This is a genomic window from Streptomyces sp. NPDC037271 (assembly GCF_055603605.1).
In genome coordinates this window covers 1-57,671 of sequence record NZ_JBVJVN010000008.1, presented here as the reverse complement: position 1 = coordinate 57,671, position 57,671 = coordinate 1, and the positions used below count along the sequence as shown (strand labels likewise).

Genomic DNA, 57,671 nt, shown 5'->3' with positions numbered 1-57,671 from the left:
GCCGAATGCAGGGGTGTCCGGGCGTCCCGGTCGGGCAGGAGACCCCCTGGAGCGACTGTGTACGACTTTGAAACGTGAACTGGTGAATCGGTGAGGTGAAGCGCTGATGAGCACCACCCGGCCCTACTCGCCGGGCGACCGTGGTCCGGAGCCCAGCGGCGCTTCCGGGGCGTCCGAGGGGGGCGTGCCCGGGACCGGGGAGTCCGAGGGTGGCGTGCCCGCGGGGCAGGCTGCCGTGATCGGGCAGTCCGTGCCCCCGGAGCCGTCCGCGGCCGCGGACGCGACGTCGTCCGGGTCCGCGCCCGCCGGTGGCGGAGGGCGACAGGTCCGCAAGCTGAGCTTCGACGGCCAGAGCGGGGTGGTACCGCTCGCTCGTGACTTCACCCGCCAGGCGCTGTACGCGTGGCGCTGGCTGCCCTCGGCCACCGCGGACCAGCGGGCCGCCGCCGAGGACGTACTGCTCGTGGTGTCCGAGCTGGTCACCAACGCCTGTCTGCATGCCGAGGGGCCGGACGAGCTGTGGATCACCTGTGAGAAGAAGGTGATCCGGCTGGAGGTCTCCGACCGGGGTACGGGGCAGCCGTCGCCGCGCACCCCACACCGCGCCGGACGCCCCGGCGGGCACGGCATGTTCATCGTGCAGCGGCTGTGCCTGGACTGGGGTGTGGTGCGTACGCCGGGGGTCGCGGGCAAGCGGGTGTGGGCCGAGCTGGGGGCGCCGGCGTAGGCGGTGGCCTGCGGCGCGGTGGCCTGCGGCGCTCTTCCGGGTTTTTTCCCACCCACCCACCCGTCTCGGTCGGCCGAGGGGTGGGCGCCCCTGGGGCTCCGCCCCGGACCCCGGACTCCTGGGCTCCGCCCGGATCCCCTTAGTGGGGCACCGCGTCTCCTGTACCTCTTGCTCCTGGGCTGCGCCCAGAGACCCTGGGCGCGGGGGACTGCGTCCCTGTACCTCTTGCTCCTGGGATCCGCCCCCAGACGCCCTGGGCGGGCACTGGTCCCCCGTACCCCTTGCTCCCGGGCTCCGCCCGCTCACTCAGCGGGGAACGGGGCTCCGCCTCGTCACCCAGCGGGCACTGCGTCCCCGCTCCCTCGCGAGCCCGCCTTCTTGGTCCACGGCACTCGGACGCCCCCGAAAACGCCCGGAGGGCCACCGCATCCACCGGGATGCGATGACCCTCCGTAGGCAGGAACCGCCAGGCCGGGCCGGTCTCAGCGGACGTCGCCCATGAGTTCCTTGACGCGCTTGCGGTACATCCACACCGCGACACCGGCGACCACGGCGAGCGTGGCTTCCGCGGCCACGATGCCGGTCTTGTTCAGGTCGACGCCGGCGATGGAGAGCAGGCCGGTCGTGGCGTCACCGGCGGTGACGGCCAGGAACCAGACGCCCATCATCTGCGAGGCGTACTTCACGGGCGCCATTTTCGTGGTGACCGACAGGCCGACCGGGGAGAGCATCAGCTCACCGCAGGTCTGGACGAAGTAGATCGCCACCAGCCACAGCGCGGCCGCCTTGTGGCCGCCGTCCGCGATGGCCAGCGGGGCCAGGAAGAGGAAGAAGGACGCGCCGACCAGGACCAGGCCGAACGAGAACTTCACGATCGTGCTCGGCTCCTTGCCGCGGCGGGCGAGCGCCAGCCACACCGTGGCGAAGACCGGGGCCAGGGCCATGATGATGACCGGGTTGACCGACTGGAACCAGGAGACCGGGAACTCCCAGCCGAGGACGCTGGTGTCGGTCGAGGAGTCGGCGAAGATCGCCAGGGTCGAACCGCCCTGGTCGTAGATCATCCAGAAGACGGCCGCGGCGACGAAGAACCAGATGTACGCGGACATCTTCGACTGCTCGGCGCGGTCCAGGTCCTTGTCCCGCTTGATGCGGGTCAGCACGAGCACCGGGATGATCACGCCGAGCAGGGTCAGCGGGACCAGGATCCAGTTCAGGGTGTAGACGCCGGAGAAGCCGACGATCGCGTAGAAGACGACGGCGAGGGCGGCCCAGAACGCGGCCTTGCGCAGGGTGGAGGTCTTCTCCGCGGCCGACAGGGGCTTCGGGGTCACGCTGGAGTGCGGCGCCAGGTGGCGGCTGCCGAGCAGGAACTGGATCACGCCCAGGCCCATGCCGACCGCGGCCAGCGCGAAGCCCAGGTGCCAGTTGACGTTCTCACCGATGGTGCCGATGATCAGCGGCGCGGCGAAGGCACCGAGGTTGATGCCCATGTAGAAGACGGTGAAGCCACCGTCGCGGCGCGGATCGTCGGGGCCGCTGTAGAGCTGGCCGACCATCGTGGAGATGTTGGCCTTCAGCAGACCCGAGCCGATGGCGACCAGGCCGAGACCCGCGAAGAAGGTGCCGGAGGTCGGCAGCGCCAGCGTGAGGTGGCCGAGCATGATCACGCCACCGGCGACGGCGACGGTCTTGCGGGGACCCCAGACACGGTCGCCGAACCAGCCGCCCGGCATCGTGAGCAGGTACACCAGCGAGAGGTACACCGAGTAGATCGCGGTCGCGGTGCCGGCGTTCATGCCGAGACCGCCGGGGGCCACCAGGTACAGCGGGAGCAGAGCCCTCATGCCGTAGTAGGAGAAACGCTCCCACATCTCGGTCATGAAAAGAGTGGCCAGTCCGCGGGGGTGGCCGAAGAAGGTCTTCTCGGATCCGGGGGTGCCCGGAGAGACCGAGTCCTTCGTCAGGCTGGACGCCATGGTCGATCCTTGCTTTTCGGGACGCGCTCATGAGGCGATGCGCGCCCGGTGGGGGGCGGCCGGCACCGGCGGCCTTCACCCGTCCACCCCACGCCTGAGGGATTCCGCTCCGGGTCACGGAGCAGTGGACGGCGGCCACCGGGATCCACGCCTGCGCGCACGTCGTTGCGCGCGTTGAGGCCCGGCCACAGGTCATTCCTTTCAAGGCCGGCCGTGGGGGCCGGCCCGCACACAAAAGAGACCTTCAGCGTCGAACTGTCGCCAAAGGTCCTCTGAGTGCTACAGGCGCTGATTCACCATACGGCAGGACACCGCCCGGTATGGAAGGACTTGAGACGCGGATCACAGGTGATAACGGAACCGCGAACGATCTTTCGAAGGTCTGTTACAGGATGGCACCCCACGGCCGCAGGTTCGTACCGGGGGTCGGCCGGGCCGGTCCCGCGCCGGGTGTCCGGCTTGTCCGTGGGCGGGAGGCCCTCGGGCCGATCACCCCCCGGGCGCTGCTCCGAGCGGACTACCATCAGCTCATGACCCGTGTACTGCTCGCCGAGGACGACGCGTCCATCTCGGAGCCGCTGGCCCGCGCACTGCGCCGGGAAGGGTACGAGGTCGAGGTGCGTGAGGACGGCCCCACCGCGCTCGACGCCGGCCTGCAGGGCGGCATCGACCTGGTCGTGCTGGACCTGGGCCTGCCGGGCATGGACGGGCTGGAGGTCGCCCGCCGGCTGCGGTCCGAGGGCCACGCCGTGCCGATCCTGATCCTGACCGCGCGCGCCGACGAGGTGGACACCGTGGTCGGTCTGGACGCGGGCGCCGACGACTACGTCACCAAGCCCTTCCGTCTCGCCGAGCTGCTCGCCCGGGTCCGCGCCCTGCTGCGGCGGGGCTCCGTCGAGCCCCCGCAGCCGCCCGCGACGCACGGCGTGCGCATCGACGTCGAGTCCCACCGGGCCTGGATGGGCGAGGAGGAGCTCCAGCTCACCGCCAAGGAGTTCGACCTGCTGCGGGTGCTGGTGCGCGACGCCGGCCGGGTCGTCACCCGCGACCAGCTGATGCGCGAGGTCTGGGACACCACCTGGTGGTCGTCGACCAAGACCCTCGACATGCACATCTCCTGGCTCCGCAAGAAGCTGGGGGACGACGCGGCGAACCCCCGCTACATCGCCACCGTGCGCGGCGTGGGCTTCCGTTTCGAGAAGAACTGAGCCGGCGCCCGCACACGGGAACCGGACCGCCGCCAAGGACCGGACCGCCGCCAAGAACAGAACCGCCGCCAAGAACAGAACCGCGCCAAGGACTGGACCGCCGCCAAGAACAGAACCGCCGCGTACGACTGAGCCGCCGCGAAGAACCGAACCGCCGAGAAGATCTCAGGGTCCGCCCGGGTAAGAGGACATGCGCCGCCGACTGATCCAGTCCACGCTCGCCGTGGTGCTCGTCGTGATCGCCGTTTTCGGCGTCTCCCTCGTGATCGTCGAGACCCGGACGATCAGCAGCTCCGCCCAGGAGCGGGTCGACCTGGAGGCGGTGCGGCTGGCCAGCATCGTGGACAGCCGGCTGCTCGGCACCGGATCGGTCGACGCCAAGTTCCTGCGGGAGCAGGTCCGGGACGCCCGGTACGCGGAGATCCGGATCCCCGGCAAGCCGGTCATCGAGGTCGGCAGCCGGCCGACCGGTGAGGTCATCCGCGGCAAGGCCACCGGCGAGGAGGGCGAGACGGTCCTCGTCGAGGAGCCGAGTTCCTCGGTGACCCGTGAGGTCGGCCGGACCCTGCTGATCATCGGACTGGTGGCGCTGCTCGCGGTGGTCGCCGCGGTGCTGCTGGCGATCCGGCAGGCCAACCGCCTCGCCTCCCCGCTCACCGACCTCGCGGAGACCGCCGAACGCCTCGGCTCCGGCGACCCGCGCCCCCGCCACAAGCGCTACGGCGTCCCCGAGCTGGACCGCGTCGCGGACGTGCTGGACTCCTCCGCCGAGCGCATCGCCCGGATGCTCACCGCCGAGCGCCGGCTGGCCGCCGACGCCTCCCACCAGCTGCGCACGCCGCTGACCGCGCTGTCGATGCGGCTGGAGGAGATCACCCTCACCGACGACCCGGAGACGGTGAAGGAGGAGGCGACGATCGCGTTGTCGCAGGTGGAGCGGTTGACGGACGTCGTGGACCGGCTGCTGACGAACTCCCGGGACCCGCGCAGCGGCTCCGCCGTCACCTTCGAGCTGGACGACGTCATCCAGCAGCAGATCGACGAGTGGCGCCCCGCCTACCGCAGCGAGGGGCGGGCGATCGTCAGCTCCGGCAAGCGGCATCTGACGGCCGTGGGCACCCCGGGCGCCGTGGCGCAGGTGCTGGCCGCGCTGATCGAGAACTCCCTGATGCACGGCGGCGGCACGGTGGCCCTGCGGACCCGGGTGACCGGCAACCAGGCGGTGGTCGAGGTCACCGACGAGGGGGTCGGCGTCCCGGGCGACCTGGGGGCGCGGATCTTCGAGCGCGCGATCAGCGGGCGGAACTCCACGGGCATCGGCCTGGCCGTCGCCCGAGACCTCGCCGAGGCCGACGGCGGCCGGCTGGAGCTCCTCCAGGGCCGCCCCCCGGTGTTCGGCCTGTTCCTGTCGCGCACGCAGCCGTCGAAGAAGTCGTCCGGTGACTCAGGGGAGACGGTGCGCTAGAAGGGCAGCCAGGCAGCCAGGCAGGCAGCCAGGCCAGGCCCCGGTCCCGGCCGCTGCCGCGGTCAGCGGTGTGCCGCGGGGGTGCCGTCCGAGGTGCGTACCGCCGTGGGCTGCTCGTGCTCCAGGGAGGTCTCCGTCCGCGTCACCGGCTCATGGTCCGGCAGTGCGCGGAAGACCCAGCTGCGGTACGACCAGAAGCGGAACAGCGTGCCGATGCCGATGCCGAGGAACTTGAAGATGTTGCTCTGCAGCGGGCTGTCCCAGCCGAAGCCGTACGTCGCCGTGTAGAGCACGCCGTTCTCGATCACCAGCCCGACCGCGCTGAACAGCAGGAACAGCGACATCTCGCGGGTCCGGCGGCTCTTGTCGCGGTCCCGGTACGTGAAGTAGCGGAAACCCAGGTAGTTGAAGACGATCGCGACGACGGTCGCGAGGATGCTGGCCCGCACCACGTGGAGGTCGGTGACGTGCCGTATCAGGTTGAAGGCGAGGAGGTTGACGAGAACCCCCGCGCCGCCCACCGCGCCGAACTTCACGACCTCACGGACCAGCCGTTCGATCCGCTCCCGCACCGCGCCGCGGGTCGCCGGGGGCGTCGGGGGAGCCGTATGAGCACCCGAGGAACCATGTCCCATGGTTGTGCAGGCCCCCGTCCATCGGTTGGCGTCAATCCGTTCATGCTAACCACCCGGACGCGCGATCTTCCTGCGGACGGATGCCGGGGCGACGGGAAAGGGGGCCCCGGCCCCGGGGAAACGGCCGGTAAACAGGTGGGCCCCGCGCGGCCGATACGCTAGGGGTGTGACGTTCCCGGTAGTCGGCATGGTCGGCGGTGGCCAGCTCGCTCGTATGACACACGAGTCGGGCATCCCGCTGGGCATCAGGTTCAAGCTTCTCAGTGACACTCCTCAGGACTCTGCGGCGCAGGTCGTGAACGAAGTCGTCGTCGGCGACTATCGCGACCTGGACACGTTGCGCGAGTTCGCGCGCGGCTGTGACGTGATCACTTTCGATCACGAGCACGTGCCGACCGAGCACCTCAGGGCCCTGGAGGCGGACGGCATCCCCGTGCGCCCCGGACCCGACGCGCTCGTGCACGCCCAGGACAAGGGCGTGATGCGCGCGAAGCTCGACGCGATCGGCGTGCCCTGCCCGCGGCACCGGATCGTGCGCGATCCGGCCGACGTGGCCGCCTTCGCCGCCGAGGGCGACGGCTTCCCGGTCGTCCTCAAGACGGTCCGCGGCGGGTACGACGGCAAGGGCGTGTGGGTCGTGGACTCCGCGGAGGAGGCCGCCGAGCCCTTCCGGGCCGGTGTCCCCGTGCTGGCGGAGGAGAAGGTGGACTTCGTCCGCGAACTCGCCGCCAACGTGGTCCGCTCCCCGCACGGCCAGGCGGTGGCCTACCCCGTCGTCGAGTCGCAGCAGGTCAAGGGCGTCTGCGACACGGTGATCGCGCCCGCCCCCGACCTCGACGAGGACCTCGCCCTGCGGGCCGAGGAGATGGCGCTCAGCATCGCCAAGGAACTGGACGTCGTCGGGCACCTCGCCGTCGAGCTGTTCCAGACCCGCGACGGCCGCATCCTCGTCAACGAACTGGCGATGCGACCGCACAACTCCGGCCACTGGACGATGGACGGCGCGATCACCTCGCAGTTCGCCAACCACGTCCGCGCCGTCCTCGACCTCCCCCTCGGCGACCCGCGCCCGCGCGCCCCGTGGACGGTCATGGTCAACGTCCTCGGCGGCGACTACCCGGACATGTACTCCGCGTACCTGCACTGCATGGCCCGCGACCCCCAGCTCAAGATCCACATGTACGGCAAGGACGTGAAGCCCGGCCGCAAGGTCGGGCACGTCAACACCTACGGCGACGACCTGGACGACGTGCTGGAGCGCGCCCGTCACGCTGCCGGCTACCTGAGAGGGACGATCACCGAATGAGCCAGGCCAGCCCGGTCAGTCCGGTCGTGGGCATCGTCATGGGGTCGGACTCCGACTGGCCCGTCATGGAGGCCGCCGCCAAGGCGCTCGACGAGTTCGAGATCGCCTACGAGGTCGACGTCGTCTCCGCGCACCGCATGCCGCACGAGATGATCGCTTACGGCGAGCAGGCCGCCGGCCGCGGACTGAAGGCGATCATCGCCGGTGCCGGGGGCGCCGCCCACCTGCCCGGCATGCTCGCCTCCGTCACCCCGCTGCCCGTCATCGGCGTACCGGTGCCGCTGAAGTACCTCGACGGCATGGACAGCCTCCTGTCCATCGTGCAGATGCCGGCCGGTGTGCCCGTCGCCACCGTCTCCGTCGGCGGCGCCCGCAACGCCGGACTGCTGGCCGCGCGGATGCTCGCCGCCCACGACGAGGAGCTGCTGGCCCGCATGCGCGAGTTCCAGCAGGACCTCAACGACCAGGCCACCGAGAAGGGCAAGCGGCTGCGCACCAAGGTCGAGGGGTCGGCGGCCTTCGGATTCGGGAAGTAGAGGCCCATGACCTCTACCGACTCACCGGCTTCACCGGATTCGTCAGCCGCACTGGACCGCGCCCGTGAGCTGCTGCGCGAGTTCCCCGTCGCCGACGGCCACAACGACCTGCCCTGGGCGCTGCGCGAGCAGGTCCGCTACGACCTCGACGCCCGTGACATCGCCGCCGACCAGTCCGCCCACCTGCACACCGACCTCGCCCGGCTGCGGGCCGGCGGCGTCGGCGCGCAGTACTGGTCGGTGTACGTCCGCTCGGACCTGCCCGGCGCGGTCACGGCGACGCTGGAGCAGATCGACTGCGTACGGCAGCTCATCGACCGCCACCCGGGCGAGCTGCGGGCCGCGCTGACCGCAGCCGACATGGAGGCCGCGCGTGCCGAGGGCCGCATCGCCTCGCTGATGGGCGCCGAGGGCGGCCACTCCATCGACAACTCGCTCGCCACGCTCCGCGCGCTGTACGCGCTCGGCGTGCGCTACCTGACCCTCACCCACAACGACAACGTGGCGTGGGCGGACTCGGCGACCGACGAGCCCGGCGTGGGCGGCCTGTCGGCCTTTGGCCGCGAGGTCGTGCGGGAGATGAACCGCGAGGGCATGCTGGTCGACCTCTCGCACGTCGCCGCGACGACGATGCGGGACGCGCTGGACACCTCCACCGCGCCGGTGATCTTCTCGCACTCCTCCGCGCGGGCCGTGTGCGACCACCCGCGCAACATCCCCGACGACGTGCTGGAACGCCTGCCCGCCAACGGCGGCGTGGCGATGGTGACGTTCGTGCCGAAGTTCGTGCTCCAGGCGGCCGTGGACTGGACGGCCGAGGCCGACGAGAACATGCGCGCGCACGGCTTCCACCACCTCGACTCCAGCCCCGAGGCGATGAAGGTCCACGCCGCCTTCGAGGAGCGTGTCCCGCGCCCGGTCGCCACCGTCTCCACGGTCGCCGACCACCTCGACCACATGCGCGAGGTCGCGGGCGTCGACCACCTCGGCATCGGCGGCGACTACGACGGCACGCCCTTCACCCCGGACGGTCTCGGCGACGTCGCCGGCTACCCGAACCTGATCGCCGAACTGCTCGACCGCGGCTGGTCCCGGGCCGACCTGGCCAAGCTCACCTGGAAGAACGCGGTCCGGGTGCTGGGCGCCGCCGAGGACGTGGCCCGGGGACTCCGGGCGACGCGGGCCCCGTCCAACGCCACACTGGAGGACCTGGACGGCTGAGCCGTCTCAAGCCGTCTCCGTTCCGGAGGCTTCGAGGGCGGGGTAGTCGGTGTATCCGGTCGCCCCGCCCACGTACATCAGGTACCGGTCCCGCACCGGGTTCAGCGGCGCGCCCAGCCGCAGCCGGGCCACCAGGTCGGGGTTGGCGAGGAACGGCCGGCCCAGGGCGACCAGGTCGGCCCCGGCGGCCAGCACCCGCTCGGAGGCGCGGCGCACGGCGTCCGTGGACAGCTCGTCCCCCAGCACCGGGTTGGCGATCAGCACCCCCGGCCAGCCGGCGCGGATCCTCCCGAACACCGGGGCGTCCGGGTCGGCGTGGACCAGGTGCAGATACGCGAGCCCGAGACCGCCGAGCCGCTCGGTGAGCGCCGGGTAGATCTCCTCGGTCTCGCCCTCCGCGATGCCGTTGACGGTGTTGCCGGGGGAGACCCGCAGCCCCACCCGCTCGGCGCCGATCTCGGCGGCCACCGCCTCGACCACCTCGACCGTGAAGCGGATCCGCGCGGCGACGGATCCGCCGTAGCCGTCGGTGCGGCGGTTGGTGTTGGCGGCCAGGAACTGGTGCAGGAGGTGGCCGTTGGCGGAGTGCACCTCCACGCCCTCGAACCCGGCGTCGAGGGCGTTGCGGGCGGCCTTCGCGAAGTCGGCGACGGTGGCGCGGATGTCCTCCTCGGTCAGCTCCCTCGGGACGACGGCGGGGCGGTGCCCCTGAGGCGTGAAGACCGTCTCGGGGAGCGGCACCGGCGACGGCGCGACGGGCGTCAGCCCGCTGGTCGCGGGATGGCCGACCCGGCCGCCGTGCTGGAGCTGCAGGAACATCCGCCCGCCCGCCTCCCGCACGGCCTCGGTGACCTGCCGCCAGCCCGCCACGTGCCGCGGGCTGTGGACGGCGGTGATGTTCGGGTACGTCTGCCCGACCGCGTTCGGCGTCGCCGCCTCGGCGATGATCAGCCCCGCGGAGGCGCGCTGGGCGTAGTACGTGGCCATGAGCGGCGTCGGGGTGCCGTCGGCCTCGGCGCGGTTGCGGGTGAGCGGGGCCATCACGAGGCGGTTGGGGAGGGTGAGCGGGCCGAGGGGAGCGGAGGCGAGGAGATCCGTTGTGTTCGACGTGCCCGTACGGTAGAACCTGACACCCGTGTCAGAAACAAGTCCCGGCGGGCCGTCAGGTCGAGGCAGGCCGTCAAGTCCCGTCAGGCCGTCAAGTCCCGTCATGTCCCGTCAGGTCCCGGAGGCGACCCGTATGCGGATCGGTGAACTCGCCCGGCGCACGGGCGTCAGCGAACGCTCGCTGCGCTACTACGAGAAGCAGGGGCTGCTCGCGCCCGCCGAGCGTACGCCCGGCGGCCACCGCGAGTACGCCGAGGCAGCCGTCGACCGGGTCGTCCGGATCCAGGAGCTGTACGCGGCCGGGCTGTGCAGCAGCAAGATCGCACAGCTCCTGCCCTGCATGCGGGACGGGGACGGCGGCCCGTCGGCCGTCGCCACGCCGAAGCTGGTCGCCGACCTCACCGCCGAACGCGCCCGCATCGACCGGACCATCGCCGACCTGCTCCGTTCCCGGGACACCCTGGACGAGGTGATCGACGCGGCCCGGGGCTGACCGTCTACTCCGAACGCCCCACCCACCAGGAAGCCGTTTCCGCTCCGTGCGACGGTGACCGTAACGCACGACGACCGTACGGAGCCCGCCATGGCAGACCTCCAGGACGACCTGCACACCCGCACCGACGCCGGCGGACTCGACGACCTGTCCGTGCCGCCTGCCGCGGTGGCGTTCCCGCCGGAGCCCTACGCGCCCGTCTCCGACCCCGAGGACGAGCCGCTGGCCCGGGCCCACGCCGTACTGGCCGCCCATCCCGTCGCCGACGGCTACAGCGGTCTGTCCCGCAGGCTCAAGCACCTGCCCTGGTACGACCTGGAGCTCGGCGAGAGCGTCGTCGACACCGATCTGCCGCGGCTGCGCGAGGGCAGGGTGGGCGCGCTGTTCTGGTCGCTGCACCTGCCCGAGGCCATCGACGGCGACCGGGCGGTGGGCGCGACCCTGGAGCAGCTGGACCTGGTCGAGACGGTCGTGCGCTCCCACCCGGACGGGCTTCGGCTGGCGTACGACGCGGGGCAGGCCATAGACGCCCGCAACTGCGGCCGGGTCGCCGTGCTGCCCGGCCCGGCCGGCGCCGCCGCGATCGGCGACTGCCTCGGCATCCTGCGTTCGCTGTACGCCCTCGGTCTGCGCGTGCTGACGCTGACCGGGGCGACCTGGGCGAGCGAGGCGGGCCTGACCCGGTTCGGCGAGGAGGTCGTCCGCGAGATGAACCGGCTCGGTGTCGTCGCCGACCTCTCCGGTGCCTGTGCCGAGACCATCCGCCGTACCTTCGCCGTCTCCAAGGCGCCGGTGCTGTGCACCCGCTCCGCCGCCCGCGCCCTGCGCCCGCACCCCGCCAACCTCCCCGACGACCTGCTCGTCGAGCTGGGCGAGGCCGGAGGCCTGTGCATGGTGCCGCTGACCGCCGAGCAGACCGGCCCGACCGTCCGGGACGTCGCCGACCACCTCGACCACGTCCGCACGGTGGCCGGCCCGCAGAGCGTCGGCCTGTCCGGCACCTACGACACCGGCATCGCCCACCCGCTGGAACTCGGCGACGCCTCCTGCTATCCGAGACTCATCGCCGAGCTGCTGCGACGCGGCTGGGACGAGTCGGACGTGGCCCTGCTGACCTGGGGAAACGTCCAGCGCGTCCTGCGGGGGGCGGCCTTCACCGCGCGGGCGGCGGCGCTGCGCCGGGAGCCGTCGACGGCGACGATCGCCGAGCTCGACGGCTAGCCGTAACGAGCGGGCCGTTACGAGCGGGCCGTTACGAGCGGGCCGTCACGAGCGGGCCGTCACGCGTGTTCGATCCGGCACAGGCAGAACGGATGCCCCGCCGGGTCGGCGTACACCATGAAGTCCTTCTTCTCCCGGTCCTCCAGGTCCAGCGGCCGGGCACCCAGCGCGAGCACCTTCTCGTGCGCCGCGTCCATCTCCTCCCACGTCGCCCCGCCGTCGAAGTCCAGGTGGAACTGCTGTGCGTTGCGATCGGCGCGCGGCCACTCCGGCGGGGTCAGGCCGGGTGCGCGCTGGAAGGCCAGCCGCGGCCCGCCGGGCACCTGGAGCACCACCCAGTCGGGGTCCTGCTCCTCGGGGGTGCCGCCGCCGACCCGCGCGTAGAAGCGGGCCAGCTCGCGGGGCTCCGGACAGTCGACGACGACGGAACGGAAACGTGCCACGGGTGCCATGGGGGAACCTCCGGTGTTGGCGGTCCGGTCCTTGCTCAACAGGCGCAGAGGCAGAACGGGTGCCCGGCCGGGTCCGCGTAAACCCGGAAGGACCGGGCCCGGTCCTCCGCGTCCAGCGGCCGCGCGCCCAGCTCCAGCACGGCCTTCTCCGCCGCGTCCAGGTCCTTCACGTCGAGGTCGAGGTGGAACTGCTGCGCTCCGTCCGGCCCGGGCCACTTCGGCGGTACGTACCCGGGGGAGCCCTGGAAGGCCAGCGTCCGCCCGCCGGGCAGGTTCAGGTCGACCCACTCGTACTGGTCGTCGCTCTTGTCCTCGACGGTGCCGCCGAGCACGTCGGCGTAGAAGCGGGCCAGTGCGCGGGGATCGGGACAGTCCAGGACGACGACGCCCAGTTCGGCGACAGCCATGACTTCCTCCTTGGGTCCACGGTCGCGGTTACCCGCAAGGCACGGGTAACCGGTAACGGTTACTGCATGCTGCCCCATTGGCGGTAACGTCGCAAGCATGAGTGAGAGATCGCCCGCGCCGGGAGGGCTGGAGCTGGTCCGGTCCCTGGTGAACACGCTGGACATCGAAACGGGCGCCGACACGCTGGACACGCCGGAGGGGCGGGCGCCCTTCGGCCTGACGGAGGACGACGTACCCGGGGCACGCGACCTGCGCGAGTCCCTGCGCGCCACCCTGCTCGCCCACGCCGGCCACCCACCGCACCGCGCGGTGACCCCGCTGGGCGAGCTGCTGGCCGGGGCCCCGCTGGTGGTGACGGTCGACACGGCCGACGGCTCCGCCGCCCTCGTCCCCGCCCGGGACGGCTCCCTGCCCGCCCGCGTCGCCGCCGCCGTCGCCGAGGCACTGGTCGCGGGCACCTGGACCCGGATGAAGGCGTGCGAGGCCGCCGACTGCCACTGGGCCTACTACGACCGCAGCCCGGCCGGACGCGGCCGCTGGTGCTCCATGCAGGTGTGCGGCGCCCGCGCCAAGATGCGGCGGTACCGCGCCAAGGGAGCGTGAACCACGCGGAGTCCACCGGCCGGCGCGCCGCACCGCGGTGCAGAATACGACGGACGCCGGTCCGGCCGACTGAGCCTCGGCCGAACCGGCGTCACCGTCCGTCGGACACGGGCTACGCGGTCGGCCGGCCCATCGCCCGGTACGTCCAGCCGGCCTTCCGCCAGACCTGGGGGTCCAGGGCGTTGCGCCCGTCGAGGATCACCCGGGCGGTCACGGCCTCGCCCAGCGCCTCCGGGTCCAGCTCGCGGAACTCCCGCCACTCCGTCAGGTGCAGGACGACGTCGGCACCCCGCACCGCCTCCAGTGCGGAGTCGGCGTACCCGAGCGTCGGGAACAGCCGCCGGGCGTTCTCCATGCCCTTGGGGTCGTACACCGTCACCTGGGCGCCCTGGAGGTGGACCTGCCCGGCGACGTTCAGCGCGGGCGAGTCCCGTACGTCGTCCGAGTCGGGCTTGAAGCTGGCGCCGAGCACCGCGACCCGCTTGCCCAGGAACGGGCCGCCGCCCAGCGCCTGCCGGGTCAGCTCCACCATCTGGCCGCGCTGGCGCATGTTGATCGAGTCGATCTCGCGCAGGAAGGTCAGCGCCTGGTCGGCGCCGAGCTCACCGGCGCGCGCCATGAACGCCCGGATGTCCTTCGGCAGACAGCCGCCGCCGAACCCGATCCCGGCCCGCAGGAACTTCTTCCCGATCCGGTCGTCGTACCCGATCGCCTCGGCCAGCTTGGCGACGTCGCCGTCCGCGGCCTCGCACACCTCCGCCATCGCGTTGATGAAGGAGATCTTGGTGGCGAGGAAGGAGTTCGCGGAGGTCTTCACCAGCTCCGCCGTCGGGAAGTCGGTGACGACGAACGGCGTCCCCTCCTCCACCGGCGTCGCGTACACCTCGCGCAGCAGCTTCTCGGCCCGCTCGCTGCGCACGCCGACCACGATCCGGTCGGGGTGCAGCGTGTCCTTGACGGCGAAGCCCTCGCGCAGGAACTCCGGGTTCCAGGCCAGCTCGGCGTCGGCACCGGCCGGGGCGTGCTCGGCGAGGTAGCGGGCCAGCCGGTCGGCGGAGCCCACGGGCACGGTCGACTTGCCGACCACGAGCGCGGGGCCGGTCAGGTGCGGCGCCAGTGAGGCCAGCGCGGAGTCGACGTACGACATGTCACAGGCGTACTCGCCGTGCTTCTGCGGCGTGTTCACGCACAGGAAGTGCACGTCGCCGAAGGCCGCTGCCTCCGCGAAGTCGGTGGTGAAGCGCAGCCGCCCGCTGGACCCCTCGATCCCCGCGACGTGCCCCCGCAACAGCTCCTCGAGCCCCGGCTCGTACATCGGGACCTGCCCCCGCTGGAGCATCTCGATCTTCTCGGGCACCACGTCCAGGCCCAGTACCTCGAAACCGAGCTCGGCCATGGCCGCCGCATGGGTCGCGCCGAGATAGCCGGTACCGATCACGGTGATCTTGAGGGCCATGGGTGCTCCAGAGGTGTACGGCAGGCGTGCGCGCCCGAGCATATCCGGGGCATGGGAAAGCGCCTCGACGGGCAGGTTTCCCGCTGTCGTCAAGCTCACCTATCCACCACCGTGGATGGAGCATAAAATTCGGAGTTACTTAACGGTAGTTAGCGTCAGCACCACAGTGTTTGGGAGCGTGAGAGACCTTGGCCGGATCGGCTGACTTCGACCTGTACCGCCCGCTGGAGGAGCACGACATGCTCCGGGACGCCGTCCGTTCCCTGGCCGAGGCGAAGATCGCGCCGCACGCCGCCGCGGTGGACGAGGAGGCCCGCTTCCCGCGGGAGGCCCTCGACGCGCTGACCGCGAACGACCTGCACGCGGTGCACGTCCCCGAGGAGTACGGCGGCGCGGGCGCCGACGCCCTCGCCACGGTGATCGTCATCGAGGAGGTCGCCCGCGTCTGCGCCAGCTCCTCCCTCATCCCGGCCGTGAACAAGCTCGGCTCCCTGCCGGTGATCCTCTCCGGCTCCGAGGCGCTGAAGAAGAAGTACATGACCCCGCTCGCCAAGGGCGACGGCATGTTCTCCTACTGCCTCTCCGAGCCCGACGCGGGCTCCGACGCGGCCGGCATGAAGACCAGGGCGGTCCGCGACGGCGACCACTGGATCCTGAACGGCGTCAAGCGCTGGATCACCAACGCGGGCGAGTCGGAGTTCTACACGGTGATGGCCGTCACCGACCCCGCCAAGCGCTCCAAGGGCATCTCCGCCTTCGTCGTCGAGAAGTCCGACGAGGGCGTCTCCTTCGGCGCCCCGGAGAAGAAGCTCGGCATCAAGGGCTCCCCGACCCGCGAGGTCTACCTCGACAACGTCCGCATCCCCGCCGACCGCATGATCGGCGAGGAGGGCACCGGCTTCGCCACGGCGATGAAGACGCTGGACCACACCCGCATCACCATCGCCGCCCAGGCCCTCGGCATCGCCCAGGGCGCCCTCGACTACGCCAAGGGCTACGTCCAGGAGCGCAAGCAGTTCGGCAAGCCCATCGCCGACTTCCAGGGCATCCAGTTCATGCTCGCCGACATGGCCATGAAGATCGAGGCCGCCCGCCAGCTGACGTACGCCGCCGCGGCCAAGTCCGAGCGCGGCGACAGCGACCTCACCTTCCAGGGCGCGGCGGCGAAGTGTTTCGCCTCCGACGTCGCGATGGAGGTCACCACGGACGCGGTCCAGCTCCTCGGCGGCTACGGCTACACCCGCGACTACCCGGTGGAGCGCATGATGCGCGACGCGAAGATCACGCAGATCTACGAGGGTACGAACCAGGTCCAGCGCATCGTGATGGCGCGCAACCTGCCGTAGGGCCCATGTGACACGGGCGCCGGCCCTGTCCCTCCGGGGACACCGCCGGCGCCGACCGCATCTCTGCGGGAGCGCGTCGCTGACCTACGGTCCCGTGCCCGGCGGTCAGCGGTGGCTCAGCCGGACGCTCCCGTGCCGCGGCCCGGGCGTCGGCGCAGGGGAGTCTGCGGCGCGAAGCGGCGGGGTGTTCCGCCGGGGCCTCGCGCATGACCGGGGTCCCGTCGTGTGGACAATTGGCCGTCGGTGTCCTTGGGGCGCTCGTATGAGCGCTTGGAGGACGATGTCCGGCGATCGTTCACGCTTTTCGGGAGGGTGCGGGCCTCCAGGGGTGCGCCGCGTACGAGGCGAAGCCCGCCCACGTGGCAGGCAGCAGAGTGAGCCGGGGGCCGCCCGGGTTCTTGGAGTCGCGGACCAGGACCGTGGTCGGCGTGGTGGCTATCTCGACACAGTTCGAGCCGTCGGGGCTGTAGGTGGACTTCCGCCAGTTGTGGTTTTGCATGGTGGGTTCCTTCACAGGTCCTGGATGCGGTGGTGGATGAAGTCGCGCGTCCTGGCAGGGTCCAGCGCGCAGGACCCCATGCGGTCCAGTACGGCGCGGTACTTGCTCAACTGCGCCTCGGCATCGAGAAATTCACGTATGACCGTACGGGCCGCCCTCGACGGGCACGGCAGGCATGAACTGGTGGACGACGTCGAGTTGTTGACGTCCGAGCTGGTCACCAACGCCTACCGGCACACCCGCGGACCCTGCTCGCTGCGGCTGACCGCGCTGGCCGACGGGCGGTTGCGGGTCGGCGTGTGGGACAGCCACCCGCACATCCCCGCGGCCTTCGCCGAACCGCCGGGCGGGACGGCAGAGCACACCGCTCCCGCCCCGCCCGGTGCGGGCGGTGGACGGGGGCTGCACCTCATGCGGGAGTACGCGCACTCGTGGGGCGGGTGGTCGCTCGGTGACGGCGGCCCGCTCGGACGCGGGGCCGGGAAGCTGCTCTGGTTCGAGGTGGGGGCCCTGACCCCCGCCTGCCCGCCCCCGGACGGTCAGTCCTCGTACCCCTCCGCCACCCGGCGTTCCCGCAGCTCCATGATCGCGCGGCGGCGGGCCAGGCGGTGGGTGCGGCGGATCTGGGCCTCCTGGTAGCGGCGCTTGTCCTTACCGGTCTCCGGGAGGACCGGCGGGACCGCGCGCGGCTTGCCGTCCGCGTCGACCGCCGCGAAGACCAGGTACGCCGAACCGACCTGGGTGGCCGGGGCGGACTCGTTCCAGCGTTCGGCCAGGACCCGGACGCCGACCTCCATGGAACTGCGGCCGGTCCAGTTGACCTGGGCCTTCACATGGACGAGGTCGCCCACGCGGACCGGCTCGAGGAACGCCATCTCGTCCATGGACGCGGTGACGGCGGGGCCGCCGGAATGCCGCCCGGCCACGGCGCCCGCCGCGTCGTCGACGAGCTTCATGATCACTCCGCCGTGCACCGTGCCCAGGAGGTTGGTGTCGCTGTGGGTCATGATGTGGCTGAGGGTGGTGCGGGAGGCCGAGGTCGGCTTGCCCGGGATCTCCGGAGTCGCCGACTGCGAGGTCGAGGCCTGTTCTGCCTGGTCTGTCATGGCCTCTACCTTATGCCGGGGCGACATCCCAGTGATTTGTGTCAGCTTCGCAACAGCGCTGACCTTATTTTCCGACGGCCCTTATGGGCCGTGGTGCGGACCTGCACACTGGTGCGCATGACTGATTGGCCCGAGGGACGGACCGGCGACAACCGAGGCGGCGGCTACGGACGCGGCAGCGCGAGCGCGCGGCCCGAGAGCGCCCGCGTGATGCGACAGGTCCGCCGCGGCCAGGCGCCGCCGCCCGGACCGGGCCCGGCGGCACCGCCGTACGGCGCCGGAGTCCCGCAGCAGCCGTCGTACGCCGACGGTCAGGGCCACGCGGGGCAGAACGCGTACGACAGCGGCTACAACACCGGCCAGGTCTACGGCAGCCCCGGCGGACGGGGCCCCGGCTCCGGCCCCGGTGGCCCCGGCGCGGGCCGGCCCGCGCCGGACTGGCGCCGCCGGATCAAGTGGACCGCGATCACGGTGGTGACCGCGCTGGTCGTGACCACCGTCGGCACCTACTTCTGGGCCGACTCCAAGCTCAACCGCGAGGTCGACCTGTCCAAGGTCATCGAGCGGCCGGAGGCCGGCGAGGGCACGAACTACCTGATCGTCGGCTCCGACAGCCGCGAGGGCATGACCGACGAGCAGAAGAAGGACCTGCACACCGGCTCCGCCGAGGGCAAGCGCACCGACTCGATGATGATCCTGCACACCGGGGACAACGGGTCGACGCTCATCTCGCTGCCCCGCGACTCGGACGTGGAGATCCCGAGCTTCGTCGGCTCCGAGTCCGGCAAGAAGTACGAGGCCACGGGCCGGCACGTGAAGCTGAACGCCGCGTACGCGGAGGACGGCCCCGAGCTGCTGGTGCGCACCATCGAGCACAACACCGGTCTGCGCCTGGACCACTACGTGGAGATCGGCTTCGCCGGCTTCGCGAACATCGTGGACGCGGTCGGCGGCGTCGAGATGGACATCCCGCAGGACATCAAGGACCCGAAGTCCGGCGCCGACCTCAAGAAGGGCAAGCAGACCCTGAACGGCGAGGACGCCCTCGCCTTCGTCCGCACCCGGTACGCGCTGGCCGGCTCCGACCTGGACCGGACGAAGAACCAGCAGAAGTTCCTGTCGGCGCTGGCGAGCCAGGTGGCCACGCCGTCGACCGTCCTCAACCCGTTCGCGCTGTACCCGACCATGGGCGCGGGCCTGGACTCCCTCATCGTCGACAAGGACATGGGCCTGTTCGACCTGGCCGGCATGTTCTGGGCGATGAAGAGCGTCAGCGGCGGCGACGGCACGTCGATGAACATGCCGGTCTCTGGCAGCGTCGGGTCCAACCTCAAGTGGGACGACGCCAAGGTGAAGAAGCTGGTGGAGCAGCTGAAGAACGACGAGAAGGTCACCGTCTCCGGCAACTGAGATCCGCGACGGGTCACCGCTTCCCACAGGCCACCTCGTCGCCGCGCACCACCGTGCCCGTCTCCTGCGGCGGGTCGGCCGGCTTCACCTCCACGACCCCCTCGAAGCCGGCGCCCGCGATCACCTTCAGCGTCGGGCCCTGACCCTCGACCGGCCGCAACTCGCTGCCGGGCAGGGCGGCGGCCAGGGACTTCGCCGAGAGGTCCCAGCGGGGGTCGAAGACGACGACGGTCCGCTCGGCCGCGTGACCGGTGGCGTTCCTGGGGGCCCGGGTGGTGCGGAACCCGGCCGCGGCCAGCGCGTCGTCCACCCGCTTGCCGAGTCCCGGCGTACGCGTGCCGTTCTCCACCTGGACCCGGACCTGCTCCGGGTCCACCGGGACCCGCACCGGCGCCGGACCCTCGGGCCTCGGCTTCGGCGCGGCCAGGCGCCGGTCCTCGCGCAGGGCGTCGAAGATCCGCTCGGACTCCACGGGGTCCCACTTCAGGGTCGAGCCGATGCCCTTGACGTCGTGGCCCGTCTCGGCGACGGGCACGGTGGTGAACTCGGACGAGGACGGCGAGAAGTTCCGCATCGCCCGCCCGAGCGTCAGCAGCTCGTCGGTGCCGAACCCCTTGTCCGCCCGTACCGAGCCGAGCACCGCCTGGATGACGTCGCGGAACCTGAGCGGGTTCAGCAGCAGCCCCGAGGAGGTCGCCCGGTCGATCAGGGCGGCCAGGAAGCGCTGCTGGCGCTTCATCCGGCTCAGGTCCGAGGCCCCGTCGAGGTGGCGTGCGCGGACGTACTGAAGCGCCTGCCCGCCCATCAGCCGGTGCGTGCCGGCCGGCAGGTCGAGCCCGGTGTAGCTGTCCCTCAGCGGCTGGGCCGTGCAGATCCGCACACCGCCCAGGACGTCCACCGTCTTCATGAAGCTGGTGAAGTCGACCTCCAGATAGTGGTCGATCTTCACGCGGGTCATGTTCTCGACGGTGCGGACGGTCAGCTGCGGACCCCCCTCGGCGTAGGCCGCGTTCAGCTTGAGGGGGTGCCCCTCGTGATGCTCGCCGGTGGTGCGGTCGGTGTGGTCGGGCGTCTCGGCGTACGAGTCGCGCGGCAGGCTGACCACGCTGGCGCGTTCCCGGTCCTCCGAGATGTGCACGATCATGATCGTGTCGGTGCAGTGGCAGGGGGCGCCGCCGAGACGGTACTCCTGCCGCTCCCGCTCGCTGATCCGGTCGCGGCCGTCGGTGCCGACCAGCAGGATGTTCATGCCGTCACCGGCCCGGGGCCGGTTCTTCATGTCCTTGAAGGCGTCGACCCGCGAGATGTCCGCGTCCAGGCCGGCGAGCACCGCGTGCCCGATCCCCGCGGAGGCGAGCACCACCACCGACAGTGCCGTCACCGCCCGCATGGCCCAGCGCGGCCTTCTCCGCCGTACGGGGGGACCGGGAGGGCGCCGGGACGAACCGGAGCCGCCGTGCTGCGGCGGCGGGCCGCCCCGGGGGGACGAGGCCGGGACCCGGGGGGAGCGGGGCGGCATGGGCAAAGGACACCTCCGCGAGGACGGGGCCGTGCGGCCGGACGTGCGATCCGTGAGCACCGTAGGCCCATACGATCTGCTGCCCGGGGCCGTGACCCCCGCGGCGCGCGCCCGTGTCCCCCGTTCGCGGTAACGTGAGCACCGATGAACGCCAAGTCCGACGTGCGGCTGCCCGCCGTTTCCGTGATCATGCCCGTCCTCAACGAGGAACGGCATCTGCGCGGCTCCGTCCGCGCCATCCTCGCCCAGGAGTACGCCGGCGAGATGGAGGTCGTGATCGCCCTCGGTCCCTCCGCGGACCGTACGGACGAGATCGCCGCCGAGCTCGTCGCCGAGGATCCGCGCGTGCACACCGTGCCGAACCCCACCGGCCGTACGCCCGCCGCGCTGAACGCCGCGATCAAGGCCTCCCGCCATCCGGTCGTCGTCCGCGTCGACGGCCACGGCATGCTCTCGCCGAACTACATCGCCACGGCCGTACGGCTCCTCGAGGAGACCGGCGCGCAGAACGTCGGCGGCATCATGCACGCCGAGGGCGAGAACGCGTGGGAGGACGCCGTCGCCGCCGCGATGACGTCGAAGATCGGCGTGGGCAACGCAGCCTTCCACACGGGCGGCGAGGCCGCCCCGGCCGAGACGGTGTACCTGGGTGTCTTCCGCCGCGAGGCGCTGGAGCAGCAGGGCGGGTACAACGAGGAGTTCATCCGCGCCCAGGACTGGGAGCTGAACTTCCGTATCCGCGAGGCCGGCGGTCTGATCTGGTTCTCGCCCGAGCTGCGGGTCTCCTACCGGCCCCGCCCGTCCGTGCGGGCGCTGGCCAAGCAGTACAAGGACTACGGCCGCTGGCGGCACGTCGTCGCCCGGTACCACTCCGGCTCCATCAACCTGCGCTACCTCGCCCCGCCGACGGCCGTGTGCGCCATCGCCGCCGGTGTCGTGGTGGGTGCGGTGCTGACCCCGTGGGGCTTCGTCGTACCCGGTGGTTACCTGGCGGCCATCGTCGCCGGGTCCCTGCCGGCCGGGAAGGGGCTCGGGCTGAAGGCGCGGGCGCAGATCCCGGTGGCGCTGGCGACCATGCACATGTCGTGGGGCTGGGGCTTCCTGACCAGCCCGCGGTCGCTGGCCAAGCGGGTCATCGCCTCCCGGCGCCCGGCCGTGCGGCCCGACACGGACGCCGCCGCCGGAACCCGGTGACGGACGCCGCCGGAACCCGGTGACGCCGCTCAGGACCAGGTGAACGCCGGGTTCACGTGCATGCAGGCGCCGTCGTCCGCGCCGTTGAGGGCCTCGGCCGACTCCGGGGCCTTGTCGTCCGCCGCGGGCGCCTGGTACGCCGTGCCCTCGCGCCAGTCGGCGCCGACGATCAGCGTGACCCCCGAGACGTCGGTCGACCGCCGCACCGAACTCGCCGGGATCCCCAGCGACTCGGCCACACGCCGCGCGTCGCCCTCCAGGTCGGTGCTCGGGTAGCGGACGACCGTGAGGTCCTCGCTGGGCAGCACCGAGGGGTCGGTGACCGCCTTCGTGAAGCCCTGCTCCACCAGCAGTCCGGCGACCGTGTCCGCGCGTCCGCGGGCCGCGCCGAGCCGGTCGGTGCGGGTGCCGTTGCGGACCTGGACCGCTATCTCGCCGTCGGCGGCGGCCGGGTCGTCCGGGACCTCCGGCTTCTTGTCGGCCGGCTTCTTCTTCTCGTCCTTGCCGTCCAGCGCGATGTCCTCCCGCACCAGCCGGAACAACCGCTCCGCGTCCTCGGTCGGTTCCACGCGGGCGCCCACGTACCGGTTGGGCATCGTGGTCATGGTGATGCGCTCCGGCTTCACCTTGCGCAGCTCGTTGCTGAGGTCGTACAGCTTCTTGACGGTGTCGAGGCCCGGGTCGACCGTGAGCGCCCCGGTGGCCTCCTCGGCCAGCCTGCGCAGCTTGTTCGGGCTGCTCAGGGTCGCGTTCTCGCGCAGCGTCCGGACCATCGAGTTCAGGTACATGTGCTGGGCCTCGGCCCGCGCCAGGTCGCTGCCGTCGTCGAAGCCGTAGCGGGTGCGCAGCCACTGCAGGGCCTGCTCGCCCTTGACCGGGTGCGTCCCCTTCTCCAGCTTCAGGCCGGAGCCGTGGCCCTGGCTGTCGCGCGAGTGGATGTTGGCGTCCACACAGACCGGGACGCCGCCGACGGCGTCCGCCATCGACACCACGCCCGCGAAGTCGACCATCACGAAGTGGTCGATGTGGATGCCGGTGAGCTCCTGCCAGGTGGCGACCGTGCAGCCGGGGCCGCCGTGCCCGAGGCTCTGGTTGGTCATCGTCCGGCCCTCGCTCGCCGGGTAGACCTTCCCGTCGTCCGGGTCGGTGCACTTGGGGATCTTCACGAGGGTGTCGCGGGGCATGCTGACGACCGACATGTTGCTGCGGTCGGCGGACAGGTGCACCAGCATCTGCACGTCCGCCAGCGGTGTGGCGCCGAACGTCTCGCGGGCGCCGCCGAGTTGCTGGTTCTCCTCGCTGTCCCGGGCGTCCGAGCCGATGACGAGGATGTTCAGCGGGGTCTGCCCGGCCGCGTTCGGCGTCGGCGCGGCGACCTTGTTGTCGCCCAGGTTCAGGGCGTCCTTCCTGATGTTGTCGTTGAGGCGCTCGTAGTAGAGGTATCCGGCACCGGCCGTGCCCGCCAGGAGCACGGCGAGTGTCACCGCGGTCCAGCGCAGCACCCGGCGTCCCCTGCGGGGCCGGCGTCTGCCGGCTTCGGCACCGCCGTCGCCGTCACCGGTGCCCTCCGCGCCGCCGACGGCGGTCTCCGCACGCTCGGGGGCGTCCGATGCGCCCTGCCGCGTGTCCTCCCCCTGCACACTGCTCCGCGTCACGTCCGCGTCCCTCCCCACCCCCGCGCCACGGCGCGGGCCCGTCGCCTGCCTGTGAGACGTACGACAGGCCCGTCAGGTCAACTGGCGCACTGCACCTGGTCCGCCGTGGACTTGTCCAGCTCCGGCGTCTTGATCGATTTGGCGTTGAGTTTGACTCCGGCGCCCTTGAAGTCCTTGCCGAGGGTGAGGGTCATGGTGGGCAGGCCCTGGGCGTTGGTGACGCTCTCGCCGGGTTTCATGGCGGCGCCGGACAGGCCGAGGATCTCGGCGAGGGCGCGGGCCTGGTCGGCCTGGTCGGGGGCGTATTCGAGGGTGGTCCTGGCGATGTCCGCGGGGGCGTTCCCGGCGTTCTCGGACTTGGTGACGCCGGCCTCGGTCTGGAGGTAGGTCAGCTCCTTGCCCGCGCTGCCGCTGGGGGCGCCGCCGTTGAGGACGCGGACGCGTACCTCGGAGGGGTCGGACTTCTCGCCCTGGAGGCGGGCGGCGACGGCCGCGGCCTCCTTCTTCTCCTGCTCCTTGACCTCGGTGAAGGAGATGTCGTTCTTGATCATGTCGAAGACCTGGGGCGCCTCCGTCTCCAGGGGGACGACCGTCGCCTTGATCTTCTCGGCGGGATTGTCCTTCACCGGCACCGTGAGGAACGTGATGTTCTTCGTCGGCACCTTCTTCAGCTCCAGGGCGATGTCCTTGAGCGTGCCCACGTTGCCGATGGGCTTGTCCACGGTCAGGGCCTTGGTCGCGGCCTCGGCCAGCTTCACCAGCTTGGTGGGGCTGGTCAGGGTGTCGCTGGAGGACATCTTCCGCATGAGCGAGCCCAGGAACTGCTGCTGCACCTTGATGCGGTCCAGGTCGCCCTCGTTGCCGAAGGCGTGCCGGGTGCGGACGAAGGCGAGTGCGTCCTCGCCCTCGACCACGGACTTGCCCGCGGGCAGCTTGAGTTTGGACTTCTTGTCGTCGACGGCCTTCTCCACGCAGACCTCGACCCCGTCGACCGCGGTGGTCAGCGTCTTGACCGCGTTGAAGTCGGCCATCATGAAGTGGTCCGGCTGGATACCGGTCGCTTCCTTCACCGTGCGCATGGTGCAGCCCGCGTTCCGGCCGCCCTCGCCGAGGCTCTTGTTGAAGCGGACGTCCTGTTCCCCGGGGACGACCGTCTTCGTTCCGTCCTCCTGCGTGGTCTCGCAGTCGGGGATGTCGACGATCAGGTCCCGGGGAATGCTGAGCGCGGTGGCGTTGGAGCGGTCCTTGGCCACGTGCAGGAGGATCGTGGTGTCGGCGTGCCCGACGCTGCCCGCGTCGCCGTAGCCCTCGTTGCCGGCGCCGGTGCGCTTGTCGGTGCCGATGACGAGGATGTTGAAGGCCTCGTCCTTCTTGAAGCTGCTGCTGCCGGCGTTGCCGACGTCCGTGGTCGAGACGTTCCCCTCGAGGTGCTTGAGGTAGGCGTAGCCGCCGGCAGCGGCCGCCAGGACGATGAACGCCGTGCTGCCGCCGGCCCACAGCAGGACCTTCTTGCCCTTCGACTTCTTCTTCTCCGGCCGCCGCCCGCGCCGGCCGGGCACCGGCTCCTCGGGCGTGGGACGGCGCCGTCGCTGGGGCGGGACCTCGCGGCCGGGCGCGGCCGTACGACGTGCCCGGCCGGCGGTGCCGCCGTCGGCGGCGGAGGCGTCCGTGGCGCCGGCGGCGCGGGGGGCGGACCGGCGGGGGCCCGGGACAGCCGACTGCGGTGCGGAAGGGGACAGTCGCAGTTCGTATTCACCGGTGCGCGGATTCAGTACCCACTGGTCTGCGGGATCGACGTTGTCTGCCCGCCCACGTCCTTGCGCGTCCACGGTCTCCCATTCCTCCGGCGGGGGCCACGCGGCACCTTCCCCGGAAGGCGCACGGTAAAGGGTCATCAAGTGCACGACGCCAGGGCGGACCTCGCGGCGGGGGCACTGGAGCGCTCACACTATCGGCCCAGTTCAGCGTCGAACGACACTGGTGACAAATTCGACGCCCCTACAACAGGGCAATCCCTCCTATTTTCATGAGTTCCTACCATCGGTAGGGCTTGTACACATCCATGCACTTACCGGTGTCCGACCCGTTGAGGGCGTCGCTGTTGTCCGGCAGGTCTCCGGCCTCGGGCGTCTTCTGCTTCGGGTAGGACGTGCCCGAGCGCCAGTCCGCTCCCACGACGAGCGTGATCCCGGACACGTCCGTCGACTTCCGCACCGCACTCGCCGGAATTCCCAGCACCTCGGCGACGCGCCGGGCGTCGCCCGCCAGCTCCGCGTTCGGGTAGCGGACCACGGTCCTTTCCTCGGAGAGCGCGGCCGAGGCGTCCTTCGTCGCCTTGTCGAAACCCTTCTCCACCAGCGCCTGGGCGAGCGCGCCCGCACGGCCACCGACCGGGCCGAGGGTGGCGGAGCGGGTGGCGTTCTGGACGAGGACGCCGATCTCGGAGTCGGCGGCGGGGGAGTCCCCGGAAGGCTTTCGGCCGGTGTCCTTTCCGGTCTCCTCGCCCGTGCCCTTTCCGGCGTTCTCCCCGGCGTCCTTTCCTGCGTCCTTTCCGGCGTCCTCACCGGAGGCGGAGTCCTTGGCGCCCTTGTCGTCGAAGGACACGTCGTCGCGGAGCATCGCCCACATCTTCTCCGCGTCGGCGCCCGCCTGGAGCAGGTGGTTCGCGTTCCGGGGGTCCTGGACGGTGGGTATCGTCGTCATGGTGATGCGGTCCGTCGGCACCGTCTTGAGCTGCATGCCCAGGTCGTAGAGCTTCTTGACCGTGCCGATCTCCTCGGAGACCGTCAGGGACTTCGTGGCCGCCTCGGCCAGGTCCATCAGCCTGCCCGTGTCGGTGAAGACGTTCTGCCCCTTCAGGGTGCGGATCATGGAGTTCATGTACATGTGCTGAGCCTGGGCCCGCAGCACGTCACTGCCCCAGGCGTGCCGGGTGCGCAGCCACTGGAGGGCCTGTTCGCCCTGCACCTTGTGCGGGCCGGCCGTCATCTTCAGGCCCGAGCCGCCGGGCACGCGGGGCAGCGGACGGTCCCACACGTTCTGGTTCACGCAGACCTCGACCCCGCCGACGGCGTCCGCCATCGACACCACGCCCGCGAAGTCGATCGTCATCCAGTGGTCGATGTAGACCCCGGTGAGGTTCTCCCAGGTGGCCAGGGTGCAGCCGGCGCCGCCGCGGCCCAGCGACTCGTTGATGATCGTGTTGGCCGCCGGGTACTTCTCGCCGCTGTCCGGGTCGGTGCACTCGGGGATGTCGACCCGGGTGTCGCGCGGGATGCTGACCACCGCGGCGCTCTTGCGGTCCGCGGCCAGGTGGATGAGCATCTGCACGTCGCCCAGCGGCGGGTTGTCGCGCGTGTCCTTGCCGCCGCCCAGCGCCACGTTCGCGTCGGAGGCGCGGCTGTCGGAGCCGATCAGCAGGATGTTCAAGGGGGTCTGTCCGGCCGCGTTCGGCTCGGCCCGGTGCGCCTTGGAGTCGCCGCTGCTGCGCTCGCCCTTCTCGATGTTGCCGTTCAGGTGCTCGTAGTAGAGGTATCCGGCGCCGGCCGTGCCGAGTATCAGAACCGCGAGGGTCGTCGCGGACCACCGGAGTGCGCGGTGCCGGCGTCCGGCGCGCCGCCGTCCGGACCGCCCGCCGTCCCCGCCCCCGCCCCCGGGGCCGTCCTGTCCGCCCGTGCCCGTGCCGCCGCCGTCCGGAGCGCCCCTGCTGCCTTCCCTGCCGCCTCTGCCGCCCCGGGCGTGCCGGACGGCGGCGCCCGGTCGTGTTCCCTCCCCGTGCACACTGCTCTGCGTCATGTCCCTCTCCCACCCTCGGGCCCGCCGACGTGCCCCTGCGCACGACCTGTTCGCACAGTTGGACGTACGGGGCCCCTCGTTGGCTGTACGGCCGTCCCCACGGGTTGCTCCCGTCCCGGCAGTGACCGGCCGCACCACTGGACGGCCGCACCACTGGACGGGCGTACCGATGGACGGCCGCACCACTGGACGGGCGTACCGATGGGCGGCCGCACTCATGGGCGGCCGCACCGACGGACGGTCGTACTGTCAGACGCGCGCGGGGCCCGTCAGGTCACTTCGCGCACTCGACCTTGTCGGCCGTGGACTTCTGAACCTCCTTGGGCGCCTTCCCGGAGGTGGCGTTGAGTTTGACTCCGGCGCCCTTGAAGTCCTTGCCGAGGGTGAGGGTCATGGTGGGCAGGCCCTGGGCGTTGGTGACGCTCTCGCCGGGTTTCATGGCGGCGCCGGACAGGCCGAGGATCTCGGCGAGGGCGCGGGCCTGGTCGGCCTGGTCGGGGGCGTATTCGAGGGTGGTCCTGGCGATGTCCGCGGGGGCGTTGCCCCCGTTCTCGGACTTGGTGACGCCGGCCTCGGTCTGGAGGTACTGAAGCTCCCGCTGGGCGCTGCCGCTGGCGGCGCCGCCGTTGAGGACGCGGACGCGGACCTCGGAGGGGTCGGACTTCTCGCCCTTGAGGCGGGCGGCGACGGCGGCGGCCTCCTTCTGCTGCTGCTGCTTCTCCTTCTGCTTGACCTCGGTGAAGGAGACGTCGTTCTTGATCATGTCGAAGACCTGCTGGGCGGGCCCGTCCTGGAGGACGACGGTCACCGGGATCTTCTCGGCCGGGTTGTCCCTCACCGGCACCGTGGCGAAGGTCAGGTTCTTGGTGTTGAGCTTGCCCAGCTCCAGCCCGAGGTCCTTCAGCTTGCTGATGTCGTCCAGCTTGGAGTCGACGGTGAGTGCCTCGGTCGCGGCCTCGGCCAGGTTCAGCATCTTCGACGGGCTGGTGAGCGTGTCGTTGGACTTGAGCTTGCGCATCAGCGCGCTGAGGAACTGCTGCTGGATTTCGATGCGGCTCAGGTCGCCGCCGAAGCCCACGGAGTGCCGGGTGCGTACGAAGGCCAGCGCGTCCTCGCCCTCGATCGTGTGCTTGCCCTTGGGCAGATCCAGGTGCGAGTCGGGGTCGTTGATGTCCTTCGCCAGGCACACCTCGACGCCTTCGACCGCCGTCGTGAGCGTCTTGACCGCGTTGAAGTCGGCCACCATGAAGTTGTCGGCCGTGATCCCGGTCAGCTCGGTGACGGTCCGCATGGTGCAGCTGGGCGTACGGCCGTCCTGGCCGAGGCTGTTGTTGAAACGGACGCCGGTGGAGCCCTGGATGACCTTCGTCGTCCCGTCCTCCTGCGTGGTCGGGCAGTCGGGGATGTCGACTATCAGGTCGCGGGGGATGCTGAGGGCGGTGGCGTTGGAGCGGTCCTTCGACACGTGCAGGAGGATCGTGGTGTCGGCGTGGCCGGCGCTGCCCGTGTCGCCGTACCCCTCGTTGCCGGCGCCGGTGCGCTTGTCGGTGCCGATCAGCAGGATGTTGATCGCCTTGTCCTTCTGGAAGCCACCGGTGCTCGCGCCGTCGTCGGCGACGGACTTGATGTTGCCGTTGAGGTGCTGCAGGTAGAGGTAGCCGGCCGTGCCGGCGGCGAGGACGACGAACGCCATGATGCCGCCGGTCCACAGCAGGACCTTCTTGCCCTTCGACTTCTTCTGCGCCGGCCGCCGTCGCCCGCGCCGCCCGGGTGGCGGCTCCTCGGGTGCCGCACGGCGTCTGCGGGGAGGGGGTACCTCATGGCCGGGGGTCGCCGAAGCCTGTGCGCCGCGGTCGCGCGATCCGCCGGGCGGGCCGGATCCGCCGGGCTCACGTGAATCACGGGAACCAGGTGAATCACGGGAGCCACGGGAATCGCGGGAACCACGGGAATCGCGGGTTCCGCCGGATGCGGCACCCCGGGGCCGCGGGACCGACGATTGCGGTGCGGAAGGGGTCAGTCGCAATTCGTATTCGCCGGTCTCCGGATTGAGTACCCATTGGTCTGCGGGGTCGATGCCGTCCGCCCGCCCACGGCCTTGCGCGTCCACGGTTGTCCGAGTCCTCCGTCGGTGCCACGCGGCGCCTTCCCCTCCCGGCGCCCGGTCCAGCTCATTCGGCGCCCGGCCGCGGGCAGAGCCTCGTGGCCGGGCACACCGGATCGCTCACACTAACCGCCCTGTTCGGTACAGGGCGACAAAAGTGATGCATTTAATCGAACTTACAACTGGGCAATACGGCGCATTCATTGGAGAAGTGACCCCTCCGACGCGCCCGCCCCGCACATGACTTGTACACCCAGCGCCGTCCGGAACGCGTATTACCCGCAGATGTCCTTCGCGGCGGTGTTCCCGCTGAACGTCGGCGCCGGAGAATCTCCGGGGCCGGGATCACGGGGGTTTCCGGAACCGGTCGCCGTATCCCGCCCGGCGGTCGCGGCGACCGCCACGGGCTCGTCCGTCCGCAGGCGGGTGAAGAGCTTCCCGGCGTCGGGCTCCACGAGTTGGTCGCGATTGGGGTCGCCCGCGTACGACTCCCTGGGGACGGTCAGGAATTGCACGCGCTCGGTGGGAATGCCGCCCAGTCCGCGCACGAGGTCGTACAGACCACGCAGACTCGCCAGGTCCGGATCGGTCGTGAGGGAGGACGTGGCCGCATCCAGGACGGGGTACAGCTTCACCGGATTCAGCAGTACGTCATCGCTCCGCACCTTGTTGACGAGCGCCCCCAGGAACCGCTGCTGCCGGTCCATCCGGTCGGTGTCGCTGCCGTCTCCGAGCGACTTGCGGGCGCGGACGTAGCCGAGCGCCTGCTCCCCGTCGAGCGTCACCCGGCCCGCGGGCAGCTTCAGCTCGGCGTCCTTGTCGTCGACCGGTTCGCGCAGGCACACCTCGACGCCGTCGAGCGCGTCGACCATCTCCTTGAAGCCCTGGAAGTCGACGACGACGTGGTGGTCGATCCGGATGCCGGTCAGCTTCTCCAGCGTGCGGATCGTGCACGCCGAACCACCCGCCTCGAAGGTGTAGTTGAACTGCGCGAACACCGGCTCGGTGCGTGACCCGTCGGGCCGGCGGCAGCCGGGCACCTCCACCATCAGGTCGCGGGGGAGGGAGACGGCGGTGGCACTGTCCCGGTCCGCGGCCAGATGCAGCAGGATCATGGTGTCCGACCGGGCGGTCCCGGAGTCCCGCCCGTAGCGCGCGTTGCCGTCACCGGACCGCGAGTCGGACCCGATCACCAGTACGTTCCGCGCGCCGCGGACCAGTGCGGTGGGCCGCTCCTCCTCGTACCGGGCGAGCTCGGCCGCCGCCGCCTCGTCCGCCGTGATGTTGCCGTCCAGCCTGGTGTACACCGTCCACCCGACGCCCAGGGCAGCCACGGCCAGCACGGTGACGGCGATCCCCGAACACCCCAGCCGCCGCCTCCGACGCCGCCGCCTCAGCCCGCCCCCGGTCGCGGAAGCCCCCGCGCCGGTTCCGGGCCCACCGAGGGGCGTGCCCGCGTCGTCACCGCTCACGTCTCCCTCCGTCCCGCACACGTGCGCTCCTACGACCATGCCCCGAGCGGGCGCCGGGGGCGGAGCGGGACTGACCCGAACGGGGGTGCGCCGGTCCGGCCGCGGCGAGCGGTCGGCTTCGGGGGACGGAAGGGTCGACTCGGGGGCGGAGTGGTCGGTTTCCGGGCTTCAGGGACGCAGGGGTCGGCTTCAGGGACGGAACGGCCGGCTTCAGGGACGCAGGGGTCGGCTTCAGGGACGGAACGGCCGGCTTCAGGGACGCAGGGGTCGGCTTCCGGGACGCAGCGGTCGGCTTCCGGGACGGAACGGTCGGCTTCCGGGGCGGGCGGTCAACGAGCCGTGGCCGACACCCTCTCCGCCTCGATCCGCCGGTCCACGGCCCCCGCTTCCGCCTGCTCCAGATGCCGGCACAACACCACCGACCCCCCACTGGCCAACGGCGCGTACAGCCCCGCGCTCAGCCCCTCCCACGTGTCGTACGGCAACCCCGACAGGATCCGCGCACCCGGCCCCGTGAGGCCCAGCCCCGACGCCTGGGCCCGGGCCCGCTCCACGACCTCCGCCCCGCTGAACTCCCGCCCGGCCACGATCAGCGCGGGTGCCTCCGGGTCCACCGGCACGTACGGCACGAACCGGTCGCCCTGCCCCGGCGCCTCCACCGCGTAGTCGGCGAAGCCCTCCGGCGGACGCGGCACGAACCGCCCCCCGAGCGGCCGCAGCGCCAGCGCGACCCGCGCGCCCGAGCACGCCCGCGCCGCCTCCAGCGTCTCCGGCTCCGGCCCGCTCACCACCACGTCGGCCGCCGCCGGATCACCCGCCACGTCGGCGACGACACCCACCGACGCGCACGCCAGCAGCCACACCGCCGTCTGCCAGTGCGCGGGCAGCAGCAGAGCGACCCGGTCGCCGGGTTCGACGGACAGTTCGTCCTGGAGCAGATTCGCGGTCTTGGCCACCCAATTGGCGAAGGTGGCCACGGACAGTTCGACGCGTTCGCCGGTGGCGTCGTCGTAGAAGGTCACCAGGGGGCGTCCCGGGTCCGCGGCGAGCGCGGAACTCAGCAGGTCGGCAGGGGTGCGGTCGGTCGCGTTCACCCGCGCAAGCGTACGCGGGCCCACGGGCGCGCACCGAGCGTACGGCGTACCGCGCGGCCACCGGATCGGACGAAAACGCCCTACAGCCCGTCAGATCACGGATGGACAGATTTGTACGGTGATGTCCACGATCGGGGGCATGCGTGGATTCCTTGCTTCCTCGATCGGTGTCACGTGCGCGGCCGCCCTGGCCCTCCCTCTCGCCCCGCCCGCGGCGGCGGCAGCCACCTCCGCGGCCGAGCCCACGACCGGCAGAACGGTGCGGCCCGAGGCGTACGTCCCCGGCAGCACCCAGTCGCTGCCCCTCGCCCCCCTCACCCACAACCGCACCCCCGGCGCCGTCGAACAGGGCGTGCCCCGCCGCGACGTACGCCACTTCTCGCTGGTCGGTGTCGTCTGGGACGACCCGGACACCGAACTGCACGGCCACGTCCAGGTCCGGACCCGCGCCACCGCCACCGGCACCTGGTCCGGCTGGCAGGAACTGGAGACCCACAACGCGGACCATGCCGCCGACCCCGGCACCCCCGAAAGCGCGTCGGACCGCGTCCGCGGCGCCACCGCCCCGCTGTGGGTGGGCGAGTCCGACGGTGTGGAAGTACGGGTGAGAGCGTCGAGCACCTCCCAGGCCCCCAGGACCACGGAGGCCACCGGGGCCGTCCAGACCGCCGCCTCCCCCCTCCCCACGGGCATGCGCCTCGAACTCGTCGACCCCGGCGAGGGCGCCCCGCCCGCGGCGGCCCCGGACCCGGAGGAGGGCCCCCGCACCACCGCCACCACCGCCACGACGTCCATGACCGACGAGTCCGCGGAAGCCGTCGCCGCATCCGCCGTCAACACGGACCTCGCCCCGCTCGGCGCCACCGAGATCCCGGCCCTGGACCGCGCCGGGACCGAGGCCGCGCTCCTCGCCCTGGGCGGCACCGGCGCGCTGACGGCGCAGCAGAAGACCAAGCCGTACGTCGGCCCCCGCCCGGGCATCACCACGCGCCGCGGCTGGGGCGCCGACGAGAAGCTGCGCGAGCGGAAGTTCGTGTACACGAAGAAGGTCAAGGCGGCCTTCGTGCACCACTCGGCCACGGGCAACAACTACACCTGCAAGCAGGCGCCGTCAGTCATTCGCAGTATCTACCGCTACCACGTCAACAGCATGGGCTGGCGCGACGTCGGCTACAACTTCCTCATCGACAAGTGCGGAAAGATCTACGAGGGACGGGCCGGAGGCGTGTCCAAGGCGGTACTGGGCGCCCACACCCTGGGGTTCAACTCCAACAGCATGGGCATCGCCGTCCTCGGCACGTACACCTCCAAGAAGCCGTCGTCCGCCGCCGTGAAGGCGGTCGCCCGGCTCACCGCGTGGAAGCTCGGTCTGTACGGCATGAATCCGCGCGGAAAGACATACCTGAAGTCCGGTGGTGGCAATCTCTACGGAAAGGGCAAGAACGTACGACTCAACGTCATCTCCGGTCATCGCGACGGCTTCGCCACGAGCTGCCCCGGCAAGAAGCTCTACGACAAGCTCGGCACGACCCGCTCGACGGCGGCCAAGTACCAGGGCCGCTGAGGGCGGAACACCGCACGGCCATCGAAGGCGCCATGGAACGGTCTGCATACACTGGCCGGCCGAAAGAAAGCTCGGCCGGTCCCGGCAGGAAGCAGAGACGACAGGTGACAGAAGCGATCCTCCTGGTCGGCGGCAAGGGCACGCGGCTGCGTCCGCTCACGGTGCACACCCCGAAACCGATGGTCAGGGCGGCGGGGGTGCCGTTCCTCACGCATCAGCTGGCGCGGGCGAAAGCGGCGGGCGTCGAGCACATCGTGCTCGCGACGAGCTATCTGGCGGAGGTCTTCGAACCGTACTTCGGCGACGGCTCGGCCCTGGGCCTCCACCTGGAGTACGTCACGGAGGAGGAGCCGCTCGGCACGGGCGGCGCGATACGCAACGTGGCGTCCCGGCTGCACTCGGGCCCCGACGACCCGGTCCTCGTCTTCAACGGCGACATCCTGACGGGCCTGGACATCGGCGCCCTGGTCCGCACGCACGGGGCGACGGGCGCGGACGTCTCCCTGCACCTGACGAAGGTGACCGACCCGAGGGCGTACGGCCTGGTCCCCACGGACGGCACGGGCCGGGTGCTCGCCTTCCTGGAGAAGCCCCAGACACCCGAGGAGATCGTCACCGACCAGATCAACGCGGGGGCGTACGTCTTCCGCCGCTCGGTCATCGACACGATCCCGGCGGGCCGCCCGGTCTCGGTCGAACGCGAGACCTTCCCGGACCTGCTGGCCACCGGAGCGCACCTCCAGGGCATGGTCGACTCCACGTACTGGCTGGACCTGGGCACCCCGGCGGCCTTCGTACGCGGCTCGGCGGACCTGGTCATGGGCCGCGCCCCGTCCCCGGCGGTACCGGGCCGCTGCGGCGACCGCCTCGTCCTGCCCACGGCACGGGTCGCGCCCGACGCCAAGCTGGCCGGCGGCACGGTGGTCGGCGAGGGCGCCTTCGTGGCGGAGGGCGCGCGTGTCTTCGGCAGCACGATCCTGCCCGGCGCCGTCATAGAACCGGGCGCCGTCATCACCGACAGCCTCATCGGCACCCGCGCCCGTGTGGGCACCCGGTCGATACTCAGCGACACGGTCATCGGCGACGGCGCCGTCATCGGCGCCGACAACGAACTGCGCTCCGGGGCCCGCATCTGGTGCGACGCCCACATCCCCCCGGCGTCCCTGCGCTTCTCGTCCGACGCGTAGCCGCCGGCCACCTCAGCCGCGGGCGGCGCCCCGCCGCCCGGGCTGCGGACAGTCGTTCCTCCTCCCGTGCCCGAACGGCCGGGCGGCACCAGCGGCGGCACGACGCCGGGCCGCGCACCCCGCCCCCAACCGTCCTCCCGCACGCACCGGGCAGCCGACACGCACGCACCGGGTCGGTCGGCACACACCGGGCAGCCGGTGCACACACCGGGCAGCCGACAGGCACCGGGCCGGCCGGCGTCACAGCCTTTCGATCCTCCGCGGAGCCATCCGCGGCGCCCGCCGCTCCGGCACCCGCCCGCTCAGCAACACCAACCGGGCCGCCCGGTGCCGCTGCCCGGCATACGGCTCCAGCAGGCGCAGCATCACGGAGTCGTCCGCGTCCCGGTCCCCGGCCAGCGCGAACCCCACGATCCCCGGCAGGTGCAGATCCCCCACCGTCACCGCGTCCGGCGCCCCGTGACTGCGCTGCACGGTCTCCGTGGACGTCCACGGCCCGATCCCGGACACGGCCTCCAGCCGCTGCCGCGCCGCCGCCGGCTCCATCCCGGCCGCCTCCTCCAGCCGCGCGGCGACCCGCACGGCCCGCAGGACCGTCGACGCCCGCTTGTCGTCCACCCCGGCCCTGTGCCACTCCCAGGACGGGATCAGCGCCCACGTCCGCGCCGACGGCATGACACACATCCGCCCGGGCGCGGGCCCCGGCGCCGGTTCCCCGTACCTCCGTACGAGCAGCCGCCACGCCTGGTACGCCTCCAGCGTCGTGACCTTCTGCTCCAGGATCGACGGAATCAGCGACTCCAGCACCAGACCGGTCCGCGTCAGCCGCAGCCCCGGCCGCCGATGCCGCGTCAGCGCCAGCAGCCGGTGCCGCGGCACGAACGCGGACGGGTCGTCGTCGGCGCCCAGCATCCGCGGCAGCTGCTCCAGCAGCCACTCCGCACCCGGCCCCCAGGCCTCGCCCCGCACCTCACCGCCGCGCGCGGTGACCCGCAGCGTGCCCGGCCCGGCGGGCGTCCGGCTGGCCCGCCACACCGAGCCGTCCGGCATCGTCCGGAACGTCGGATCGCCGGGCCCGCGCCGCAGCGGACCGAGCACCAGCCCCAGCTCGTGCGGCCCGTCCGGCGCCCACACCCGTACCTTCGCCGGCGCGAGTGCCTGCCGGGGTACACCGGCCGCGGGCACGACGGCCTCCCCGCCGCGCGCCGAAGCACGCGCGGGCCGGGGGGCGAAACGTCCTGCCACGGGTGAGGTCCTTGGGACGAGGGAAAGAGACGAGGGAAAGAGACGGGGGAAAGAGACGGGGGAAAGAGACGGGGGAAAGAGACGGGGGAAAAGACAAGTCCCTACGAGGGTAGGCGCTCGGCCCGACAGCTCACCGCACCTCGATGAAGGCCCCCGCGTCCCGCTCCGGCCGCGCCCGCGGCTCCTCGGCGGGATGACCGACCGCGACCGCCCCCATCGGGTCCCAGTCACCCGGCAGCCCCAGCACGTCCCGTACGACGTCCCGGCAGAACATCGTCGAGGACACCCACGCCGACCCCAGCCGCTCCCCGGCGAGCGCGACGAGCAGGTTCTGCACGCCCGCGCCGGTGGCGACCACGAACATCTCCCGCTCGGCCCCGTCGCGCCGCGCGTCCCCGTAGGTGTGCGAGCCGTCCATGACCAGGCAGGGGACGACGAGGTACGGCGCGTTCCGCAGCACGTCGCCGCGCCGGATCCGCCTGGCGATCGATTCCTCGCTCTTGCCGTCCCGCCGCAGGTCCGCGATCCAGGCGTCCCGCATGGCGTCCAGCAGCCGGGTGCGGGAGTCCGCCGACTCCAGCAGCACGAACCGCCACGGCGTCGTGTGGTGCGGGGCGGGCGCCGTCACCGCCGCGGCCACCGCGCGGCGCACGGCACCGGGGTCGACCGGCTCGTCCGTGAAGGCCCGGACCGTACGGCGCTGGGTGACCGCCAGCCGTACCGCCTCCGACGTGCCCAGCCGGAACATGTCGTCGCGCGCGCCGCGCACCATCACCCGCGCGCCCTCGCCGTCGTCCTCGGCGACCACCTGCGGGAGCCCGCGTACGACGGCGACGGGCAGCCCCGCGGCCTTGCCCTTGACCAGGTCGCCGGCGGCGGCGAGCTCGTCGGCGGTGGCGACGACGGTGGCGCCGAGCGGATTGCCGTGGGCGTCCGTGCCCCCGCGCAGGTCGTCGAGGACCCGCACACCGGCGGCACCGATCGCCACGTCCGTGAGCCCGGCACGCCAGGGCCGCCCGAACGTGTCGGTGACGACCACGCCGACGTCGACGCCGAGCGCGTCGCGCAGCCCGTCGCGGATGCGGCGCGCGGAGGCGTCCGGGTCCTCGGGGAGCAGCAGCACCGTCCCGGACGGTGTGTTGGAGGCGTCGACCCCGGCCGCCGCCATGACCAGGCCCTGGCGGTTCTCGACGATGCGCAGCGCGCCGCGCCGGGCCACCACCCGTACGGTCTCCGCGTCGATCGCGGCCTCCCGGTCGGCGGCCCGTACGACACGCCCCTCCGCCTTGGACACGATCTTGGACGTGACGAGCAGCACGTCCCCGTCGGCCAGCCCGGGCTCGGCCGCCGCGATCAGCTTGGCCAGGTCGTCGCCCGGCTGCGTCTCCGGCAGGCCCGGGACGGCCCACACACGGTAGCCTCCCCGGTGACCGGGAACCCCGTCACGCACGCCGTCGCTCACGCCTGCGCCACCTCCTCCGCCAGCGTCAGCGCCTCCCGGGCCATCCGGGCCGCCGCGTCGAGGTCGGTCATCATCAGCGGAACGGCGCGGCAGAGGATGCCGGCCGCCTTCACGCGCGTGACGCACTCCGCGTCGACCGTGTCGACCAGCCAGCCGTCGAGCAGCCCCGAGCCGTAGTGCTCGGCGACCGCGGCCGCCGTGGACTCCACGCCGACCGCCGCGAGCACCTTGTCGGCCATCCCGCGCACGGGCGCGTCCCCGACGATCGGGGACAGGCCCACCACGGGCACCCCGGCGTCGGCGATCGCCTCCCGGATGCCGGGCACGGCGAGGATCGTGCCGACCGAGACGACCGGATTGGAGGGCGGGAAGAGGATCACGTCCGCCTCCGCGATGGCCTCCAGGACTCCGGGCGCCGGCTTCGCCTGCTCGGCGCCGACCGCCACGACCGCCTCGGCGGGGACCGAGGCCCGCAGCCGTACCCAGTACTCCTGGAAGTGGACCGCCTTGCGCTCCCCCGACCCGTCGGCGGAGCCGCTGTCGGGCAGCGTGACGGCGACGTGCGTCTCCACGCGGTCGTCGCTCATCGGAATGAGGCGCACGCCGGGCTTCCAGCGGTCGCACAGCGCCTGCGTCACCGCGCTGAGCGGATATCCGGCGGCCATCATCTGCGTCCGCACGATGTGCGTGGCGAAGTCCCGGTCGCCGAGGCCGAACCACTCCGGCCCGGCCCCGTACGCCGCGAGCTCCTCCTTGAGATGGAAGGTCTCGTCGGCCCGCCCCCAGCCCTGCTCCTCGTTGATGCCGCCGCCGAGCGTGTACATCACCGTGTCGAGGTCCGGGCAGACCTTCAGCCCGAAGAGGTGGATGTCGTCCCCGGTGTTGCCGATGACCGTGATGTCCGCGTCGGGCGCGGCCTGCTTCAGACCACGCAGGAACCGGGCACCACCGATGCCGCCTGCCAGAACCACAATGCGCATGGCCCCAGTCTTGCAGGCGGGGACGACAGTGCGTCAGGCAGTCGTCACGGCACCGGCACCGGCACCCGCGCCGGCACCCGCACCGGCACCGGCACCGGCACCGGCACCCGCGCCCGCGCCGGTACCGGCACCCGCGGCCGAGCACCGCGCGGAGTGCGCGGAGTGCGCGGAGCGCATCGGCATGTCCGTCAGGCCCGGGTAGTAGACGTGCAGGCTGACCGCCGGCTCCAGCGCGTCGTTGACCACCTCGTGGACGTAGCCCGGCGCGAACACCCGCTGGGCCCCCGCCCGCAACTCGCGCGTGGCGCGCTCCGTGCGCTCGGTCAGGCAGCCGTCCAGGACGGTCAGCACCCCGGAGGAGGGGCCGTGGTCATGGCGTCCGCTGCCCTGGCCGGGCACCCAGGACAGCAGCCAGACCTCGTAGCCGGGACCGGTGCGCAGCCGGTGGTACCAGCGTGTCGTCGCGTCGTACCGGACGAGGTGTTCCCACTCGGACCGGTCGGCGGCGATGGAGCGGGCCAGGCCGACGAACTCGGCGACGGTGGCCGGGTGCTCGCGCGGTGCCTGCAGGAGGTGGGGGACTTCGAGGATGTCGCCGGCGATCTGGAGGTCGCTGTCGCTGTTCATGGGTGCGGTGGGTCCTCGGCAGATGAGTGCGGGGGAGTGGTGAGAAGCGAGACGAGAAGCGAAGACGCCCTGGTGGGGCGGAGGGGGAGAGTCGGGTCGCGTGGACCCGGGACAGCCGGAGCGTGGCTTGCTCAACAGCTGAAACAGCAACAACAGCTACGGCGAGCGCGGGCAGCACCGTGGGACCCGGCGGTGCGGGTCGAGGTGAGCGCCAAGTTCGCGAGCATGCCCACAAGGACAGCGGTCCACACCGGCACTGTCAACTCGTTGCCCGATATGTGGGACATGTTTCACCTCATCCGGTTCATCTCGCAGGTGAAAGGTTTGCTCAGGCGGCTTCCGGGACACATGGCGCACAAGCCCGGCGCGCAACCCCCGTTGCGATCCTGTGATCCGAATGTGATCGGCCTCGCTTCGGCGCGTGTATCGGAACGGGATCGAACGCGGGGGCGTCCTTCCTGGTGCGGGCGCCGCGCGGGCCGGGTGTCCCGGTGGGTCTCGTCGGTACGTCGAGGTTTAGGACGATTTGAACACTTTCCGCTTGGCCTTGGTTCCGCAGAGTGAATAAGGGGCCCAATAGCAGATCTCGGCTTGACTCGCCCGGAGCAGCACACTTGTAATTTCACTCGTGTCGTTCAGCCGGAAACGGTAACGGCTGGATCACGGGGACGCGAAAGACAGACGAGGGGCGCACATGACCGAGCTGGTGCAGCAACTGCTGGTCGACGACGCGGACGAGGAACTCGGCTGGCAGGAGCGCGCACTGTGCGCCCAGACCGACCCCGAGTCCTTCTTCCCTGAGAAGGGCGGCTCGACCCGGGAGGCCAAGAAGGTCTGCCTCGCCTGCGAGGTCCGCTCCGAGTGCCTCGAGTACGCCCTTGCCCACGACGAGCGCTTCGGCATCTGGGGCGGCCTGTCCGAGCGGGAGCGCCGCCGCCTGAAGAAGGCCGCCGTCTGACCCGCCACGCGCACAAAACCGGCGGGAACGGCAGGAACGGCCCCTCGCGGGCGGGTTGTCCACAGGCGGCGGGGCGCCGTCCTGGCCAGCCGATAGTGTGGGCGCTCGTCCGAGACGCCCCGCCACCCGCAACAGGCACGGGCGTCCACCGCAGTCCACCGAACCGGGGCCCGTACCTCGATGTCCGTGCACAGCCACACGGCAGCCCAGCAAGACCTCGCTGCCACACCTGAGTTCCCGCGCCACGTGGTGACCGCGGTCCTCGTCGCCCACGACGGAGCCCGCTGGCTGCCCGACGCCCTCGCCGGGCTGCTCGGCCAGGAGCGCCCCGTCCAGTACGCCGTGGCCGCCGACACCGGCAGCGCCGACGACTCCGCCCGGCTGGTCACCGAGGCCCTCGGTGACGACCGCGTGCTCCACCTCGCCCGGCGCACCGGCTTCGGCCAGGCCGTCGAGGAGGCCGCCCGCAGCGCCCCCGTGCTCACCCCGGAGGACCTGCCGTACCTGAGGCGGCCCAGCGGCTGGGACCCCGTCACCCGCACCTGGCGCGACGACACCTACGACCTGCCGGAGCTCCCTCACGGAGAGCCGGTGCAGTGGCTGTGGCTGCTGCACGACGACTGCGCCCCCGAACCCGACGCCCTGGCCCAGCTGCTGCGCGTCGTGGACAACGAGTACGAACTCGGCCGCGACGACGTCGCCGTCGTCGGCCCCAAGCTCCGCGGCTGGTACGACCGCCGGCAACTGCTGGAGGTCGGCGTCTCCATCGCCAACTCCGGCCGCCGCTGGACCGGCCTGGACCGCCGCGAACAGGACCAGGGCCAGCACGACCACGTCCGGCCCGTCCTGTCGGTGTCCACCGCCGGGATGCTGATCCGGCGTGACGTCTTCGAGCGGCTCGGCGGGTTCGACCGCCGGCTGCCCCTGATGCGCGACGACGTCGACCTGTGCTGGCGCGCGCACGCCGCCGGACTCCGCGTCCTCGTCGCCCCCGAGGCGGTCGTACGCCACGCCGAGGCGGCCTCCCGCGAACGCCGCGCCGTCGACTGCGCGGGCCGCACCACCGCCTCCCCGCACAAGGTGGACAAGGCCGGCGCCGTCCACACCCTCCTCGTCAACGTCCGCACCGCCGCCCTGCCCTGGGTGCTGCTGCGCCTCGTCCTCGGCACCCTGCTGCGGACCCTCGCCTACCTCGTCGGCAAGGTCCCCGGACAGGCCCTCGACGAGATCCGCGGCCTGCTGGGCGTCCTGCTGCGCCCCGAGCGCATCATCGCCGGACGGCGTGAACGCGGCCGGCCGCAGGTCGAGAAGGACGAACTGCGCGCCCTGTTCCCGCCGCCCGGCGCGACCGTCCGCGTCACCGTCGAACAGGTCGCGGGCAACCTCGTCCGCGACTCCGACGCCGAGACGGCCCCCGGCGCCGGACGGCACGGCGGCGCCATCGAGTCCGGACCCGGCGGCGACGACGCCGACTTCCTGGAGATCGAGCAGTTCGCCCGGCTCAAGCGCGTCGCCCGCAAGCCCGGCCCGGTGCTCTTCCTCGTCCTGCTGTTCGTCTCCCTGGCCGCCTGCCGCGCCCTCCTCGGCGGCGGAGCCCTGGCGGGCGGCGCGCTGCTGCCCGCCCCGGCCGGCGCCGGCGAGCTGTGGTCGCGGTACACGGACGCCTGGCACACGGTGGGCACCGGCGGCACCGCCTCCGCACCGCCCTACCTCGCGCTCGTCGCCACGCTCGCCTCCCTGCTGCTGGGCTCCACCGGGCTGGCCGTCACCCTGCTGCTGGTCTGCTCGGTGCCCCTGGCCGGCGTCACCGCGTACTTCGCCTCCCGCCCGCTCGTCACCTCCCGGCTGCTGCGCGCGTGGGCGGCGGTCGCCTACGCCTTCCTGCCCGCCGCCACCGGCGCGCTCGCCGGCGGCCGCATCGGTACCGCCGTCCTCGCCGTGCTGCTCCCGCTCATCGCGCGGGCGGGCGCCTCGGCGGCCGGCCTGACGGGTTCGTCCGGCACCCGCGGCAGCTGGCGCGCCACCTGGGCGTACGCGCTGCTGCTGACGATCACCACCGCCTTCACCCCCGTCGTGTGGCCTGTCGCGCTGCTCCTCGGCATCGGCGTCCTGGCCCTGCGCAGGGGCGACATCACGGCGTACGGACTGCGTTTCCTCGCCCAGCTCGGCACCCCCCTGCTGCTGCTCGCACCCTGGTCGCTGACGCTGCTCCCGTTCGGCTTCCTCGACGAGGCGGGACTGGAGTACGGCGCTTCGGCCGCCTCCGCCCTCGACCTGCTCGGGGCGAGCCCCGGCGGCCCCGGCACGGTCGGCGGACTGGTCCTCATCGGCATCGTGCTGGCCGCGCTGGCCGCCCTGCTGCGCTCCGAGCGGCAGTTGGGCATCCGCACGGCCTGGGCCGTCGCCCTGGTCGCCCTGGTCTTCGCGGTGCTCTCCAACCGCTCCGCCTGGGCCGGACCCGCCACCCTCGTCTACGGCATCGCCCTGCTGTCCGCCGCGACCCTCGGCGCCGACGGGGCACGCTCGCGCGTCGCCGAGCAGAGCTTCGGCTGGCGCCAGCCGGTCGCCGCCCTGATCGCCCTCGCCTCGGCCGTCGGCCCGCTGATCGCCGCCACCGGCTGGATGATCGGGGGCGCCGACGGCCCCCTGGAGCGGCGCGACCCCGTACAGGTGCCCGCGTTCGTCGCCGAGGAGAGCCGCACCCGCGACCAGGCCCGCACCCTCGTCCTGGACAGCGACTCCGCCGCACAGGTGCGTTACATGCTGGTCCGCGGCTCCGGGGTCCGCCTCGGCGACGGCGAACTCGCCACCACGGACGCCGGGAACAGCGGGCTCGACAAGATCGTCGCCAATCTCGTGGCCGGCTCCGGCGCCGACCAGGCCGACCAGCTCGGCGGCTTCGCCGTGCGCTACGTCCTCGTGCACGACGCGCCCCGCGAGGTCAGCCGCGTCCTGGACGCGACGCCCGGCCTGAGCCGGCTGAGCCAGCAGGACGGCAGCGGACTGTGGCGGGTGGACCAGGAGGTCGCGCGCGCGACCATCGTGTCCGGTGCCGACTCCGGGGCCGGCTCCGGTGAGCCGCAGCCCGTCGCGGCCGGACCCGTCGAGGTCCACACCGAGATCCCGGCCGGCTCCGAGGGCCGGGTGCTGCGCCTCGCCGACACCGCCGCCGAGGGCTGGACGGCCACGCTGGACGGCAAGCCGCTCACCCGCACCACGGTCGACGGCTGGGCCCAGGGCTTCGAACTCCCCGCCTCCGGCGGAAAGCTGGACATCACCTACGACGCCCCGTTCACCCACACCGCGTGGCTGTGGGCCCAGGGCCTCCTCGGTGTCGTCCTGGTCGTCCTCGCCCTGCCCGGCAGGCGCCGCGACGTCGACGACGACCTGCCGGACGAACCGCTCGTCCCCGCCGAGGCGATGGAGGGCGACGGCCGCCGGGCCCGGCGACTGCGCGCCCAGGCGGAGGCCGAGGCCGAGGCCGCGGCCGGCTCCGAGCCGGTGACCGAGGCCACGCCCGGCACGGGCGAGACCGACCCGCCCCCGCAGACACCCGTGACCGTTCCGCAGCAACCGGCGTACGGCGCATGGGACTCGGCCGGGTACGCGGGCACGGAGAACGACCCCTACGGCACGTACGGCGGCGAGCAGTACCAGGACGGCCGCCCGTACGACCCCGGCGCGTACGGGCAGCAGCCGTACCAGGGCGACACCTACCAGGGCGGCCAGGCCGATCCGTACGAGGCGGGTCAGTACGCCCCGTACGGCTACGGCAACCCGCCCGGTCCGTCCGGGGCCGGCACGTACGACCCCGCCTACGACCCCGCCTACGACCAGACGTACGGCCAGGCGTACGGCCAGGGCGGATACGACACGCCCTACGACCCTTCCCAGCCCCACCACCCCCACGGCACGGGCACTGAGCGTCCCGACGGGAGCCAGCAGTGAAGCGCACCACCCTGTCCCTGTTCGCCGGCGCGACCGCGCTCGCCGCGATCACCGGATTCGCGGCGGTCACCACACCGGCCGCCACCGGCCCGGACACCGCCGAGCCGGCCGCCCGGCTGCCCGTGGAGCGCACCAGCCTGCTGTGCCCGGCGCCCAGCACGTCCGACCTCGCGGAGACGTCGTACACGTCCTTCACGCCCGTCACGAAGGGCACCGCCGACAAGGGCGGGGCCGTTCTCGAGGCCGGGACCGCCAAGGACGCGAAGAAGCCCGGGAAGCCCGTCGTGCAGCCGAAGGAGCCCGGCACGCCGGTCACCGGCCGGATCTCCGGCGCCGACGGGACCGCGCTCGTCGGCACCGCCGAGGGGAGTCACGCGCCCGGCTGGACCGTCCAGCAGACCACGGAGGTCGCCGCCGGGACGGGCCGGGGGCTGCAGGGCGTCAACTGCACCGCACCGGACACCGAGTTCTGGTTCCCGGGCGCCAGCACGGCGACCGGCCGGACCGACTACGTGCACCTGACGAACCCCGACGACTCGGCGGCCGTCGTCGACATCGAGCTCTACGGCGAGGACGGAGCCGTGAAGTCCACGGTGGGCGAGGGCATCACCGTGCCGCCGCACGGCAGTGAGTCCCTGCTGCTGTCGACGCTCAGCGACGTGGAGCAGACCGACCTCACCGTGCACGTCGGCGTGCGCAGCGGGCGGGTCGGGGCCGCGGTGCAGGCCCTGGACGACAAGACCGGCGGCGACTGGCTGGCCGCGTCCGCGGACCCGGCGAGCGCCCTCGTACTGCCGGGCATCCCCAAGGACGCCACAGCCGTACGCCTGGTGCTGTTCACGCCCGGCGGCACCGACGCCGACCTGAAGGTGCGGCTCGCCTCGCCGTCCGGGCCGATCACGCCCGCCGGGCACGAGACGGTGCGCGTCAAGGCGGGCACGACGACGGGCGTCGACCTCGGCGAGGTCACGCGCGGCGAGGCCGGATCGCTGGTGCTGACGCCGACCGGCAGTTCCGTTCCGGTCGTGGCGGCGCTCCGGGTCGTACGGGGCAAGGGCGGCGAGCAGGAGTCGGCGTTCATCCCGGCCTCCGACCCGGTCGGCGCGCGCGCGACGGCCGCGGACAACCGCGCCAAGAGCACGACACTGTCCCTGACCGCCCCCGAGAAGGCCGCGAAGGTCAAGGTCACGGCGTCGGCGGGCACCGAGGGCGGTACGACGGCGACCAGGACGTACACGATCAAGGGCGGCACGACCCAGGACGTCGAGGCACCGGTCCCCGCCGGCCTCAAGGGAACCTACGCGCTGACGGTCGAGACGGTCTCGGGCGGTCCCGTCCACGCGTCCCGAACCCTGACCGGGCAGGACGACGACGTGGCGTCCTTCACCGTGCAGACCCTCCCCGACGACCGGGGAACGGTCTCGGTACCGAACGCGGACGACGACTTGTCGGTACTGCAGAGGTAGCCGTGCCCGTACTGCAGAGGTAGCCGTGCCCGTACTGCGGAGGCAGCCGTGCCCGTACTGCGGAGGCAGCCGTGCCGTGCGGCGTCCCCGTGGCGGCGCGGGTGGGCACGGCGCGGGTGGGCGGCGGGGCCCCCTCCCGCCGAGCGGAGCCGGGGGCGGGGGAGGCGCCCCGCCACGCGGGGGCTCGCGGCCACGCGGGGGCTCGCGCCAAGCCTCAGCACCGACGCGGCGCGCGGGCCTGCCCGCGCGACCACCGCGCGGCGGCCCCGGCCCTCTCAGTCCTCCCCGTACCCGGGGTCCACGGTCTCCGGCGTCAGCCCCAACAACTCCGCCACCTGCTCGACGACGATGTCGTGCACGAGCGCCGCCCGCTCGTCCCGCCCCTTCGTCCGGATCTCGACCGGCCGCCGGTACACGATCACGCGCCCCCGCCGCCCGTCCCGCGAGGGCACCGTCCCGCCGAGCGGAACCGCCTCGTCGTTCCACACGTCCCCGGGCCCGGCGGCCGCGTCCAGCCGCGGCACGTCGAGGACGAGGAAATCGATGTCGGCGAGCTGCGGCCACCGCCGCTCCAGGCGCTCCACGGAATCCTGCACCAGGTCCGCGAACACCTCGCCGCGGCTCGCGGCGAGCGGAACCTGCGGGGGAGCGATCGGTCCGCGCATGCCCCGACCGTGGCGATCACGACGGCGGGGCCCTGGGCGGCCGGCATCACGGGGCGTCACGGGGTTGTCCATCACTGCTGAAGGGTAGTCCCCGCCGGGGCCGCGCGCCGGACCGTACACGCACACCGCACCACGCCCGGGCCCCCTGCGCCGGATGTCGCCGGATGACCGTTCCAGCCAAAGTTGGGCTCAATTTCATATCTCTCTGCGACCGCCGAACTCGCAGCAAATGTCGCCGTTTGTATCGGATCGTGACCACTCCCCGAACCGTCCGGTATCCCGAAATCCGGTGTCCTCGCAGGTCAACGAGGCGTCTCCGGAGGGCTCCGCGGGGCGTTCCAGATCACGACACGGTGGTGTGACCTGGTGGATAGTCTTCGCGGCCCGCTCAAGAGTGCGGTACCGTCCAACATCGTGAGCCCTGTACGTCGCTGTTCGCGCACCGCCTGCGGCCGTCCCGCCGTCGCGACGCTGACGTACGTCTACGCCGACTCGACCGCGGTCCTCGGCCCGCTCGCCACCTACGCCGAACCCCACTGCTACGACCTGTGCGCCGAGCACTCCGAGCGCCTCACCGCCCCGCGCGGCTGGGAGGTCGTCCGCCTCCTCGACGGCTCCGCCCCGGCCCGCCCCAGCGGCGACGACCTGGAAGCGCTCGCCAACGCGGTGCGCGAGGCGGCCCGCCCCCAGGAGCGCGCGGCCGAGGCCGGCGGCGGTCCCCGGACGGCGGACCCGATGGAGGTCGCGCGCCGCGGCCACCTGCGCGTGCTGCGCTCGCCGGACAACTGAGCGCGCCAACCCCGCTCCCGCTCCCCTTCCGCTTTCGCACGGCGGAACCCGGGGAGGCGCCCGTGCTCGCCCTCGCCTACGTCATGAACCTCTCCGGATGAACCTCTCCGGGCAGGCCGCCACCATCGGCCACTTCGTCGCGGCGGCCGGAGCCGGACTCGCTTCCTGTCGCCGGTCCTCGGCTGGACGCTGCCCTGACCTCGCGCCGACGTCGCCCCCCACCGTGCCCCCACTCGCTCCGTAACCGCTCCGGCCCTGCCCCGACCTCCGCTCCGGCCTTGGGGAACCACCCGGCGCCCGGCCGGCGGTTGCGGGTAGTTTGTGGGCTCCTACAGGACTTTCAGGAAGGTTGGCCGTGGCTGCTGATCTGTCGCAGATCGTGAAGGCGTACGACGTACGCGGTGTGGTCCCGGACCAGTGGGACGAGTCGCTGGCCGAGCTGTTCGGCGCGGCCTTCGTCGAGCTGACCGGCGCGAGCGCCATCGTGGTCGGCCACGACATGCGCCCCTCGTCGCCGGGACTGTCCGGCGCCTTCGCGCGCGGGGCGGCGGCCCGCGGCGCCGACGTCACCGAGATCGGCCTGTGCTCCACCGACCAGCTGTACTACGCGTCCGGCGCGCTGGACCTGCCGGGCGCCATGTTCACGGCCTCGCACAACCCGGCCCAGTACAACGGCATCAAGCTGTGCCGGGCGGGCGCCGCCCCCGTCGGCCAGGACACGGGCCTCGCGGAGATCCGCGCCCTGGTGGAGCGCTGGAGCGCGTCCGGAGCCCCGGAGCCTGCTACCCGCCCGGGCACGGTCACCCGCCGCGACACCCTCGCCGACTACGCGGCCCACCTGCGCTCCCTCGTCGACCTCACCGCCATCAGGCCCCTGAAGGTCGTCGTCGACGCCGGCAACGGCATGGGCGGCCACACCGTCCCCTCGGTCTTCGCCGGCCTCCCCCTCGACCTCGTGCCGATGTACTTCGAACTGGACGGCACCTTCCCCAACCACGAGGCCAACCCGCTCGACCCCGCCAACCTCGTGGACCTGCAGAAGCGCGTCCGCGAGGAGGGCGCGGACCTCGGCCTCGCCTTCGACGGCGACGCCGACCGCTGCTTCGTCGTCGACCGGAACGGCGACCCGGTCTCCCCGTCCGCGGTGACCGCCCTCGTGGCCGCCCGCGAACTCGCCCGCAACGGCGGCAAGGGCACGGTCATCCACAACCTGATCACCTCCTGGTCCGTGCCGGAGGTCGTGCGGGAGAACGGCGGCACTCCGGAACGCACGCGCGTGGGCCACTCCTTCATCAAGGCCGAGATGGCCAGGACCGGCGCCATCTTCGGCGGCGAGCACTCCGCGCACTACTACTTCCGCGACTTCTGGAACGCCGACACCGGCATGCTGGCCGCCCTCCACGTCCTCGCCGCCCTCGGCGGACAGGAGGGTCCCCTGTCCGCCCTGGTCGCCCAGTACGACCGCTACACCGGCTCCGGCGAGATCAACTCCACCGTCGCCGACCAGGCCGCCCGCCTCGCCGCGATCAGGACCGCGTACGAGAGCCGTGACGACGTCACCCTGGACGACCTGGACGGCCTCACCGTCACGGCGGCCGACTGGTGGTTCAACGTCCGCCCCTCCAACACCGAGCCGCTGCTGCGCCTGAACGCCGAGGCACGCGACGAGGCCACGATGACGAAGGTGCGGGACGAGGCGCTGGCGATCATCCGGGCCTGACGGGCCGGCCCGCGCCCACAGCCGGCCGAGTCGGGCGGTGGGCGGACGCAGGCCGGGGCCCAGTGGGAAGTCCCTGTCGGGGTCGTAGGGGCGGCGCCCCTACACCCGGCCCTCCCCGGCGGTACCCTGACCAGCACATCCGCACAAGCCGAACCTCCCCCGAAGGGAACCCCCATGCCGCTCGAAGCCGGCCTCCTGGAGATCCTCGCCTGCCCCGCCTGCCACGCCCCCCTCAAGGAGCAGGACGCGGAGCTGATCTGCACCGGCCAGGACTGTGGCCTGGCCTACCCGGTGCGCGACGGCATCCCGGTCCTCCTCGTCGACGAGGCCCGCCGCCCCGAGTGACCGAAGAGGGCCCGCCGCCCCGTGAGCCGACGAGGCCCCGCCCCGAGTAACCGACGGCCGGCCCACGGCCGGGGGAACCCGCGCACCCGAACGAACGCACCCGGCGATCGGAGACTGCCGCCATGCTCGACGAATCGCTCCTCGACGCCCCGGAACGTCTCACCGAGGCCGACCGCCGCGGCCTGCTCCGCGGCGCCGCCGAGGCCGGTGCCCGCGTACGCACCGCCGCCCGGCACGCCGCCGAGGCCGGCGTCGGCAACCTCAAGCCGGACGGCCGGCCCCGCGCCGTCCTGATCGCCGGCCCCGGCGCCGCCGCGACCCACGCCGCCGACCTCCTCGGCACCCTCGCCGGCGCCGGCAGCCCCGTCACCCGCCTCGCCCCCACCGGCGTCGCCCCCGCCGCGGGCGCCCTGCGCTGGGAACTGCCCGGCTGGGCCGGTTCCGTGGACCTCCTGCTGATCGCCACCCCCGACGGCACCGAGCCCGGCCTCGCCCTGCTCGCCGAGCAGGCCTACCGCCGGGGCTGCACCGTCGTCGCCGTCGCCCCCGCCCGGTCCCCGCTCAGCGAATCGGTGAACGGATCCCACGGCCTGTTCATCCCGATGGCGACCGCCCCCTACGACCACGACGAGCCCCTCGCCGGTGCCGCCCCCGGCGTCCTGTGGGCACTGCTCACCCCGCTCCTCGCACTGCTGGACCGCACCGCCCTGCTCGACGCGCCGCCCGACGCCATCGAGAAGGTCGCCGACCGCCTCGACCGCATCGCCGAGCGCTGCGGGCCGGCCATCGTGACGTACAGCAACCCCGCCAAGACCTTGGCGTCCGAGGTCGCCGACTCACTCCCCGTCATCTGGACCGAGGGCACCTCGGCCGGACCCGCGGGCCGCCGCTTCGCCGCCGCGCTCGCCGAACTGGCCGGCACCCCGGCCGTCGTCGCCGAACTGCCCGAGGCGCTCGGCGCGCACAGCGCCCTGCTCGCCGGCCGGCTCGCCGCCGGCGCCGACCCCGACGACTTCTTCCGCGACCGCGTCGAGGAGGCGCCCGCCCTCCACGCGCGCGTGGTGCTCCTCCGCGACCGCCCCAGCGGCGGCCTCACCGCCGCTCCCACCGCCCGTGACCTGGCCCTCGGCCACGACACGCCGATCAGCGAACTGGAACCGGAAGCGGGCGGCGAACTGGAGACCCTCGCCGAGCTGATCGCCATCACGGATTTCGCCGCCGTTTACCTGGCGATCGCCTCGGACGCCTGATCCCGTACGCACCATCTCGTACGTACCAGCGCCACGCACCATCTCCACGTACCAGCGCCCCGCACCAGCGCCGCGTACGAGGACACGCACCGCGCACGCACCGGCAGAGAGAGCCCATGGACCGCCTCGACAACACCGTCCGCCCCTACGCCTGGGGCTCCACCACCGCGATCCCGACCCTGCTCGGGACCGAGCCGACCGGCGAACCGCAGGCGGAGATGTGGATGGGCGCCCACCCCGGCGCCCCCTCCCGCACCGACCGGGGGACCCTCGCCGACGTCGTCGACGCCGACCCCGAGAAGGAACTGGGCGCCGCCTCCGTGGCCAGGTTCGGCCCCCGGCTGCCCTTCCTCCTCAAACTCCTCGCCGCCGGCGCCCCGCTCTCCCTCCAGGTCCACCCCGACCTGACCCAGGCCAGGGCGGGCTACGAGGACGAGGAGCGCCGCGGAGTCCCCCTGGACGCCCCGCACCGCAACTACAAGGACGCCAACCACAAGCCCGAACTGATCTGCGCCCTCACCGAGTTCGACGGCCTGTGCGGCTTCCGCGCGCCCGCCGAGACGGCCGACCTGTTCGACGGCCTGGGCGTCGCCTCCCTCAAGCCCTACGCCGACCTGCTGCGCGCGCACCCCGAGGACGCCGCCCTGCGCGAGGTCCTCACCGCGATCCTCACCGCCGACCCCGAGGACATGTCCCGCACGGTCACCGAGGCCGCGGCCGCCTGCGACCGCCTCGGCGGCGCCTACGCCCCCTACGCCGACATCGCCCACCACTACCCGGGCGACCCCGGCGTCCTCGCCGCCATGCTCCTCAACCACGTCCGGCTCCAGCCCGGCGAGGCCCTGTACCTCGGCGCCGGCATCCCGCACGCCTACCTCGACGGCCTCGGCGTCGAGATCATGGCCAACTCCGACAACGTCCTGCGCTGCGGCCTCACCCCCAAGCACGTCGACGTCCCCGAACTGCTGCGCATCGTCCGCTTCGAGGTTGGCGACCCCGGCATCCTCCGCCCGGAGGCGTCCCCCGACGGCGAAGAGGTCTACGACACCCCCATCGACGAGTTCCGGCTCTCCCGGTACGTCCTCCCCGAGGGCGGCGGCAGCCACGAACTCACCCTGCCCACCCCGCAGATCCTGCTCTGCACGGCCGGCACCGTGCGGGTGGGCGAACACGAACTGGCCCCCGGCCGGTCCGTCTTCGTCCCCGCCGGGGAAAAGGCCGGAGCATCCGGGTCCGGCACGCTCTTCCGCGCCACCGTGCGCGTGTGACACGGGCACGGACACGCCCCTGAAACAGGCCTGACGGGCGTACGACGGGGCATCCGGCACATCGAGGCCCGCACGGGCTGCAACAATGGCGCACCGCGCAGGAGGGGCGAAGCCGACGACCGGCCGAGCCCCCACCGGCGTACGGACGCAGCCGAAGGCGAAGGGATAACGCGACACATGAGCGCGTCAGGCGGAACCAAGGCGATCGTGGCGGCACTGCTCGCCAACCTCTCGATCGCGGTAGCGAAATTCGTGGCGTTCGTCTTCAGCGGATCGTCATCGATGCTCGCCGAGTCCGTGCACTCCCTCGCCGACTCCGGCAACCAGGGCCTGCTGCTCCTCGGCGGCAAGCGCGCCCAGCGCGAGGCCACCCCCCAGCACCCGTTCGGCTACGGCCGCGAGCGCTACATCTACGCCTTCCTCGTCTCCATCGTGCTCTTCTCGGTCGGCGGCATGTTCGCCCTCTACGAGGGCTACGAGAAGATCAAGCACCCGCACGACATCGAGCACTGGTACTGGCCGGTGGGCGTCCTGGTCTTCGCGATCATCGCCGAGACCTTCTCCTTCCGGACCGCCATCAAGGAATCCAACGTCCTGCGCGGGAAGAAGTCCTGGAAGGAGTTCGTCCGCCACGCCAAGGCCCCCGAACTGCCGGTCGTCCTCCTCGAGGACCTCGGCGCCCTCGTCGGCCTGATCCTCGCCCTCGGCGGTGTCGGCATGGCCCTGCTCACCGGCGACGGAGTCTGGGACGGCGTCGGCACCCTGTGCATCGGCGTGCTGCTCATCCTGATCGCACTGGTCCTGGCCGTGGAGACCAAGTCCCTGCTGCTCGGCGAGGCCGCGGGCGTCGAGTCGGTCCAGCAGATCGAGTCCGCGATCGTCGCCGGTGACACGGTCACCGGTGTCATCCACATGCGCACGCTCCACCTGGGCCCCGAGGAACTGCTCGTCGCCGCCAAGATCGCCGTCCGCCACGACGGCACGGCCACCGAGATCGCCTCCGCGATCGACGCCGCCGAGGCCCGTATCCGCGAGGCCGTCCCGATCGCCCGCGTCATCTACCTGGAACCGGACATCTACAGCGAGTCCGAGGCGACCAAGGGCCCGGACCGCGAGGCGACCCCCGGCGGCCCGGCCGCACCGCCCGCCGCCCACTGACGCCCGCACCACCCGCACCCACGGGGCCCGCCGATCCACTCGGCCGGCCCCGTCGGTTTCCGCCGCCGGACACGCCCCGTCACGCGTCGTGAACGTCCGGAAGTGTTCGGAGGCGGACTGGGGACGGCGGGCACCCGCGGTGTAGCTTGGGACGGAGCCAGACGTCGCTGCTGATGGCGGTCGGGCGGTCCAGGACGGACCGGCCGAGGGAGAGAGGGCCTCCGACGGACTGCGCTGCGCGCACGCGGGCATGCCTGTGTCCTCTTCGGGGCACCCCTGTGTCCGCCGCCGCGCAGGTCAGCCGTACCCACCTCGACCCAACCCGAGGAGCAGCCCGTAATGACGACTGTCGACAACCGGCAGGACTTCAAGGTCGCCGACCTCTCCCTGGCCGCGTTCGGCCGCAAGGAGATCACCCTCGCCGAGCACGAGATGCCCGGCCTCATGGCGATCCGCAAGGAGTACGCCGAGGCCCAGCCCCTCGCCGGTGCCCGCGTCACCGGCTCCCTGCACATGACCGTGCAGACCGCCGTGCTCATCGAGACCCTCGTCGCCCTCGGCGCCGAGGTCCGCTGGGCCTCCTGCAACATCTTCTCCACCCAGGACCACGCGGCCGCCGCCATCGCCGTCGGCCCGAACGGCACGCCCGACAACCCGCAGGGCGTCCCGGTCTTCGCCTGGAAGGGCGAGACCCTCGAGGAGTACTGGTGGTGCACGGAGCAGGCCCTGACCTGGCCGAACACCCCCACCGGCGGCCCGAACATGATCCTGGACGACGGCGGTGACGCCACCCTCCTCGTCCACAAGGGCGTCGAGTACGAGAAGGACGGCAAGGTCCCCTCGGTCGACACCGCCGAGTCCGACGAGCACCGAGTCATCCTGGAACTCCTCACCCGCACGGTGAGCGAGAGCCCGCAGAAGTGGACCCAGCTGGCGTCCGAGATCCGCGGCGTGACCGAGGAGACCACGACGGGCGTCCACCGCCTGTACGAGATGCACCGCGACGGCACCCTGCTGTTCCCGGCGATCAACGTGAACGACGCGGTGACGAAGTCGAAGTTCGACAACAAGTACGGCTGCCGCCACTCCCTGATCGACGGCATCAACCGCGCCACGGACGTCCTTATCGGCGGCAAGACCGCGGTCGTCTGCGGCTACGGCGACGTGGGCAAGGGCTGCGCGGAGTCCCTGCGCGGCCAGGGCGCCCGCGTGATCGTCACCGAGATCGACCCGATCTGCGCGCTGCAGGCGGCGATGGACGGCTACCAGGTCACGACGCTGGACGAGGTCGTCGACAAGGCCGACATCTTCGTCACCACGACCGGCAACAAGGACATCATCATGGCCTCGGACATGGCCAAGATGAAGCACCAGGCGATCATCGGCAACATCGGCCACTTCGACAACGAGATCGACATGGCCGGCCTCGCGAAGATCCCCGGCATCATCAAGGACGAGGTCAAGCCCCAGGTCCACACCTGGACCTTCCCCGACGGCAAGGTCCTCATCGTGCTGTCCGAGGGCCGCCTGCTGAACCTGGGCAACGCGACCGGTCACCCGTCGTTCGTGATGTCCAACTCCTTCGCGGACCAGACCCTGGCCCAGATCGAGCTGTTCACCAAGCCCGACGAGTACCCGACCGACGTCTACGTGCTTCCCAAGCACCTCGACGAGAAGGTCGCCCGCCTCCACCTCGACGCCCTCGGCGTCAAGCTGACCACGCTCCGCCAGGAGCAGGCCGACTACATCGGCGTCAAGGTCGAGGGCCCGTACAAGGCGGACCACTACCGCTACTGAGCAAGCCCGCGTCGCAGCCGGCGGGGGCGTCCGTTCACAGACGCCCCCGCCTGCTGCCGGCTCCTCCGGGACAGGCCCCCGCACCCCCGTGCCGGGGGCCTGCCCCGTCGGCGCCTCAGCGGCCGGACCAGCAGCCCGTCACCACCCAGGACCCCCATGCCCCGCGGCCGGTATTCGCTCCACGATCCGCACGACCACACCCCCCTCGCAGAAGAACACTTCCAGTGCGCCCCCGGCCCCTCCGGCTGGCGCTACGTCTCCCGGCTGACCACACCCACCGGGCACCACCAGGGCTCCGTCGACCTCGCCCTCGACGAACTCGGCCGCCCCATCCGCCTCGAACTCCACGCCGCGAGCTGGCAGGTACGGGGCGCGGCCATCGACGGCGTCACCTGGGTCCGTACCGACCCCACCGGAGTCCACGCCACCGAAGGCAATGCGCGCGCCCACGCCTTCACCGGCACCTCCCCGGCCTTCCTCGTCGCCGTCACCCGTCTCCTGCGCCTCACCCCCTCCGGACCGGCCACCCGCGTACGCCTCGTCGCCCTCACCGACCCGGTCCTCGCCCCCCGCACCGTGGACCAGTCCTGGGCCTTGCTCGACAGAAAAGCACACGCCACTGACAACGGCCCTCTGACCGTGGACGAATACCAGGTCACAGCCCTGGACACCGGCGAGCAGCACGCCGTGCACATCGCCGGCGACGTCGTACTCGCGGCCCCCGGCATCGAGCTGGAGGACCTGGAGTCACCACCGTCCGTGTTCCCCTGAGCGACGTCGGGGCGCAGCCCGCCCCGTCTACGCCGGCGGTACGAACCCGGTACCGGGACGGGCATCCGGCGGAGCGTCCCGCGACACCTCGGGCCGGGCCCCTGGCGAAGGCGCGTTCTGCGGCACTGCGGGTGGCATCCCCTGCGGCAGCGCAGGCGACACCACCGGAGAAGCCGAGGACGGAGGAGGTGAGGACGGAGGAGCCGTGGGCGCCGTCACCGCGGGCGCCCCACCCGCGAACCCGCCCCCGAACGCCCGCCGGGCCTCCCGAGCCTGCCGTTCCTGCAGCACCGCCGCCAGGTACGCCGCCGGCGGAACCTCCTGCGGCACCGGAGCACCCGTACGAGCCGCCACGTCGGAGGCGAGCCGTTCCGCCATGGCCCAGCCGACCCGGGGATCAAGCTGCCCCATCCGGGCCAGGTACTGGCGGACGGCAAGCCACAGATCATCGGGTACGGCGGACAGATCAAGCCCCGAGAACCGCCCCGCCAGCCAGGGCGGAGGCGGCGGCATGAAGCCCGCCGGTGAGACCGGCACCCGCTCCCGCACGACCAGAGTCCCCGCGAACACATCACCGAGCCGCCGCCCCCGCGCCGACACGAGTGAGGCGATACAGGCGACGACACCGAACGTCATGAGGATCTCGATCACCCCGATCAGACCCCGCACCAGCGAGTGCCGGAACCGGATCGGCCCGCCGTCGTCCCGCACCACCCGCAGACCGCACGCCATCTTCCCGAGCGACCGCCCGTGGCTGAGCGTCTCCACCGCGATCGGCCCGCCCACGAGTACCAGGACGAAAGCCGCGATCGATATCGCTGTCTGCGCCGCCATGTCCAGGGAAGCGGTGGAGGCCACCAGAACGATGGTCACCGCCACATAGACGGTCACGGCCACCACCAGGTCGAGCAGGACGGCCAGCCCCCTGCTGGGCAGCCTCGCGGGGCGCAACTCCAGCGCCACCGCCTCGCCCGTCACCAGCTCGCTCATGCCTGCCGCCCTTCCCCTGACTGCCCCCGTCCCCGCCAGTCTGCCAAGCTGAGGACACACCGCGCCGCAGTACGACAAGCTGATCCACGACGAGCCGCCGACGATAGCCGAGGAGCAGGCACACCGATGGACCTCGACGTCTTCGTCTCCGCCCACCGGGCGGAGTGGGACCGCCTCGACGCCCTGCTCCGACGCCGGCGCCGGCTGACCGGCGCCGAGACCGACGAGCTCGTCACCCTCTACCAGCGCACGGCCACCCACCTCTCCCTGATCCAGTCCAGCGCGCCCGACCCGCAGCTGACCGGACGGCTCAGCCAACTGGTGGCACGCGCGCGCAGTGCGGTGACAGGAACCCGCCGAGCTTCCTGGCGCGACGTCACCCGCTTCCTGACCCAGCAGTTCCCCGCCGCCGTCTACCGGGCACGCCACTGGTGGGTCCCCACGGCACTTCTGTCGACCGCTGTCGCAGCGCTCCTCGGCTGGTGGATCGGCACCCACCCGGAGGTGCAGGCCACCATCGCGGCGCCCAGCGAACTGCGGGAGATGACCCGCCCCGGCGGTCAGTACGAGACGTACTACTCGAGCCACCCCGCGGCCTCCTTCGCCGCACAGGTCTGGACGAACAACGCCTGGGCCGCCGCGCTCTGCCTGATCCTGGGCGTCTTCCTGGGCCTGCCCGTCATCTGGATCCTGTTCCAGAACATGCTCAACCTCGGCATCGGCTTCGGCCTGATGTCCTCGGCCGGCCGCCTCGACACGTTCCTCGGCCTCGTCCTGCCCCACGGCCTGCTCGAACTGACCGCGGTCTTCGTGGCCGCGGGCACCGGCCTGCGTCTCGGCTGGACCCTCATCGACCCCGGCCCGCGCCCCCGGCGCGTCGCCCTCGCCGAGGAGGGCCGGGCCGCCATCGGCATGGCGATCGGCCTCGCCCTGGTCCTGTTCCTGTCCGGCGCCATCGAAGGTTTCGTCACCCCGTCCGGCCTGCCCACCTGGGCACGCATCACCATCGGAGTCGTCGCAGAGCTGGCTTTCCTCGCCTACGTCTACGTCCTGGGCGGCCGCGCGGCCCGCGCCGGTGACACGGGCGACGTCGAGGCGCCCGAACGCAGCGCCACCGTGCCGACGGCCGCCTGATGTGCATGAACCCCCGGTGAGCTGCTAGTGTCCTCTTCGTTCCCGCAAGAGCCGTTGACACGGAGCGAGCGGGGAGGTAGATTCAAACAGTTGCCTGGAGATGGGGTCACCCCAGAAGGCGACAGTGAGTGTCTATCTGCTTCCTGCCGAATCAATGAATTCGACGAAGCACTCTCCCGATGAATCGGAAATGAACGGCCGGTCAGACCGGCTCGGAACTTCTGATAAAGTCGGAACCGCCGGAAAGGGAAACGCGAAAGCGGGAACCTGGAAAGCACCGAGGAAATCGGATCGGAAAAGGATCTGATAGAGTCGGAAACGCAAGACCGAAGGGAA

General features: G+C 72.1%; 48 protein-coding genes. 27 read left to right on the top strand and 21 right to left on the bottom strand.

From position 1 onward, the window contains the following. Positions 1-106 precede the first annotated feature (106 nt). Positions 107-727 (top strand): ATP-binding protein, encoded by a 621-nt coding sequence (locus ACZ7G3_RS16425; protein WP_470926186.1) that lies wholly within the window; start codon positions 107-109, stop codon positions 725-727. Positions 728-1,209: 482 nt separating this feature from the next. On the opposite strand, the gene ACZ7G3_RS16420 is transcribed toward ACZ7G3_RS16425, so the two are convergent. Beyond that, entirely contained in the window at positions 1,210-2,706 is a 1,497-nt protein-coding gene (locus ACZ7G3_RS16420; protein ID WP_426596534.1) for an MFS transporter, read from the bottom strand. 530 nt (positions 2,707-3,236) lie between these two features. Between ACZ7G3_RS16420 and ACZ7G3_RS16415 the strand changes: the two genes are divergently transcribed. Further along, positions 3,237-3,914 carry a response regulator transcription factor gene (locus ACZ7G3_RS16415; protein ID WP_345596614.1) on the top strand — a complete coding sequence of 226 codons (678 nt, stop codon included), beginning with the start codon at positions 3,237-3,239 and terminating at the stop codon, positions 3,912-3,914. A gap of 190 nt (positions 3,915-4,104) precedes the next feature. After that, positions 4,105-5,379, top strand: coding sequence for a two-component system sensor histidine kinase DraK (gene draK, locus ACZ7G3_RS16410; RefSeq protein WP_426596533.1), 1,275 nt, complete (start codon positions 4,105-4,107; stop codon positions 5,377-5,379). Positions 5,380-5,441: 62 nt separating this feature from the next. On the opposite strand, the gene ACZ7G3_RS16405 is transcribed toward draK, so the two are convergent. Continuing rightward, on the bottom strand, positions 5,442-6,014 hold the full coding sequence (locus tag ACZ7G3_RS16405; RefSeq protein ID WP_426596532.1) for a GtrA family protein: 573 nt from the start codon (positions 6,012-6,014) through the stop codon (positions 5,442-5,444). A 166-nt stretch (positions 6,015-6,180) separates the two neighbouring features. Here ACZ7G3_RS16405 and ACZ7G3_RS16400 point away from each other — a divergent pair, with 166 nt between their 5' ends. From ACZ7G3_RS16400 to ACZ7G3_RS16390, 3 genes are read left to right on the top strand one after another with little or no spacing between them, the layout of a single operon-like run. Further along, positions 6,181-7,320, top strand: a complete 1,140-nt coding sequence (locus tag ACZ7G3_RS16400) for a 5-(carboxyamino)imidazole ribonucleotide synthase (RefSeq protein WP_426596531.1) — start codon at positions 6,181-6,183, stop codon at positions 7,318-7,320. Further along, positions 7,317-7,856 (top strand): 5-(carboxyamino)imidazole ribonucleotide mutase, encoded by a 540-nt coding sequence (gene purE, locus ACZ7G3_RS16395; RefSeq protein ID WP_426521372.1) that lies wholly within the window; start codon positions 7,317-7,319, stop codon positions 7,854-7,856. Before ACZ7G3_RS16400 ends, purE begins: the two co-directional genes overlap by 4 nt. 6 nt (positions 7,857-7,862) lie before the next feature. Next, a complete protein-coding gene (locus ACZ7G3_RS16390) occupies positions 7,863-9,077 on the top strand; it encodes a dipeptidase (protein WP_470926182.1) in 1,215 nt (404 codons plus the stop codon). Between the two features lie 6 nt (positions 9,078-9,083). Here the strand turns inward: ACZ7G3_RS16390 and ACZ7G3_RS16385 are convergent, their stop codons facing one another. Further along, the gene (locus tag ACZ7G3_RS16385) at positions 9,084-10,118 is read right to left on the bottom strand and encodes an alkene reductase (protein ID WP_470926180.1); all 1,035 of its coding nucleotides are present in this window, start codon (positions 10,116-10,118) and stop codon (positions 9,084-9,086) included. Between the two features lie 199 nt (positions 10,119-10,317). Between ACZ7G3_RS16385 and ACZ7G3_RS16380 the strand changes: the two genes are divergently transcribed. Beyond that, positions 10,318-10,677, top strand: a complete 360-nt coding sequence (locus tag ACZ7G3_RS16380) for a MerR family transcriptional regulator (RefSeq protein ID WP_470926452.1) — start codon at positions 10,318-10,320, stop codon at positions 10,675-10,677. A gap of 90 nt (positions 10,678-10,767) precedes the next feature. Then, entirely contained in the window at positions 10,768-11,898 is a 1,131-nt protein-coding gene (locus ACZ7G3_RS16375) for a dipeptidase (RefSeq protein WP_470926178.1), read from the top strand. Between the two features lie 59 nt (positions 11,899-11,957). Here the strand turns inward: ACZ7G3_RS16375 and ACZ7G3_RS16370 are convergent, their stop codons facing one another. Next, positions 11,958-12,350, bottom strand: a complete 393-nt coding sequence (locus ACZ7G3_RS16370; RefSeq protein ID WP_426556119.1) for a VOC family protein — start codon at positions 12,348-12,350, stop codon at positions 11,958-11,960. Positions 12,351-12,385: 35 nt separating this feature from the next. Next, a complete protein-coding gene (locus tag ACZ7G3_RS16365; RefSeq protein WP_426596528.1) occupies positions 12,386-12,757 on the bottom strand; it encodes a VOC family protein in 372 nt (123 codons plus the stop codon). 97 nt (positions 12,758-12,854) lie between these two features. On the opposite strand from ACZ7G3_RS16365, the gene ACZ7G3_RS16360 reads away from it, so the two are divergent. After that, positions 12,855-13,361 carry a CGNR zinc finger domain-containing protein gene (locus tag ACZ7G3_RS16360; protein ID WP_426596527.1) on the top strand — a complete coding sequence of 169 codons (507 nt, stop codon included), beginning with the start codon at positions 12,855-12,857 and terminating at the stop codon, positions 13,359-13,361. Between the two features lie 112 nt (positions 13,362-13,473). Here ACZ7G3_RS16360 and ACZ7G3_RS16355 read toward each other — a convergent pair whose 3' ends face one another. Then, entirely contained in the window at positions 13,474-14,817 is a 1,344-nt protein-coding gene (locus ACZ7G3_RS16355) for a UDP-glucose dehydrogenase family protein (RefSeq protein WP_470926175.1), read from the bottom strand. Between the two features lie 188 nt (positions 14,818-15,005). On the opposite strand from ACZ7G3_RS16355, the gene ACZ7G3_RS16350 reads away from it, so the two are divergent. Further along, positions 15,006-16,163 (top strand): acyl-CoA dehydrogenase, encoded by a 1,158-nt coding sequence (locus ACZ7G3_RS16350; protein WP_470926173.1) that lies wholly within the window; start codon positions 15,006-15,008, stop codon positions 16,161-16,163. A 295-nt stretch (positions 16,164-16,458) separates the two neighbouring features. Here the strand turns inward: ACZ7G3_RS16350 and ACZ7G3_RS16345 are convergent, their stop codons facing one another. Further along, positions 16,459-16,662: a DUF397 domain-containing protein gene (locus tag ACZ7G3_RS16345; protein ID WP_470926171.1), complete on the bottom strand. Its 204-nt coding sequence runs from the start codon at positions 16,660-16,662 to the stop codon at positions 16,459-16,461. Positions 16,663-16,800: 138 nt separating this feature from the next. On the opposite strand from ACZ7G3_RS16345, the gene ACZ7G3_RS16340 reads away from it, so the two are divergent. Further along, on the top strand, positions 16,801-17,301 hold the full coding sequence (locus tag ACZ7G3_RS16340) for an ATP-binding protein (protein WP_470926169.1): 501 nt from the start codon (positions 16,801-16,803) through the stop codon (positions 17,299-17,301). Here ACZ7G3_RS16340 and ACZ7G3_RS16335 read toward each other — a convergent pair. After that, entirely contained in the window at positions 17,202-17,768 is a 567-nt protein-coding gene (locus tag ACZ7G3_RS16335; RefSeq protein ID WP_426596522.1) for an acyl-CoA thioesterase, read from the bottom strand. The genes ACZ7G3_RS16340 and ACZ7G3_RS16335 overlap by 100 nt on opposite strands. A 117-nt stretch (positions 17,769-17,885) precedes the next feature. On the opposite strand from ACZ7G3_RS16335, the gene ACZ7G3_RS16330 reads away from it, so the two are divergent. After that, a complete protein-coding gene (locus ACZ7G3_RS16330; protein WP_426596521.1) occupies positions 17,886-19,178 on the top strand; it encodes an LCP family protein in 1,293 nt (430 codons plus the stop codon). Between the two features lie 13 nt (positions 19,179-19,191). Here the strand turns inward: ACZ7G3_RS16330 and ACZ7G3_RS16325 are convergent, their stop codons facing one another. After that, positions 19,192-20,697, bottom strand: a complete 1,506-nt coding sequence (locus ACZ7G3_RS16325) for an LCP family protein (RefSeq protein WP_470926166.1) — start codon at positions 20,695-20,697, stop codon at positions 19,192-19,194. A gap of 144 nt (positions 20,698-20,841) precedes the next feature. Here ACZ7G3_RS16325 and ACZ7G3_RS16320 point away from each other — a divergent pair, with 144 nt between their 5' ends. Continuing rightward, entirely contained in the window at positions 20,842-21,891 is a 1,050-nt protein-coding gene (locus ACZ7G3_RS16320) for a glycosyltransferase family 2 protein (protein WP_470926164.1), read from the top strand. A gap of 29 nt (positions 21,892-21,920) precedes the next feature. Here the strand turns inward: ACZ7G3_RS16320 and ACZ7G3_RS16315 are convergent, their stop codons facing one another. The 6 genes from ACZ7G3_RS16315 to ACZ7G3_RS16290 all read right to left on the bottom strand — a co-directional run bounded on the left by ACZ7G3_RS16315 (position 21,921) and on the right by ACZ7G3_RS16290 (position 32,011). After that, positions 21,921-23,546, bottom strand: coding sequence for an LCP family protein (locus ACZ7G3_RS16315; protein ID WP_470926163.1), 1,626 nt, complete (start codon positions 23,544-23,546; stop codon positions 21,921-21,923). 77 nt (positions 23,547-23,623) lie between these two features. Then, positions 23,624-25,375, bottom strand: a complete 1,752-nt coding sequence (locus ACZ7G3_RS16310) for an LCP family protein (protein WP_470926162.1) — start codon at positions 25,373-25,375, stop codon at positions 23,624-23,626. Between the two features lie 205 nt (positions 25,376-25,580). Then, positions 25,581-27,341 carry an LCP family protein gene (locus ACZ7G3_RS16305; RefSeq protein ID WP_470926161.1) on the bottom strand — a complete coding sequence of 587 codons (1,761 nt, stop codon included), beginning with the start codon at positions 27,339-27,341 and terminating at the stop codon, positions 25,581-25,583. A 274-nt stretch (positions 27,342-27,615) separates the two neighbouring features. Continuing rightward, positions 27,616-29,451, bottom strand: coding sequence for an LCP family protein (locus ACZ7G3_RS16300; protein ID WP_426596515.1), 1,836 nt, complete (start codon positions 29,449-29,451; stop codon positions 27,616-27,618). A gap of 269 nt (positions 29,452-29,720) precedes the next feature. Next, positions 29,721-30,956, bottom strand: coding sequence for an LCP family protein (locus ACZ7G3_RS16295; protein ID WP_470926160.1), 1,236 nt, complete (start codon positions 30,954-30,956; stop codon positions 29,721-29,723). 290 nt (positions 30,957-31,246) lie between these two features. Next, positions 31,247-32,011 (bottom strand): TIGR03089 family protein, encoded by a 765-nt coding sequence (locus ACZ7G3_RS16290; protein ID WP_470926159.1) that lies wholly within the window; start codon positions 32,009-32,011, stop codon positions 31,247-31,249. A gap of 139 nt (positions 32,012-32,150) precedes the next feature. Here ACZ7G3_RS16290 and ACZ7G3_RS16285 point away from each other — a divergent pair, with 139 nt between their 5' ends. Together ACZ7G3_RS16285 and manB are read left to right on the top strand one after the other, a co-directional pair. After that, on the top strand, positions 32,151-33,575 hold the full coding sequence (locus ACZ7G3_RS16285) for a peptidoglycan recognition protein family protein (RefSeq protein ID WP_470926158.1): 1,425 nt from the start codon (positions 32,151-32,153) through the stop codon (positions 33,573-33,575). Positions 33,576-33,679: 104 nt separating this feature from the next. Further along, positions 33,680-34,762 (top strand): mannose-1-phosphate guanylyltransferase, encoded by a 1,083-nt coding sequence (manB, locus tag ACZ7G3_RS16280; RefSeq protein WP_426596511.1) that lies wholly within the window; start codon positions 33,680-33,682, stop codon positions 34,760-34,762. Between the two features lie 240 nt (positions 34,763-35,002). Here the strand turns inward: manB and ACZ7G3_RS16275 are convergent, their stop codons facing one another. From ACZ7G3_RS16275 to ACZ7G3_RS16260, 4 genes are all read right to left on the bottom strand, one after another. Continuing rightward, entirely contained in the window at positions 35,003-36,007 is a 1,005-nt protein-coding gene (locus tag ACZ7G3_RS16275) for a DNA-3-methyladenine glycosylase family protein (RefSeq protein WP_470926157.1), read from the bottom strand. Between the two features lie 130 nt (positions 36,008-36,137). Continuing rightward, on the bottom strand, positions 36,138-37,469 hold the full coding sequence (locus ACZ7G3_RS16270) for a coenzyme F420-0:L-glutamate ligase (RefSeq protein WP_470926156.1): 1,332 nt from the start codon (positions 37,467-37,469) through the stop codon (positions 36,138-36,140). Then, entirely contained in the window at positions 37,466-38,449 is a 984-nt protein-coding gene (gene cofD / locus ACZ7G3_RS16265) for a 2-phospho-L-lactate transferase (protein ID WP_426596508.1), read from the bottom strand. Before cofD ends, ACZ7G3_RS16270 begins: the two co-directional genes overlap by 4 nt. A 33-nt stretch (positions 38,450-38,482) precedes the next feature. Beyond that, the gene (locus ACZ7G3_RS16260) at positions 38,483-39,076 is read right to left on the bottom strand and encodes a cysteine dioxygenase (protein ID WP_470926155.1); all 594 of its coding nucleotides are present in this window, start codon (positions 39,074-39,076) and stop codon (positions 38,483-38,485) included. Between the two features lie 694 nt (positions 39,077-39,770). Here ACZ7G3_RS16260 and ACZ7G3_RS16255 point away from each other — a divergent pair. The 3 genes from ACZ7G3_RS16255 to ACZ7G3_RS16245 all read left to right on the top strand — a co-directional run bounded on the left by ACZ7G3_RS16255 (position 39,771) and on the right by ACZ7G3_RS16245 (position 45,448). Beyond that, the gene (locus ACZ7G3_RS16255; protein WP_006134669.1) at positions 39,771-40,034 is read left to right on the top strand and encodes a WhiB family transcriptional regulator; all 264 of its coding nucleotides are present in this window, start codon (positions 39,771-39,773) and stop codon (positions 40,032-40,034) included. Between the two features lie 180 nt (positions 40,035-40,214). Further along, entirely contained in the window at positions 40,215-43,982 is a 3,768-nt protein-coding gene (locus ACZ7G3_RS16250) for a glycosyltransferase (RefSeq protein WP_470926153.1), read from the top strand. Continuing rightward, a complete protein-coding gene (locus ACZ7G3_RS16245) occupies positions 43,979-45,448 on the top strand; it encodes a DUF5719 family protein (RefSeq protein WP_470926151.1) in 1,470 nt (489 codons plus the stop codon). The genes ACZ7G3_RS16250 and ACZ7G3_RS16245 overlap by 4 nt, the downstream gene beginning before the upstream one ends. A 275-nt stretch (positions 45,449-45,723) precedes the next feature. On the opposite strand, the gene ACZ7G3_RS16240 is transcribed toward ACZ7G3_RS16245, so the two are convergent. Continuing rightward, on the bottom strand, positions 45,724-46,185 hold the full coding sequence (locus ACZ7G3_RS16240) for a metallopeptidase family protein (protein ID WP_470926450.1): 462 nt from the start codon (positions 46,183-46,185) through the stop codon (positions 45,724-45,726). A gap of 294 nt (positions 46,186-46,479) precedes the next feature. Here ACZ7G3_RS16240 and ACZ7G3_RS16235 point away from each other — a divergent pair, with 294 nt between their 5' ends. The 8 genes from ACZ7G3_RS16235 to ACZ7G3_RS16200 all read left to right on the top strand — a co-directional run bounded on the left by ACZ7G3_RS16235 (position 46,480) and on the right by ACZ7G3_RS16200 (position 55,211). Beyond that, positions 46,480-46,902, top strand: a complete 423-nt coding sequence (locus tag ACZ7G3_RS16235; protein ID WP_426521416.1) for a DUF3499 domain-containing protein — start codon at positions 46,480-46,482, stop codon at positions 46,900-46,902. A gap of 355 nt (positions 46,903-47,257) precedes the next feature. Next, the gene (locus ACZ7G3_RS16230; protein ID WP_470926149.1) at positions 47,258-48,622 is read left to right on the top strand and encodes a phosphomannomutase/phosphoglucomutase; all 1,365 of its coding nucleotides are present in this window, start codon (positions 47,258-47,260) and stop codon (positions 48,620-48,622) included. A gap of 174 nt (positions 48,623-48,796) precedes the next feature. Next, complete coding sequence (locus ACZ7G3_RS16225) at positions 48,797-48,967, top strand: Trm112 family protein (RefSeq protein WP_007450268.1); 171 nt, start codon at positions 48,797-48,799, stop codon at positions 48,965-48,967. Between the two features lie 122 nt (positions 48,968-49,089). Next, a complete protein-coding gene (locus ACZ7G3_RS16220) occupies positions 49,090-50,217 on the top strand; it encodes an SIS domain-containing protein (RefSeq protein ID WP_470926147.1) in 1,128 nt (375 codons plus the stop codon). 116 nt (positions 50,218-50,333) lie between these two features. Beyond that, the gene (manA, locus tag ACZ7G3_RS16215; RefSeq protein WP_470926145.1) at positions 50,334-51,485 is read left to right on the top strand and encodes a mannose-6-phosphate isomerase, class I; all 1,152 of its coding nucleotides are present in this window, start codon (positions 50,334-50,336) and stop codon (positions 51,483-51,485) included. A 177-nt stretch (positions 51,486-51,662) separates the two neighbouring features. Further along, positions 51,663-52,643, top strand: a complete 981-nt coding sequence (locus tag ACZ7G3_RS16210; RefSeq protein WP_426596501.1) for a cation diffusion facilitator family transporter — start codon at positions 51,663-51,665, stop codon at positions 52,641-52,643. A 339-nt stretch (positions 52,644-52,982) separates the two neighbouring features. Then, positions 52,983-54,440, top strand: a complete 1,458-nt coding sequence (gene ahcY, locus ACZ7G3_RS16205) for an adenosylhomocysteinase (protein WP_470926143.1) — start codon at positions 52,983-52,985, stop codon at positions 54,438-54,440. Positions 54,441-54,596: 156 nt separating this feature from the next. Continuing rightward, positions 54,597-55,211 (top strand): hypothetical protein, encoded by a 615-nt coding sequence (locus tag ACZ7G3_RS16200; RefSeq protein ID WP_470926142.1) that lies wholly within the window; start codon positions 54,597-54,599, stop codon positions 55,209-55,211. A 27-nt stretch (positions 55,212-55,238) separates the two neighbouring features. On the opposite strand, the gene ACZ7G3_RS16195 is transcribed toward ACZ7G3_RS16200, so the two are convergent. Then, positions 55,239-56,201: an RDD family protein gene (locus ACZ7G3_RS16195; RefSeq protein ID WP_470926140.1), complete on the bottom strand. Its 963-nt coding sequence runs from the start codon at positions 56,199-56,201 to the stop codon at positions 55,239-55,241. Positions 56,202-56,327: 126 nt separating this feature from the next. On the opposite strand from ACZ7G3_RS16195, the gene ACZ7G3_RS16190 reads away from it, so the two are divergent. Next, positions 56,328-57,335: a stage II sporulation protein M gene (locus ACZ7G3_RS16190; RefSeq protein ID WP_470926138.1), complete on the top strand. Its 1,008-nt coding sequence runs from the start codon at positions 56,328-56,330 to the stop codon at positions 57,333-57,335. Positions 57,336-57,671 lie beyond the last annotated feature (336 nt).

Coding starts and splice junctions, on each gene's coding strand:
- ACZ7G3_RS16325 (WP_470926166.1), bottom strand. CDS start 20,697: ATGCCGCCCCGCTCCCCCCGGGTCCCGGCCTCGTCCCCCCGGGGCGGC.
- ACZ7G3_RS16320 (WP_470926164.1), top strand. CDS start 20,842: ATGAACGCCAAGTCCGACGTGCGGCTGCCCGCCGTTTCCGTGATCATG.
- ACZ7G3_RS16335 (WP_426596522.1), bottom strand. CDS start 17,768: ATGACAGACCAGGCAGAACAGGCCTCGACCTCGCAGTCGGCGACTCCG.
- ACZ7G3_RS16405 (WP_426596532.1), bottom strand. CDS start 6,014: ATGGGACATGGTTCCTCGGGTGCTCATACGGCTCCCCCGACGCCCCCG.
- ACZ7G3_RS16305 (WP_470926161.1), bottom strand. CDS start 27,341: ATGACGCAGAGCAGTGTGCACGGGGAGGGAACACGACCGGGCGCCGCC.
- ACZ7G3_RS16285 (WP_470926158.1), top strand. CDS start 32,151: ATGCGTGGATTCCTTGCTTCCTCGATCGGTGTCACGTGCGCGGCCGCC.
- draK (WP_426596533.1), top strand. CDS start 4,105: ATGCGCCGCCGACTGATCCAGTCCACGCTCGCCGTGGTGCTCGTCGTG.
- ACZ7G3_RS16370 (WP_426556119.1), bottom strand. CDS start 12,350: ATGGCACCCGTGGCACGTTTCCGTTCCGTCGTCGTCGACTGTCCGGAG.
- ACZ7G3_RS16240 (WP_470926450.1), bottom strand. CDS start 46,185: ATGGACAACCCCGTGACGCCCCGTGATGCCGGCCGCCCAGGGCCCCGC.
- ACZ7G3_RS16380 (WP_470926452.1), top strand. CDS start 10,318: ATGCGGATCGGTGAACTCGCCCGGCGCACGGGCGTCAGCGAACGCTCG.
- ACZ7G3_RS16420 (WP_426596534.1), bottom strand. CDS start 2,706: ATGGCGTCCAGCCTGACGAAGGACTCGGTCTCTCCGGGCACCCCCGGA.
- ACZ7G3_RS16295 (WP_470926160.1), bottom strand. CDS start 30,956: ATGGTCGTAGGAGCGCACGTGTGCGGGACGGAGGGAGACGTGAGCGGT.
- ACZ7G3_RS16330 (WP_426596521.1), top strand. CDS start 17,886: ATGACTGATTGGCCCGAGGGACGGACCGGCGACAACCGAGGCGGCGGC.
- cofD (WP_426596508.1), bottom strand. CDS start 38,449: ATGCGCATTGTGGTTCTGGCAGGCGGCATCGGTGGTGCCCGGTTCCTG.
- ACZ7G3_RS16345 (WP_470926171.1), bottom strand. CDS start 16,662: ATGCAAAACCACAACTGGCGGAAGTCCACCTACAGCCCCGACGGCTCG.
- ACZ7G3_RS16415 (WP_345596614.1), top strand. CDS start 3,237: ATGACCCGTGTACTGCTCGCCGAGGACGACGCGTCCATCTCGGAGCCG.
- ACZ7G3_RS16360 (WP_426596527.1), top strand. CDS start 12,855: ATGAGTGAGAGATCGCCCGCGCCGGGAGGGCTGGAGCTGGTCCGGTCC.
- ACZ7G3_RS16255 (WP_006134669.1), top strand. CDS start 39,771: ATGACCGAGCTGGTGCAGCAACTGCTGGTCGACGACGCGGACGAGGAA.
- ACZ7G3_RS16200 (WP_470926142.1), top strand. CDS start 54,597: ATGCCCCGCGGCCGGTATTCGCTCCACGATCCGCACGACCACACCCCC.
- ACZ7G3_RS16365 (WP_426596528.1), bottom strand. CDS start 12,757: ATGGCTGTCGCCGAACTGGGCGTCGTCGTCCTGGACTGTCCCGATCCC.
- ACZ7G3_RS16195 (WP_470926140.1), bottom strand. CDS start 56,201: ATGAGCGAGCTGGTGACGGGCGAGGCGGTGGCGCTGGAGTTGCGCCCC.
- ACZ7G3_RS16425 (WP_470926186.1), top strand. CDS start 107: ATGAGCACCACCCGGCCCTACTCGCCGGGCGACCGTGGTCCGGAGCCC.
- ACZ7G3_RS16390 (WP_470926182.1), top strand. CDS start 7,863: ATGACCTCTACCGACTCACCGGCTTCACCGGATTCGTCAGCCGCACTG.
- ACZ7G3_RS16385 (WP_470926180.1), bottom strand. CDS start 10,118: ATGGCCCCGCTCACCCGCAACCGCGCCGAGGCCGACGGCACCCCGACG.
- ACZ7G3_RS16220 (WP_470926147.1), top strand. CDS start 49,090: ATGCTCGACGAATCGCTCCTCGACGCCCCGGAACGTCTCACCGAGGCC.
- ACZ7G3_RS16210 (WP_426596501.1), top strand. CDS start 51,663: ATGAGCGCGTCAGGCGGAACCAAGGCGATCGTGGCGGCACTGCTCGCC.
- ACZ7G3_RS16355 (WP_470926175.1), bottom strand. CDS start 14,817: ATGGCCCTCAAGATCACCGTGATCGGTACCGGCTATCTCGGCGCGACC.
- ACZ7G3_RS16190 (WP_470926138.1), top strand. CDS start 56,328: ATGGACCTCGACGTCTTCGTCTCCGCCCACCGGGCGGAGTGGGACCGC.
- purE (WP_426521372.1), top strand. CDS start 7,317: ATGAGCCAGGCCAGCCCGGTCAGTCCGGTCGTGGGCATCGTCATGGGG.
- ACZ7G3_RS16250 (WP_470926153.1), top strand. CDS start 40,215: ATGTCCGTGCACAGCCACACGGCAGCCCAGCAAGACCTCGCTGCCACA.
- ahcY (WP_470926143.1), top strand. CDS start 52,983: ATGACGACTGTCGACAACCGGCAGGACTTCAAGGTCGCCGACCTCTCC.
- ACZ7G3_RS16225 (WP_007450268.1), top strand. CDS start 48,797: ATGCCGCTCGAAGCCGGCCTCCTGGAGATCCTCGCCTGCCCCGCCTGC.
- ACZ7G3_RS16340 (WP_470926169.1), top strand. CDS start 16,801: ATGACCGTACGGGCCGCCCTCGACGGGCACGGCAGGCATGAACTGGTG.
- ACZ7G3_RS16375 (WP_470926178.1), top strand. CDS start 10,768: ATGGCAGACCTCCAGGACGACCTGCACACCCGCACCGACGCCGGCGGA.
- manA (WP_470926145.1), top strand. CDS start 50,334: ATGGACCGCCTCGACAACACCGTCCGCCCCTACGCCTGGGGCTCCACC.
- ACZ7G3_RS16260 (WP_470926155.1), bottom strand. CDS start 39,076: ATGAACAGCGACAGCGACCTCCAGATCGCCGGCGACATCCTCGAAGTC.